Raw genomic sequence first — 48,722 nt, 5'->3', positions numbered from 1 at the left:
CATGTCACATGTGCCGCTTCAAACAAGAAAACCAATCGCAACAGTGGCCACACCCATGCTCGACTTTACTGGTTTGGGTATTTTGCAAGAAGCTCATGAGTATAAACATGACCGCTATCGTTACCGTTACCGCCATATTTTAAGAATGAAAGCACACAATGAGTTTAACTAATAGCCCAGCATTGCTTCGAGAAACCGTGCTCAATGTGCATCACTGGAACGACACATTATTTAGTTTTACAACCACGCGTAACGCTGCCTTACGCTTTCAGTCCGGACAGTTTTTGATGATCGGTCTGGAAATCGAAGGGCGACCGATATTGCGGGCATACAGTATTGCAAGTCCGAATTATGAAGAGCATCTGGAGTTTTATAGCATCAAAGTACCTGATGGTCCTTTGACCTCTCAACTACAACATCTAAGGGTAGGCAGTACTTTGTTGGTCGGTAGAAAGCCGACTGGCACACTGATCAAAGATAATTTACGACCCGGTAGAAATCTTTACCTGTTATGTACCGGAACTGGATTGGCGCCTTTCATGAGTATCGTGCAAGACCCTGATTACTACGAGGCCTTTGAACATATTGTATTGGTGCATGGCGTACGCTATATCAGCGAACTTGGTTATAGCAATTACCTCAAACAAGAGTTACCTAGCCATGAATATCTTGGTGATCTGGTAACGGATCAATTTCGCTATTTCCCTACCGTGACGCGTGAGCCATTTACTCAGCAAGGTCGTATTACGGATTTACTAGAGGCCAGTACGATAGAGCGTGAACTGGGTTTACCAGCTTTAGACGCAGAGCATGACCGTGTCATGGTCTGCGGCAATCCAGAGGTCCTAGTTGATTTGGTGGCGATATTGCATCGTCGTGGTTTTGATGAAGGATCGATGCAACATCAAGGTAGCTATGTCATCGAACGCGCCTTTGTCGAGAAATGAAGATCAAGGGGAACTTACTATGACATTCGTCGTTACCGAATCTTGCATCCTGTGTAAATACACTGATTGCGTACAAGTGTGTCCTGTCGATTGCTTTATCGAGGGGCCCAATTTTTTAGCCATTGATCCCAACGGATGCATAGACTGCGCCGTGTGCGTGTCAGAATGTCCTGTTGAAGCAATCTTTGCCGATACCGATCTGCCATCGGGACAACAACATTTTTTAAGCATCAATGCAGAGCTCGCCAGTAGCGGCAAGTGGCCAATGATTAGTCAGAAAAAATCACCACTACCTGAGCACGAAAAATTCAAGACGATCAAAGATAAAATTAGCTTACTAGATCGCAACGGTGTTTGACCTGTAGCGAGATAAGACCGGATTTTACATGTTATGGCTTATTTTCCGATAAGCTGTTTAGAAATACTCCGTAGGAGTAATTATTAATTGTCCATATATTTATTGGTATTTTTAGTGGTTTTTTTATTAAATATTTGGGAGTATATTTTTATGAGTATTGACTTAGTTTTTCAACGTGATTTTTGCTAAGTATTTCTTTGCTAAAATCACTTCTTTTTTACATTTAAGATTTCCGCAAAATTCTCCTTGCAAGAAGTAGCGACAAGGCCAGTACTTTAGCTTCGTACTTGGTAAGAATGGGATTGCTACGCAGCCGTAGCAGTTTTGCGTAAGTCCTGACTTGACGTAGTGTTACCAATATTCACCCCCGGGATACGCTGATTAGCAGCTAGAAATTATTACTCTCTATGCCCTAGTAACTATTTGAGCAAAAAAACCACATCTTATCTTTGCGTTAGTCGTCTTGGTTCTGCCTTAAATGACTTAATCAAATTTCCGACTTGCTTAGTTTCTCACAGCTACTGCTCCACAATTAGGTTCTCGCTCATAGCTAGCCAATTGATTTTGTGGGTGAACACATACAGGTATTGAACTGCTCGCTTTAGGGTATTTCGATGCTATAAATGCATGTATTGAAAATCCCAATATCTCCAATCGATAGAAACTGTTTTACCGAATCCTCCGGACTTCGTACTCTTCATCCACCACACAGTCATACAAAAACCTTCACAAGTAAGGTCGGACGAGGTGGATAAAAACAAGGGACTTACGCAAAACTGCCCCAGCTGCGTTGCAGCGACTAGCCGTACCAAAGTACTGTCGTCGTCGCTACGCCTTGCTGGGACAATTTTGCGTCAGTCCTAAAATATAAAATCGGAGACAGCAATGCAGAAATCATCAAGCAAGCGCAAGCTTAGGCTCGTGCTAAATCAATGCGCTTTGGCGGGTGTAGCACTCTCAGCAGTTGCTAGCCACGCGGGCGAAATCAAAGTCGACAATCCAGACCTGACGTTAAGATTCGACAACACCGTTAAAGCCAGCACTATCTATCGCCTTAACGATGCTGATTCGATATTGACCAATTCATTTAGTCCGTCTGGTGCGCCGCAAGCGCTGAACCTGAACGCCGGTGATCAAAACTTTCGCAAACGGGGTTTTGTATCTGAGCGGGTAGATTTGCTCTCTGAATTCGACCTGGTTTTCCAACGCAAATACGGATTACGCGTAAGTGCTGCCGCATGGTACGACCAGGCATACAATCGCAAGACAGACGCCCTAAATGATCCCACTGTGGGTCAGGTGCCATACAACGAATTCCCAGATTACACACGAAAAATTGCCGGTAGTAAGGCCGAAGTGCTGGATGCTTTTGTATTCGGTAGTACTGACTTAGGCAATGCGGGCAAGCTCACAGCGCGCCTTGGCCAGCACACCATTTTATATGGCGAAAGCCTGTTCTTTGGCGATAACGGCGTGGCCGCTGCTCAAGGTCCGGTAGACATCAATAAATTATTGTCCTCTCCAAATGCACAATTTAAAGAAATTGCAATGCCCGTTCCTCAGTTGTCTGCTCAATGGCAAATTCAGCCCAATATTAGCTTGGGCGGATATGTTCAATTTCGCTGGAAAGAGAGCAGAGTTCCGCCATCTGGTAGTTATTTCTCTACCGCGAATGTTCCTTGGAATGCGACTGGTCCCGAGTTCGTGAATATTCCTGCGTTTGCTGGCCCTGTCGCCGGTAGCTATGTTGCATCGCCGGGTGCGAATGTCCGTCCAGGTAATAACGGGCAGTTTGGTTTACAGCTGAAATGGCGGATTGATGAGACTGATCTGAGTTTTTTCTACGCCAAATATAACGACAAATTTGGCCAGCTCTATTCGCGCCTCAACCCAGGCGCCAAGACGACGGATAGCCAGTGGTTTTACGTGTTTGGAAGCGACATCAAAGTTGCGGGTATGAGTGCTTCGCGCTCCATTGGCGATTTCAATGTCTCTGCTGAGGCATCCGTACGCGACAACATGGCACTGACCGTCAATAACGCGGTGTACTTTGGACCGGCTAGCGCGCCGCGTCCGATTAACCCTACGGGTCGTACTGCGCACTTCAATTTGTCTATGTTGGGTAGTTTTGGCGCTAACTTTTTGGCGCAAGAAAGCGGTTTGGTTGCTGAGCTTGCCTGGAACCGCGTATTGAGTAAAACCGATCCTCAAAATGAGATTGATCAGGGTCGTACTCGTGATGCCAGCATTGTGCAGCTGATCTACACACCTACTTATCGTCAGGTGCTGCCGGGCTTGGATTTGAGCGTACCCGTTGGTGCTCGCTATTCTCTTGATAGTCGATCCAGCGTGACTGCCTGGGGTGCTAAAGGCACCGGCAACGCAAACATTGGACTGGAAGGTAATTACCTTAATACATGGCAATTCGCGATGAATTACACGCGTTATATCGGTGATAGCAAACCTTACAACGATTACGCTCTCGGTCAATTCAGTGATGGTAATCCGCTAGGCGACCGCAACTATATCTCCCTTAGCGTGCGCCGGACTTTCTAAGTCGGTCTGCCTTTGCTTTGACTATTAAATAAAGAGACAACATCATGAAGAAATTCAATCGCAACAATCATCATAATCACATCCTCACCGCCATTATTAGCATGATGATGAGTGCAGTAACTCTGCCCGTCATGGCTGGTGTAACTGCAGAAGAAGCGGCTAAGTTAAAGACCGAATTAACCCCATTCGGTGCTGAAAAAGCTGGCAATAAAGATGGCAGCATCCCGGCCTGGACTGGTGGTATGACGACTGCTATTGCAGGCGATAAAGCGGGAGGGCGTCGCGGCGATCCGTTTAAGGATGAAAAACCAATCTTCTCAATCACTGCTAAAAACGCGGATCAATATGCCGATAGGCTGACTGATGGCGTTAAAGCGCTATTAAAAAAATATCCGGATTACCGGGTGGATGTTTATCCAACGCATCGCACTGCTGCCGCGCCGCAATGGGTCTATGACAATACATTGAAGAACGCGACACGCGGCAAATTGGTCGGCGATGTTGCGGCTGATGTCGTCGGTGGTATTCCTTTCCCGATTCCTAAAAATGGTGCAGAAGTGATTTGGAATCATATGCTGCGCTGGCGTGGTACTTCGTTTCAGTCGCAGGTAACACAGTACCAAATTACTGCCGATGGCCGTCCTGTGATGACCACGGATGGCATTATTGATTTTCAGATTCCCTACTACTATCCCGAGGCTACTTTAGAATCGTTTGCGAAATCGCCCGAGATTCAACTGATCCGATTAGTCAACGTAGGTCCTCCTATCCGCGCTGGTGAAGCTATTACTGGTCGCGATCAGCTCGACCCTGCTAAAACCCAAGCCTGGGTGTATCTGACGGGGCAGCGCCGGGTACGTAAGTTACCTAATCCGTGTTGTGACACGCCATCCCCGGTGACCGCAGGTTTAATGAGTTTTGATGAGGTACAGACTTGGTCAGGTAAGTTGGATCGCTTCGAATTTAAAATCGCCGGTAAGAAAGAAATGTTTGTTCCGTATAACGTGAACAAAATGCTGCAACCGAAGGCCGATGCAGAAGTGCTGAGTAAGACAGGTGTCAATCCAAGCTACATGCGTTGGGAATTGCATCGGGTATGGGTGATTGATGCGGCGCTACGCGCAGGTCAGCGCCATCCGGCTGCCAAGAGCCGCTATTACTGTGACGAAGACACCTGGATTTGCGTGCTGGCAGATCGCTTTGATTCAAACGGTCAATTGTGGAAAACAATTTGGTCGGCTAGTTTTGTTGCGCCAGATTTGCCGGGTAACGTGATTGGTTCTTTCGGCTTCAATGATCTGTTATCAGGCAACTCCTACGTTGGCGATCTCTATAACAGTAAGTCGGTGCATTACGCGGTCAAGCCACGCTATTCAGACAGCACCTTCACACCGGATGCGATGGCAAGCGAGAGTGTGCGCTGATGAACTGTTGTAATCGTTATCTGCCAGCCGTGGCTAAGTCATTCGCACTAAGTCTCATGATAATTACGATATCTGCGCAAGCGACGCCCATTGGTGACGCGCTCGATCGTCCGGCACTCACGTCCCGCCAGGCAGCAAAGGTCGTACTGCTTAGCGGTGCTCAAGTTGGCGGAAGGTTGGTTGCGGTCGGTGAGCGTGGCGTGATCGTGTTATCTGAGGATGATGGCGCCACTTGGCGTCAGGTGCCAGCTCCAGTCAGTGTGACATTGACCTCTGTGCGATTTAATGGCTCACATGGGATTGCTGTCGGGCACGGCGGTATTATCTTGACCAGTGATGATGCAGGTTCTACTTGGACACGCCAATTTGACGGCCGTCTTGCAGCACAAATGGTACTTGAAACGGCGCAAAAATCTGGTGATCTAATTACAGAGAAAATTGCCTTGCGGCTAGTTGCGGATGGTCCTGATAAGCCATTTTTAGATGTATTAGTCATTGGCGCACGTCGCGCAATCGCAGTGGGCGCGTACGGCTTAATCTTTGCGACTGAGGATGGTGGAAAAACCTGGATTTCACGCATGTCTGCTGCCGATAATCCGCAAGGTTTACACCTTTATGCAGCCCGTGCGCGAGGCCAGCAAATTGTCATCGCTGGTGAGCAAGGTTTGTTATTACGCTCAATCGATGGTGGCCAGCATTTTGAACGTATCACAACGCCATACAAAGGTAGTTTTTTTACGCTAGAACTACCAAACGACAATGAGATTGTTGTCGCTGGTTTGCGAGGCAATATCTGGCGCAGTATTGATGCCGGTAGTCAATGGTCGCAGGTGCCCGTATCAATGCCCGCTTCGATCACAGGATCTGCATTGCGGGCGGATGGTTCCTTAGTCATGGTCAATCAGGCCAGCGTTATTCTACAGGGGCACGATGGTGTTTTAATACCACTAAAAACGCCGCTTTTACCACCTTTAAATGCAGTACTTGTACGTCGAGATGGCTCATTACTTGCGCTGACAATGCAAGGCGCGATTGGCCTAGACTTAGCGTCAGCCGTGGCCGGAGTTAAGCCATGATGCCTTCCTCTCATTCTCCGATCGGGTCGGGGCAGTTGTCTGACTTTGATCCCCGGTCTGGTTCGCTGGTCGAGCGTCTTTTGTTTAATCATCGTCTTATCGTAGTTGCAGTATGCGCGCTGATCACGATTTTGCTCGGCTGGCAGGCCAGCAAACTGGAGCTAAATGCCAGTTTTGAGAAAACTATTCCTTCTCAACATCCGTATATTCGTCATTTACTGGATCACCAGAATGATCTTACCGGGCTGGGTAATGCTGTCCGTATCGCGGTCGCAAATAATCAGGTAAACGCCCCGGGTAATTTGACCATCTATGACAAGAATTATCTTGAAACCCTACGTCAGTTCAGCGATGAGGTGTTCTTACTTCCAGGCGTCAACAGAACTCAGATGAAGTCGATATGGACGCCGACCACACGTTGGGTTGGTGTCACTGAGGATGGTCTGGAAGGGGGCCAGTCATCCCTGATGCTTATGATGGTTCTGCCCAGTCGCTGCAATTGCTCGCCACAAATATTGCCCGCTCCGGCGAGATCGGTCAGATCGTAGCGCTGGACGCAAAATCTAGCGTGATCTATGTGCCGCTGCTCAATCAGGATAGCGCAGGGCGACCTCTGGATTACCGTAGTTTTTCTGAAAAGCTCGAAGCCTTGCGCACTAAGTATGAGGCGCGTGGTGTCAAGGTCCATATTACTGGTTTTGCCAAGCTAACTGGCGATTTGATTGAGGGCGTCAAAACGGTACTCGCATTCTTTGCGCTGGCCGTATTCATCGCCACCTTAATGGTGTACTGGTACACAAGGTGCATACGTTCCACTTTGCTGGTGGTTGCCGCGTCACTGATCGCTGTGGTCTGGCAGCTTGGAATGTTGCCTATGCTTGGCTATGTTCTCGATCCGTATTCGATACTGGTGCCATTTTTAGTCTTCGCTATCGGTATGAGTCATGGCGCACAAAAAATGAACGGCATCATGCAAGATGTTGGTCGCGGGATGCATAAATTAGTCGCGGCACGCTTTACCTTCCGCCGCTTGTTTTTGGCTGGATTCACGGCACTAGTCGCCGATGCGGTGGGATTCGCCGTATTGCTGATGATCGATATTCAGGTGATTCGGGAACTAGCAGTTGCCGCCAGCTTAGGTGTGGCCGTATTGATTTTTACCAATTTGATTTTGCTGCCGATTTTGCTCAGTTATAGCGGCGTTAGTGCCAGCGCTGCCGAGCGCAGCTTACGTGCAGAAGCGGGTGATGCTGCCGGTGAAGTGAGGCATCCTCTATGGGCGCTATTGGATCGCTTTACGCAACGTCGCTGGGCTACCGGTGCCGTGGTAGTCGCGGTGTTAATGGGCATTGGTGGATATGTCGCCAGCACACACTTGAAGATAGGTGATCTTGATTTAGGCGCGCCGGAGTTACGTCCTGATAGCCGCTATAACAAAGACGTTGCATTTATGACGTCTGCTTACGGCGCTTCTAGCGACGTGCTGGCAGTGATGGTGAAGACTCCGGAGGGCGCTTGCTCGCAATACCAGACACTGAATAAAGTAGATGCGCTGGAGTGGGAGTTACGTCAGCTAGATGGAGTAGAGAGCACGAATACGTTGGCTTTGCTCAATCGTCGAGTGCTGTCCGGTCTGAATGAAGGCAATCCAAAATGGTACGCATTTCTACCCAATCAAGCGATGCTCAATACCGTCACCGCCGGAGCGCCGCGCGGCTTATATAACGACAGCTGTGGCTTACTCACGATGTATGTTTATCTGCGGGATCACCGTGCTGACACATTGACAGCGATAGTCCAGCATGTGGAAGCATTTGCCAAAGAAAACGATACTAACGACACAAAATTTCTGCTAGCTGCAGGTAGCGCGGGGATAGAAGCTGCGACCAATATTGTTGTACATGATGCGTGGCGTCAGATGCTGCTATTGGTATATGCCGCAGTGATTGTGTTGTGCTTTATTACCTTCCGGTCATGGCGGGCGGTGGTGGTCGCGGTACTCCCGCTGATGCTGACCTCGATCTTGGCCGAGGCGCTGATGGTGGCTCTGGGCATGGGTGTCAAGGTTGCAACGCTGCCGGTGATTGCATTGGGTGTTGGTATCGGTATCGATTATGCGCTATACATCCTCAGCATTATGCTGGCTCGCATGCGGGAAGGTCAAAGTCTCTCGGAATCGTACTACCGGGCGCTACTATTTACGGGCAAGGTCGTGATGCTGACGGGGGTTACTCTGGCAATCGGCGTGGTGACCTGGAGTTTCAGTCCCATCAAATTTCAGGCAGATATGGGTTTGCTACTGGCATTTATGTTTTTATGGAACATGCTCGGCGCATTAGTTTTATTACCTGCATTAGCGTACTTTTTATTGCGACCTGTTATGCCATTAGCTGCAGTGGCGCATTCAGCTAATTCAGGAAATTCAGGAAATTCAGTTAACTCATTAAGCACGTCAGCAACACCAACAGCACCCGACAACTTAACCAATTCTGTTACCGCTTTATAGGACTTGATCACGATCTTCTGCTAGTGATCAAGCAAGCGTATGTCTTTGATGTTTTTGATTTACTTTACTGAAAAAAATAACTCATCCCAATTTGTACAAGCTTAATTTTAAAGGACTTATCACAATGAATATTATCGGACCAGACGCTCTTGTTTTTGGTGTTGACGACTTGGCGGCATGTACCCAATATTTGACCGACTATGGTCTGACACCAGTTGGCAATAACCGTTTTGAAGCGTTGGACGGTACTGCAATTATTTTGGCACACCGGAATGACGTATCACTGCCTGCACCGCTACCAACCGCCACCATGCTAAGAAAAACGATTTATGGTGTAACCGATCAGGCTTCACTCAATGCGATCACTGAAGAGCTTGAACGAGATCGTCAGGTACTCAGGCTCGATGATGGCTCGATTGAGGTAGTCGACGATTCTGGTTTTGCTCTTGGCTTTCAGATTACGGTGCGTCGCGCTATCTCGCTGCCTGCAGAGGCAGTCAATGCGCCAGGTGCAGCGCCCCAGCGTGCTGTGAATAAAATCGCATTTGATCCCGACGATCAGCCACGTCCAAGGAGCTTGTCGCATGTCGTTTATTTTGTGCCAGACGCAGCTAAAGCAGAGGCTTTTTATGCTCGTATCGGCTTTGTTTGTACCGACCGCTTTGCTGGCGTAGGCCCGTTCTTGCGTCCAGCAGGAACGGTAGATCATCATACTTTATTTCTGATTCAGACTCCTCCGTTTATGACCGGTTGTGAGCACTTTACTTTTCATATGGGAGGCCCGACTGAGGTCATGCTGGCTGGTACTCATTTTGTAGAAAAGGGTTATCAGTCGTTTTGGGGGCCGGGTCGTCATTTGTTTGGATCGAACTGGTTTTGGTACTTCAATAGTCCGCTCGGATGTCATGTTGAATACGATGCAGATATGGATTTGCATGACGATCAATGGGTGGCGCGCCAGGCACCGATGGGCGCGGATGGATCGCAGCTTTTTCTATTTCAGCATCGTGAAAAATGGGCTCCGGGTGGACCGCTTCCAGCTAAGTTGCCATCAGATACGCCTACCTTAGATAAAGCTACTTTAGATACGCCACTTTCCGGCGCGCCAGTCGTATCCGGGGCGCACTAGCCATGAGCGACGGCATGTATCTCTGTAATGCAGACGAGGTGATAGAGGGCGCCAGTAAGGGCTTTGCGCAGTTGGGTATTTTTGTACTGCGTTATCAAGGTGAGATACATGCTTATAGGGATGCGTGTCCGCATTACGGCAATACCCCGCTTGCCTGGCGCAAGGATGAGTATTTCAATGCTGATCGCACACGTGTCATCTGTGCTGCTCACGGTGCTCAGTTTGAGCCTGTGACGGGTAAATGTTTATTGGGGCCGTGTCTGGGACAAACCTTAACAAAAGTGTCGCTGACGATACTCGCGAACGGCGATTTACGCTGCGCTGATTTGAGTGATAACAGACTATAACTATCGAAGAATTAAAGATCAATTAAGGAGTTTTAAAATGACTACAGCTGTACGTACTGCCCTTGTTATTGGTGGTGGATTTTCTGGAATGGCAGCGGCAATCGAGCTAAGCAAGCGCGGAGTACAGGTTGATCTGGTTGAGATTGATGCGGACTGGCATTCTTATGGTGCTGGTATCAGCCTAGGCGGCGCCACTCTGCGCGCCTTTGGCACATTGGGAATACTCGATCAGTTTTTACAAGAAGGTTATGGCAGTGACGGCTTAGATATTTATACAGCGACTGATATACATGTTGGTCATTTACCGACACCACGTCTTGCCGGGCCAGATGTTCCGGGCGGCGCTGGTATTATGCGGCCCGCGCTGGCTAAGTTGATGGCTGCTGCGACTAGACGTGCTGGTGTTGATGTACGTCTGGGGTGTAGCTTCACATCAATCGAACAAGACGTTGATGGTGTTGATGTACAGACGACTGACGGCAGTTGCAAACGGTATGATGTCGTGATTGGTTCTGATGGCTTGCAATCAAAGGTACGTAGTTTGCTTTTTCCGGATGCACCAGAGCCTAGCTACACAGGACAAGGTGTATGGCGCGCTGTATTGCCACGGCCTGCTGATGTAGTTAATACTAAAATGTGGATGGGGCCGAAAATCAAAACCGGTATTAATCCGGTATCCGCCAGTGAAATGTATTTATTTGTCACCGAGGACCGCGAGACCAATACTCATATCCCCACCGATCAGCAACCGCAAATGTTGCGTGATTTATTGGCGCCATTTTCCGCACCGCTGATGCAACAGATCAGAGAGCAAATCACGGCTCAGTCCCAGGTCATTTATCGTCCCCTAGTCAGTTTATTGTTGCCGCAACCATGGTTTACCGGACGCGTGGTGTTGATTGGTGATGCCGTACATGCAACGACACCGCATTTAGCGTCGGGCGCATGCATCGGAATCGAGGATGGTATCGTTTTAGCTGAAGAGTTAACACGTGCTAGTAGTGTGGTAGGAGGTCTTGATCGCTTCCAGCAACGACGCTTTGAACGTTGCCGCATGGTTGTAGAAAACTCTGGTCGTCTAGGTGAAATCGAGATATCCGGCGGTGATAAACAAGAACATACCAAGATCATGCGCGCATCGTTGATGGCGCTCGCTGAACCGATTTAAATTGATATCGAAAAGTTGTATTTGGCAGCAAATCTAATAAAGTGCAAAACACCAAACACTAAAATAAGTGTTGTAGTCAGAAAAAATATAAAAATAAGATCACGCTAAATAGCGTAATGAATGCATTAATAATGCAACAAACAGGAGACAAGTATGACGAAGGCAGATAGCAGGTCAGGACATATTGTATTAATGGTCGCACATTGCGCGGGGATGCTTGATCTGGTGGCATTGCCATTATGGGTTGGCGCGCTGATTTCATATTATCACTTTGATGCGCAACAGGCAGGTGGGATGGTGACATTATTTCTGTTTGGCGCAGTGGCGAGTAGTTTGTTTTTTGCTCCACGACTGAGTCGCTTAAACGGACGCATCGCTGCTGCGCTCGGGTTTGGACTGGCGATGCTGAGTTTTATCGCACTGTCTTTCACGCATGATTTTGTCATTATGTTGTTGTTGCACGCGATTGCGGGTATGTCTGCTGGCTGTGCGTTAAGTTTTACCCACGGTAGTATCGGCCGCAGTATTCAGCCGCATCGTTTGTTTGCTACTGTAGGAATCACAATTGGGATATTCGCATTGGGATTTTTCATCGTCACACCGCCGTTGGTTACTCAATATGGCGGCCCGGTATTATTTCGTCTTTTTGCTACCGTCATGGCGGTAGCTACGGTGGCGAGTGCCTTAGCTTTTCCTCAATCTTATACTGCCATTGAGCGCCTGAATAATCGTGTGATTAATGCCAACAATCAACGATCAAATTTAACAAAAGACAGGCTTGATCCTCGTGTCTGGTTTATGGTGTTTGGCGTCGGTTGTATGGCTTTAGTACAGTCAATGATCTTTAGTTTTGTCGAGCGCATCGGCATGGATCGTGGTTTTGGTATCGCGGCGGTGTCGGGCGTTTTGATCGCACTCGGTATTGTGAATTTATTACCCGCACCGCTGGCGGTATTGCTGGAACGCAGGTTTTCGGCATATCGCGTACTGTTGATCGGTCCCATATTACAAGCTGTAATTGCGCTGGCGATCACGCAGAGCACAAGCTTTATGCCTTACGCTGTTGCGACCTCGGTGTTCGCTGGCTTGTTGATTTTCACCCATACGTTTGCCTTCGGCGTTTTATCTAAACTTGATCCATCTGGTCGAGCTGCAGCATCCACACCAGCGATGTTAATGATTGGTGCTGCGATAGGGCCAATTTTAGGCGGGACGCTTGTTAAGAACGCTGGCTATGGAAGTCTGGGTATCGCTACGGTTATGATCGCGATACTTGCGGTGGCGAGTTTTCGTCGAGTGACGTTGTCAGAAGATCCTAAAGTAGCGCTGGTATAAATTTTATTCTGTCTAGGTTTGCCTTGGTATATTTATCTGGGAAAATCCGGCATATTTTTATAACGATATCAAAGGAAATAGTATGATCAAGATGATGATAGTTGGACGCCGTCGCACAGGCATGACACTGCGCCAGGCACATCATTATATGAAGAATGTCCACGGTGCAGATGTAGTACAGTTTATCGGTAAATCACCTGATTTAGCGCCAAGACGGTATATACAAAATCACGTTTTTGAAAATAGTTTTCGAGTCCCCGTAGTTTTTTCAGGGGCGATGCCGGATACGCTTTCTATTGGCCGTGATTTTGTCACGCAAGTCTGGTTTGATCATCCCGAACAGGCTGCGGCAGCACTCACTGCACCATTTTATCTGGAGCATTTACAGCCAGATGAAGATCGCTTTGTTGATCAGGCAAGCGTACTCAAAATGCCGGTGATCGAAAAAATCAAGCTTGCTGCTGACACTAACACCGCTGATGACAGTAATAAGGACAATGCTAAAAGTGCCAGTAAATTATTTGTCTTCTATCGGGTTGCTGAGGGTGTTTCAGTTGATGAATTACTTTCCGCAACGGACGACGTTTGGCAAACGATATTGGCTGATGCGAGTAGCGGTATCGATCGTGTGATCCGTAATCAGACATTGCAACGTCCCGGGCACGCTATAAGTGTTGATCTGATCGACGAGGTATGGTTAAAAGATGACGAGGCAGCGCTAGCATTGGGTGAGCATTGGCTTGCATTATCAGACGCTAGTTTGCCAAGTCCGCTGAGCCAGTTGTTGGTGTCAGGTTCGACTTTTGTACTCATGGCGCATGAGCATGTGATGTTTGCTGGCGTGGCAGTATAAATTACTGGCGCGTTAAAAGCCCAGTTTTTATCGCGCTGATTTTGTATTCGTAATGAAGAGGCTGTCACTCGAATACGGATGGTTTAGAGCGCTCAACCGATAAAATTTATAGAAGTAATAAAATATACTCCCATTCAGTACATTTTAGTTGTCCATATATTTTCTGATCCGTATCGGAGTTTGGATAAAAAATATAGGGAGTATATTGTTTTTATGAGTTATTTTTCCTATTCCCACACAGCCGATACAACTCGCTGATTGAGGTGGATATCAGTTAGTAGCAATCCCTATTGCATTTTCAACCAATTGTTTGATGGAGCCATCGTGACTAAATCCCATTGCTTCGGCAGTGCTGGTATTGATCGGTGGATAAGCGCCAAACACGGCTTCTAGTTTGGGGTTGGGTTGATAGCTAATTAAGCTCAGGCGATCTGCGCCAAATATGCTCGCAAGCTGGTCGACTAACTCGCTGATGGTCAAGCGCAATACTGGTGGAGTAACTACCCGCCGGTTTGCCAGTTGTTGCGGTTCTAAGCTCGCTGCATGCAACAAATTATTGACACAGCAATCACGTGACATCCACCACATAACTGCTTGCGCCGAGACCGGACAAGTAAACGGCTGGCCATCTCGCAAGCACCAAAAAATATCACTCATAAATGCTGACGTCAACCCATTGGTCACGGGTGGCCGTGCCACAATACCCGGTAGTCTCAATGCACATCCATTTATCCAGCCACGTCGGCTGTAATCTTCCAGCAGCAATTCTATCGCCAGTTTATGTGTTCCATAACTGAGAACCGGGCGCGGCAAACTCGCGTCGTCAACTAAGTCTGGTAATACGGTTCCGTAGACCGCAACACTACTCGCAAACACTAATTTTGCTACCGCACCTTGCAGTGACTGAACACGTAAAAGCTCTAGCAACTGTAAGCTCGATTGCAGATTGACGTTAAGACCTAACTCATAGTTGGTCTCCGCTGCACCACCCGGTATGCTGGCTAGATGGAATACATAGTCTACCGGATGTCGAAGCGCTTGTACCAAGACACCGGGATTGCCAATACTGCCGCATAATTGGTGAACACGAGCATCGGTTGCTACCTGATCGAATGCCATGTCAACTAAGGTGAGCTGATCAAAGTTATGCAACTCAGTATCGCCCTTATTTTCTAGTAAGCGCTTTACTAATTCGGTACCGACAAAGCCGTTGGCACCTGTGATCAAAATATGCATTTAATACCCTTTGCTGCGAACTTGAGAGTGGAGATTTAATTACCGTCGCCGATGGTAGTGCCGCCATCAACAATCAGGTTTTGCCCGGTTATAAATGCCGCTGCCGGTGTGGCTAAAAATACTGCAACGCCTGCCACATCATCAACCTGCCCAAAGCGCCTTAATGGTGTCAGCGCAATCCGTTTCGCAGCCAAAACTTGTTGAGCTGAGATCGGTTTAGCAAACGCAGTATCGATCACCCCCGGCGAAATACTATTGATGCGGACATTCGACGGCCCCCATTCCACTGCAAGGTTACGCACCAGTTGAGCGCTGGCCGCTTTTGATAAACCATACAAACCGATATTTTTATTACCCCTGACACCTGCAATGCTCGACATGATGATGACACTACCGTTGTTACGCGCCGCCATCTGTGGAATGAGTAAATTACACAGCTGTAGATTGCTATGTAAATTTATCTCCATCGTCAGTTCATAGTCCCGGTCAGAAGCACTAGCAATCGGTCCGGCATGGGGCGCGACTCCAGCGTTACAAACTAATATATCAATTTCCCCGAAGGCTGCTAGCGCTTCGCTGGACAAAGTTTGTATCTCTGACCGTGATCCCATATCGCATGGAAATATCGCCACAGCATAGCCAGCGGCGGTCATTTCTGCCGCCAGCGCTGAACCACCAGCACTGTCAATATCGCTGAGTAATACGTGTGCACCGGCATGCGCCATTTGCCAGGCAATTGCACGCCCTATACCGTTGGCCGCACCTGTGATGAGTGCCACTTTATCGGCGAGAGAAAATAATGCCTGGGGCTGTGCTCTTTGTTGTGTTTGGTGCTGTACTTGGTGCTGAATTAAGTGCTGGCTCATTTCAGTTCAGTCCATCGGCAAATTTTCCATCCAGCAGAATGAATAACATGCGTGTCGATTTGCCCGACCGATTTGCCCATGCGTGATTGGTGCCGCGTTGTATCACTACATCGCCTCGATGCAGCAATACCTCGCTGTCGTCCAGCACCAGATAAATTTCGCCCTCCAATACCATACCGTAATCAACGGTTTCAGTCCTGTGCATTAAAGGATGCGGTGCCGCGGCATTACCTGTTGAAGCCTTCGCGCCACCTAGCTGTGCAAAATGTGCTGCTGCTTTAGCTGGGTCAAGCGCTCCGTCGTCTTCAGACTCTGGCGGTATGTCAGTCACGCGAATTACACTGCCCATTGATGTTGGTGCTAATTGCAATGGACGTAAGGTCGGATCTGCCGCATTGTCGACTCTGACTGGCATGCAGTCCGTGCGCCAAATTTCAGTAAATGCCAGACCGGGCTGTGCCGCTACCTCAAACACCTGTGGCGCGGACGTGTCACTGATAATGATGGCGCGGCCATCGGCGCTATGGCCCGTAACTACTCGCCGTACCGGCGCGGTCATGCTAACCGTCCGTTCAGAGTTTCTGCTACCCAATCAGCAATAAAATTACCAGCATTGGCGCTGTTGTCGAAACTACTGTGCTGTATGCCACCTTCGCGCGGGGTAAAAATTTTCAGCTCGCGCTTTGGGCTATTGACTAGTTGGTCATAAGTCTGGTGCGCATATTTCAGTGCAATCTGTTTATCGGCTTCGCCATGAGTAACTAAAAAAGGCACCTTGATTCTGTCCAAAATTCCATTCAGATGCACTTGCTCTGCGATGGTCATAAAATCGTCTACATCTTTTGCGCCCCATACCCAGCACACATGCTCCCAATAGTGGGGCACTGGATTTTGCCCTTCTCGTGCGAGGCGTTGCTTTTGGACTTCGCGCCAATCGTGATTAGCACCCCACACCACACCACACGCAAAACGCGGCTCAAAAGCGACCGCGCGAGGGCAGTAGTAACCGCCCAAAGAGACGCCTTCCATACCGATGCGAGCATGATCGACATCGGCACGGGTTTCCAAATAATCGACTACTTTACTAGCCCACAGTTCAGTGTTATACACCGCTGTCAATCCGTGCAAACGCAGGGCTTCACCAGTGCCTGGCTGATCCACAATGAGTGACGATATACCGCGTCGCGCCAGCATTTGTGGCAGACCTATCCGGTATTTCAGTTCTTTGGTACTGTCCAGGCCATTTACCTGCACCAGTAATGGCGCTGGCTTCGCAACGCCATCCGCGCCTTTAGTGGTGTCTGCACGGACGTACAGCGCTGATAAATGGCTGTCACCATAAGGGATTTCTACCCGCTCGCAATTTTCGTGTGAGAGCGCCACGCCGCGCAAAAATGTCGCTTGAGATTTGGCATATAAAGTAACCCGTTCCGGTGCCCCATGACTCTGCATACGCTCTGCTACCAAGAAATAAATTGCTGCGCGATTGAGTTTGTCGCCTGCGGATAATCTGCGTCCGAGCACAACATCCTCGTTTGCCATATCCACCAGCTTGTCACCCATCGCAACCCAGGATTGCATAAATTTTACCGTGCCCTCATCGTCACCTTGGCGTGCTACTTCTAGCAGGGGGGCGCACATTTCCTCGATCTCGCCGATGCGCGCACCCATTTCGATGGCCAGATCAACCGACAGATTCCAGACGTAATTAGTAGGGAAGTAACGAAACATAATGAATTAGTCCTTTGTTGATGCAGCGTTTAAATTTGGCTGCCATTTCATAAAAAAATCGAAAAATTATTAGTCAGCATCATCAAAAATGGCTACCGCACGGGTCCAGCCAGCGGAAGCGGCGCGAATTTTATGAGGGAAGCAGCTGATCGTAAAACCATTACCAGGCAAGGCTTCTAAGTTATGCATTTTCTCCAGATGGCAGTAACCAATATCGCGCCCCGCTTTATGACCTTCCCAGATCAGACTGACATCACCAGTTTCTGCAATTTTTTTTGCGGTAAATGAAAATGGCGCATCCCAGCTCCACGCATCGGTACCCGTCAGCCTGACACCGCGTTCTAGTAAATACATGGTCGCCTCATAACCCATCCCGCAACCCGCATTGATGTAATCCGAGTGACCATAGCGCTCACCTGCACGGGTGTTAATGACGACGATGTCGAATGCTTGTAAGGTATGACCGATGCGCGCCAACTCGGCGTCAACTTCCATTGCGGTGACAACATGACCGTCGGGCAGATGACGAAAATCGAGTTTGACGCCGGGACGAAAACACCAATCCAGCGGCACTTCATCAATCGTGATGGAGCGTTCTGCTTCTCCCAGTTTGCGATTCATTTTTGAATGAAAATGGTAGGGCGCGTCCAGATGGGTTCCGCTATGTGTAGTTAATCTCACCCATTCAGCTGCAGCCGCTTCGCCATCGGGAAAATCCTCCACTTTTGTACCCGGCAGCATATGCATAAATTCGGGTAAGGTATCGCGATGGGTTTGATACTCGATCTTTGGTGCCAGCATCGGGGGATCGGAAAGAACATCATTTTCAAGATAGATCGATAAATCGACAAAACGGCGTGACATGTAGTCTCCTTGTCTGGTTTGTTGCGCTTATGTTGGTCATGGTGAGATTCTTGATTGGACGCTTATAATTTTCTGCGCCTTAGGTCAGGACATTTGACGACCCGTTGGTCAATTGCGCCAAATATCAATTGATCGGCAGCATCGCGTACTTCCATCCGAACACGATCACCAAAGCGCATAAATTGCGTTGAAATCGCACCGTGCTCAATCATTTCCAGCGCACGTCGCTCTGCGATGCACGCGGAACCTGCGCTTCTCTCAATATTAGAGACCGTGCCAGAGCCGATAATCGTCCCCGCTGACAGCTTGCGGGTGGCGGCTGCATGGGCAATCAAATGCTGAAAGCCAAAGCTCATTTCTGCACCATTCGGGTTACCAAACCAGACCTCATTCCAGTGCACTTGCAAGGGCAATGCAACTCGGCCATCGCGCCATGCGCTACCTAATTCACCTGGAGTAATTGCTAAAGGCGCAAAACTGGAAGATGGCTTTGCCTGAAAAAATCCAAATCCCGTTTTCATTTCTCGTGGCCCAAAGTGACGCAGACTGACATCATTAATTTGTACGATTAGTCGAACGTACGATAGGGCCTGATCGACAGGACAACCGAGTGGGACTTCATCCAAAACAACTCCAAATTCCCCTTCAAAGTCGATGCCGTGTGCTTCGTCTGGTAAGGCAATATTCTGATGCGGTCCAAGAAAATCGTCGGAGGCACCTTGATACATCAAGGGAATCGTATCGAGATCGGCAATCGGTGGCGTGTGGAATGCAGTTTCCATTAGCCGCGCATGGTTGATGAAAGCAGAGCCGTCACACCATTGCGGTGCGCGAGGTAGCGGAGCCGTCGCTAATTGCGGCTGAAATGGAAAGGCCTCAGCGACTTCACCACGGTTGAGTGACTGGTACAAGCGATCCAATGCGGGTGATAAACTCTGCCAGTTTTCTAAAAGACAAATAAGACTGGGTGAAATATTTTGCGCTGATGCTGCTCGAGTACCATCTTTCGAGACGACAACAAGTTGCCCGTCTCGACTGCTGCTTGCTAAGCTTGCGAGTTTCATGTCTCCGTCCTTATTATTTTTTTGGCTGACAAAAAAGCCAATACCGCATGCTAAGGACGTAGGCAATATGTGTAAAATCGATTTTCTTGATTGTATAAATCGGTTGCGGAAATACCTAAAAAAATCGGAGACAGGCATGCGGTTTAATAAACTTGATTTAAATCTGTTGGTAGCGCTGGATGCGTTACTGGCTGAGCGCAGTATTACTCGCGCTGCGCAAAGGCTCAATTTGAGCCAGTCGGCAACGAGTGGTGTATTGGCAAGGTTGCGTGATTATTTTGAGGATGAAATATTGACTCAGATTGGTCGCAATATGGTGATGACGCCGTTAGCAGCTAGCCTGGAAGCGCCAGTACGCGAGGTCTTGTTGCAGATTCAATCGACCATCGAAACCAAGCCAGGATTTGTTTTAGAAGAATCGACCCGGCATTTTCGGGTGATTGCCTCAGATTATCCAACTTCAGTCCTGATGGCTGAGGTGGCACGTAAGATGAGTGAACTGGCACCAAATGTTACTCTCGAAATTATGGCGCCTGGCGACGATCACGAAATACAGCTTGATCGTGGCGAAATTGATTTACTCATCATGCCAGCCAAGTATTTAGTCGAGGGTCATGCTAGCGAAGTGCTATTCCAGGACAGCTACAGTTGTGTTGTGTGGAAGGACAATACGATTGTTGGTGACAGTTTGACGCTGGATCAATATATGAGTCTGGCGCACGTCTCGACCAAATTTGGTAAAGCGCAGCCTAGTTTTGAAGAATGGTTTTTACAAAGCACAGGCTTTGCAAGGCGGGTTGAAGTCAGTACCAGTAATTTTAGTTCCTTGCCATTATTGTTAGTTGGTACCAATCGTATCGCCACTATGCATACCCGATTGGCAGATATGTTCGCCGACTATTTCCCGATTCGCTTATTACCACCTCCGATGGATATTCCGCTCTTGGTAGAGATGATGCAGTGGCATAAATTTGTCGATAAAGATATTGCCCATATCTGGTTTCGCACGCTACTCAAGGAAGTTGCCAATGCACGCCGTTCTCCGCTAGCAGCTTAATTTTATCGCGCAAGTTAATATCAATAAGCAATTAGTAAGTAACCATGACCAGCAAAAAAATCGCCTTACTGATGGTATTCACCTGGTTCTTCGTCGGCGGCATCGGACACTTCATGGCCCCGGACTTTTTTCTGAAAATTGTCCCGCCGTCTTTGCCGCTGCGTATTCAAGCGGTGTACATCAGCGGGTTTTTTGAGTTACTTGGTGCGCTGGGTTTGCTGCATGTTCAGTATCGTAAATGTGCAGGTATTGGCTTATTTGTGCTGACAATTACTGTTACACCTGCAAACGTCTATATGTGGCTTAATCCTCAGCTGTTCCCGAAAATACCGGAGTTGCTATTAGGCTTAAGGCTGATATTGCAGGCTCTGTTGTTGGCTGCGATTTGGTGGGCTGCTGCACCAGAGTCTCAAACTAAATAGTTTTATGAGCTTATCAATATAGGTCAACACACCCTAGGCTCACTCAAAAAAGGTGACGCATGAAACTAATTCTTTCCATCTTCATGAGCGCAATCATTGCGATGATCGCTCAGTCCGGTTTCGCAAATTCTATTGAAAATCCTATTGCAAGGACAGCCAAAACAATTGAGCCAACAGACGAGGGTATTGCTGCGCCATCGAGCTTAAAGTCGGCAGGGTGGCAGCGAGTTCATTTAGGTAGCAGCAGTCAGCAGTATGACTTTCCTGTGTATGCAAACCACGCTCTAGATGGTGACTTGCGTACTATTAGTGAGGTGATTTTTGTACAGCATGGATTGCAGCGGAATGGCGATGATTATTATGCCGCAGCGGCGGAGTTACTCAAGGCGACTGGCCGCGACCCCGCAGAGATATTGCTGATTGCGCCAAACTTTCCGGGTACCGCTGACACCAGGAAGGGTTTTGTGAATATGCCGATGTGGAGCGGACAAGGTTGGATGAGTGGCGAGAACGCAGTGAATGCGTCTTTTTCTGTCAGCTCTTTGCAAGTATTGGATGATTTACTCGCTTTTGTCACCAATAAAAATCGCTTACCGGCGGTGGTGCGGGTGACGGTAGCAGGGCATTCTGGTGGCGCACAATTGGTACACCGGTACGCGGTGTTAAACAATGTAGATGAAGGCTTGCGCGTACGTGGTATTGTCTTGACTTATGTGATCGCGAATCCTTCATCTTACCTGTACTTCACGGCTGATCGCCCGAACAATTCTGCCGCCTCCGGCTTTGCTCCTTACGACACCGCAGTATGTGCCGACTACGACAAGTATCGCTATGGCATGCGTAACATGGTGCCGTATGCGCAAGGTACTGATGGTATGACTTTATATCGCAGATACGCTCAGCGGCAAATGATGTATTTAGTCGGCTCCGATGATAACGATCCCAATCATCCGGTATTGGATAAAGCCTGCGGCGCAGAGGCCGAAGGTGCGACGCGTTTGCAGCGGGCACGTGCTTATTGGCGCTATGAACGATTGTTGGCAACGCCCCAGCAAGTCATTCAGCATCAGTATTTTGAAGTTGTCGGTGTCGGACATAATCAATCAAAGATGCTGGGATCACGTTGTGGCGCACTGGCGATATTTGCTCTGCCTGAATCAAAAAATATGGCTGCTGCCAGTTGCCGCGCACCGCAATAATCTCTTTTGCTTGATATATGTAAAAAAGGTGTAAACGAAGTCGTAAAAAAGTCGTAAAAATTTGTCTCAATTCTATTAAATATATTCATTGATCAAGCTCAGCATTGTATTGCGCACGCAATCTGCTGAGATAATATCTATCGACTTAGCCCGATTTAATCGCAAGACATCTTGCATAAATTTGCGCTTCCTTTTTACGAGAAGAATAAGCAGTTTTTTTGTAATATCCAGTAACAATAGGTATGAAACGCAAGTACGACTTTCGATGTAACGAAAAATTCACCAACTTCGCTTTTAGCAAAGTTGGTTTTTTTATGCGCGCCATTATTTGCTTGTATCCGGTTAAATTACAAATCAATTACCGTTTAAATATTGCTGCGGCAATGACATCATGAGCACCACTTAAAAATTAAATCAGTAATCGAGAATTACTTTAATCAGCAATGAGCAAATTGCGGAAACGAATTTAGGCAACGAGTTAAAGAGACACTTATGAGCGAGCAAAAAACTGAAACATCCGAATTAACTTTATCTACAAACGCCATGGCACCACTGTACTCAGATAATTTGCCTGTTCCAGTGCTTAAATATGAGTTGCAAGCTGAGCGTCAAATTGATTTGAACAAATTTAGCGATGAGCAAAAAAATCGTATCAATCAAATTGCGTCCAGCGTGTCTTTTTCAGATACCAATAGCCTGATGTCATTTGGCTCTGATGTGCAGCGTGAATTGAGTCAGCATCTGGATCAATTATTAGAAGGTATGCGTACCAGTGAGGCCGGGCGTGCTGGTGAAATTACGATTGCTTTAGCGACTACACTGAAGGATTTAAATTTACCGAAAGTAAAGCAAGAGGTGGAAGGCCACCATAGCCTGACAGATGCCTTAGGAAAAATTCCCTTCGTCGGCGAATGGTTTTCTGCGTTACGGGCTCTTCAACAAAATCACAAAAAAATTACCGATCATCTGACCGCGATTGAGAAAAAATCTCAGGCGCAATTAACCACACTCAGATCAACCAACGACAAGTTAGATCGCATGGTGCAAGGCACGATCGACCATATTAAAAATATGGAGTTGTACATGGCTGCCGGGCAGATACTGGTGAAGCGTGCGCGTGTCGAATTTGAACAGAAGCGCGCCGCAGTTGAGCAATCGCGTGACCTGATTGAGATCGCCAGATTGCGGGACTTTGCCGAGCAGATAAATGCATTTGAAACCCGCATTGTGCGCATCCATATGGCACACAGCCAGTCGATTATTTCGGTACCAGAAATTCGCGCAACGCAGACGGCGTCGATGATAGAAATGAATAATGTCATGGACAGCATTCTGTTTGATTTGCCAAGTCTTAAACGGGCGATCATCAATGTCGCGGCTTTATCTGAAGTCGCCAAAGCGTCTAAGGCAACCGATGCCCGTCGCGCATTGTCGCGTGAGTTAAACAGTATCGGCAGCGATGAATTACAGGCCAGTTATTTGAAAGCAAAAGACAGTCAGGGTGACTTTGCGGCCGATGTTGCAGCTCTTGCTATGTCCGCCGATAAGCTATTGCAAACCATAGAGTTAGGCAGAAAACTTGATGTTGCTAACGTAGGCAAACGTGAGAAAGCGATTACGGAATTGAGCGCGATTAACCGCACATTTACAGACGGTCTAATCCAGTCTGGAAATCAGTTCGTACAAAAAATCGCATCCTGACATGGTTTGAAAAGAGTTATTGGTAGTTATTGTATGTTCCCGTTTTTTTGGAGTTGTTATGTTCCGCGTTCAAGGTTTTTTTAATCCTTATTTAGCAACGGGTCAATCCCGCTTAGATGCCGTGCTGACGATCACATCTGATACGGTCTCTGAAGGGGCTGCCAATGTTAGTGCAAGTGTAATTGGAAGCGCCGCCGCAAATGCCGCCGGTCGTAAAGTCGTAGGCTTTGTTTTAGATGTGTCCGGTTCTATGGGTGGTGAGAAATTATCGCAGGCCAAAAATGCAGCACGCCGGGGAATTGATTTATTGAGTGAAGACATGTGGTTCTTTGTCGTCACGTTCTCTGGCTCTGCCGATGTGATTGTGCGCGCGTGCCCGGCCACCGCCGCCAACAAAGCCGACGCACACAGAGCTATACAAGCGTTGCGTGCATCGGGTTCCACCGCCATGTCAGAAGGTCTAAAGTTTGCCTTGATTGAAGTCAAACGCAGCGGCGCAGCATTGGCCAGCGTGTATTTTCAGACTGATGGAGAAAACAGCTCCGAAGATACCCAGCTAGCGTCCGTGATTGAGCAATGCAAAGGTGTATTCCAATGTGATTGTCGTGGTATCTGCACCGACTGGAAGCCAGCTGAGCTGCGGACGATTGCTTCTGCCTTATTGGGCACCGCCGATGCCGTGACCGACCCTGCCGGACTGGAGGAAGACTTGCGTTCTTTCTTAACGCGCTCTATGTCCAAAGGCATCTCTGGTGCAGTGTTACGCATCTGGTCGCCTAAAGTCGTCAAGCTCACAACGGTTAAGCAAATGAGTCCAGAGATCATGGATTTGATGCCTGTCGCAAAACGCTTGGATGATAAAACTATCGACGTACCGTTAGGCGCATGGGGTACGGAAGCAAGAGATTTTCAGCTGGCATTTGAGTTGCCGGTAGGCGCGATTGATGACGAGATTTTAGCTTGCAGGGCTGCGGTAGTGTATCAACACGCCGGTGTCGAAACCAAAGTCCCATGTGATCCTATTGCGGTTAAATGGTCTGGTGACGATACCCTCACGACCCGTATCAGCAAGGAAGTTGCACACTACACGGGTCAAAAAGAATTGGCCGATTCTATTCAAGAAGGCTTAGATGCAAAAGCCAAAGGTGATGAAGACCGCGCTACCCGCTTACTTGGACGCGCTGCTCAGTTAGCGCAAGAGTCAGGCAATGAAGAAGTGACCAGACGTTTGAAAAAAGTGGTGGATATGGTCGATGCCAGCACCGGCACTGTCCGTCTGAAAAAGGCAGATAAAGCAGCGGATATGGAACTGGAACTAGGCGGTACCCGAACAGTTCGCCGTCGTGCAGCGACACCATCAGCACAACCATAATTAAGTAAATTAGCAAAATTCTATAGTTAAAAACAGGACGTATAACCGGTGAGCAAGCGATGAGTAATATCTGCCCCAAGGGTCATTTTTCGACTGATATTGATTACTGTTCTGAGTGCGGTTCCGCGATCAAATTGCCAGCCAGTGCGAGTAGCTCTGCCGGTTCGGCCACTAACTTAGATAAGTTAGCAGGAAAAAATTTAGTCAGTAGCAAAGCCACAACAAGCTGCCCTGATTGCATGACGGTGCGTCGGCCTGATGCACGGTTTTGCGAAGTGTGTCGCTATGATTTTGAAAAAGCGATGTCGTTTAGTGGTCTACAAAGTGGATTGCAAAGTGGCTTACAAATTGCACAGCCGCTGCCTGCGTTGAATGCAGTGGTAGTTGAGCCAGTGGTAGTTGATGCAGTAGCGGCGGTCAATTCTATGGATACTACAAACACCGTCATTACTCCGTTGGACGATGCGGCACATACAAGCCTTGCAGCAGATGCAGCAGATGCATCAGTGCAACCGTTTGTGCGACTTAAGCTGCGTATTTTGGTGGATAGTAGTTTGTACAAAGATCCCGATCCAGGATTGCCATGCCCGGTCGCTGCGGCAGAAAAAGAGTATCACCTCGATGTGGATGAGCAAACCTTGGGACGTCAGTTTGAAGGTAAGGGAATACATCCAGAAATCGTGGTGCAAGACCCCGGCATCTCGCGCCGACACTTAAAGTTGATGCGGGACGGTGCAGGCCAAATTACGGTATTGGAATTAGGCTCCGCTAATGGTACTGAGTTAAATCAAGCCAATCTCGAACCGGGCGTCGTGACTGCCTTAAAAGCAGGTGATCAACTCACCTTAGGTATGTGGACGAGGATATGCGTCGAGTCGCGCTGATCCGTTAAGGCAGACATGATTTGGTCGCAGCTGATTGCTCATTGGACATTGCAAACCGCGCACTTATTCCTGCGCACTTCTTGCTATCTAAGCGAAGAATCAGCTATTAGATAAATTTATATACTCGTAGTAAGTATATTTAATTGTCCATACGTTTGCTGGTCTATAAGCCGAGTTTATGAAAAATGATGGGGAGTATATGGATTTCCAGCTATGGTTTGCATCTAAGCGGAGTGGAAAGCGCCTCCCAGTGTCGCTGTACTGATCAAGAGTCCTGTCAGGTCTTTAGCTAATTAATTTGTATTCATCAAGGATAAGTAGTCTATGTCATCAACCCTACAACTTGGCGCAGTTGGACTGGCAACCAGTCACCACGACCATTCTGACCAGGTAATTATTCCTCAGACCGAGGACGTCATACGCCAGCTCAGAATCCGGCAATTACTTTGTATTGGTCTCGCGCTAATCGTTTCTATCGTCGGATTTTATACTTACCAAAGCTATGCCTATGTCGTTAATACGGTAGGTAAAGACGCGGTGCCGTCGATCGTCGCAGCAGAAAAAATCCGTATGACCTTAGCCAGCGCGCACACACAAATTGTGAACGTGTTTTTAACTAAAGAAGCGGTCGACGGTAGTGATGGTAAAAACACGCAAGCCTATGTCAAATCGATTGCGCAGGCACATGACTACCTGCTGGTTGCGGCACAGAATATTACCTATGGCGATGAAGAACGTAAGCCGATTTTAGAGTTGATGACGCAATTATCTGCCTATGAGAGATTGGTCGGTATGGCACTTGCCAAACCGGATCAACATCAGTCCTTGTTAAAAGCAGATACGCTGATGCGTGAACACATCTTGCCAGCAGTAGTGGCATTGGATGATGCTAACTTCAAACATTTATCGTCTGCCTATACAGAGGGTGAGCATAAAGCCTTATTATGGCTGATCGCATTCTTACTACTATCTGCGCTGCTCGTTTTGGTATATATAGAGACGCAAATGAAGTTGTATGCCACCTTTAAACGTATGTTAAATCCTGCCATCGCAGCCGGGCTAGCTATCTTTATCGTGAGTGCTTTACTGTTTGCGGTAAAGGCGGGTCAAGTCGTATCCGAGGTCAGATCGGCGAAGGAAGATGCATTTGATTCTGTCCATGCGTTGTCACAGGCCAAAGCGCTGGCCTACACTGCCAATGCACAAGAGAGCGTGTATTTGTTGTTGTCCAAGTCAGAGGCGCAGCAAGCACAAACAACGCTATTCCAAGAGACTGCCAAAAAACTATTTGCGCTCAAACTCCTTGATGTGAAACAGCTTCCATCCGATTTAAAAAGTCTCAAAGGCAATGGCTTATTGGCGGAGGAACTGGCCAATATTACGTATGATGGTGAAGAAAATTTGGCCAGAGATACCTTAAAAGGATGGTTGGAATACGTTCGTATTGATGCGCAAATTCGGCAGTTCGAAACCGCTGGTCAACATGATGCCGCTATCGCTTTATGTTTGGGTACGCAGGTCGGACAATCCGATTGGGCATTTGATCAGTTTATGAAGTCACTGACCGCCACATTAAATTTGAACGAACAGCAATTTGCATTAGCAGTGAGCAGAGCGTTCCACGCCTTGTCCTGGTTATGGATGCTGCTACTGGCGATTTTATTCGCACCGGTCATTGGTATTGCGTTGGGTATCCAACAACGCTTAGCGGAGTTCCGCGAGTGAGTGACTTGGATAGCCTGATTGAATTATGGCAACAACGATTGGCTGCGATCACCACTAACGCAAATGAGTTATCAGATGCTGAGAGTACCAAGCGTATCCGTATCAAATTGCGAGCGCAACATTACACCGGTAACACTCAGATCAAAGCAGAAGACGCGACTCGCAAGCTGAGTAGCTTAGTCGATGATTACGTGCTGTTGGCTAAGGTGGTAGAAGAAGCAGCGCGTATTCACAAGGGTGGGATGTTTAGTGCTTGGGCCAACACCGATGAAAAGGTCACAGCTCTGCTGGAAGGTACATCGATTGTCAGAACGACGGCTCAGGTCTCCATCAAAAATCGTGACTTATTGGGATCGGCATCGGTTAGCGACAGCATGACGCCAGAGCAGTTATTAGCGGTGATGCAGACAGAGTTTGAGCAGGCGCGCGATAGCTTAAATGAGATCGATTATGCCGAGACACATGGCACAGAAGAACTGGCCGGTTTAAAACGTGATTACAGCATCATGGAGGAGCGTGCCCAGCGTCTGAATGCGGCATCAGATCGTCCCTCATTTATTGAAATCCAGGACATTCAATCCGACCCTTTAAATGCGCAGCGTGGTAAAGAATCACTCAAGCGCGGCTTGATGGCGTGGTCTATAACATTGGATCAGCTAGAGAATGCCAGAGCTACCGCAGCGAACGAGCTGGAGCAAGCAAAATTAGCACTGGCGCAGTTGCAAATAATGACGACAGAGTATCAATCGCAGCTTGCACAAGTGCGTGAGTTATTGGGTGAAAACGCAGTCTCATCTTTGCGGTTTCAACCGACATCATCCATGTCACCAATGTCACCCATCTCCATGTTACTGAGTTGGTGCGATACCTTAGAAAGTAGTTTGCAAGCCGGGCAATGGGCTGCTGTAAATGTTGGTGCCAGCAGGCTTAAATTGGCAATTGCAGAAGCACTTGCCAACGGCAATAAAGCGATTGCAGAAGTACAGACAAAAGCTGCTGAGGTAGAAGATTTAAACGGACGCTTTATCGCTTATCAAGCCAAAGATAAGGCGCTGACTTTTCAGTATGGTACTGAGGTAAAAAGACAGACCTTGCGGGCGCAAATCGATGCGGAATTAAAATCGCGTCCGCTGAATTTGGATGCAGTGCGATCAAAGTTGATGATGTATCAGGACATGCTGACTAATGTGTCAGCAATTAAAGACTGAGTATTTACAGGACTTATGCAAAGCCGCCCGAGCAGCATAAGTCTTAATGCACACAAATTAGTTAGACAGGAGTAATTTGAAATGACCATGCCTTGTAGTTATTGCAGCGGAACGATTGTGGAAGATGTCTGCGAAGATTGTGGAAAATCAGCGAAGAAAAATTTGGTAACAGCCGCATCCGGCGGTCTGGATATTACAGATGCGGTAGCGATTGCCAGCATGACGACGGGCCGCACTCGCGGTTCTGCCCGCTTCACTGTCAATTATCCGGCCAGAGCACCAGGTGCTGGTGCGACCAAATCAACTCGTCGTCGTGCAGGTGTTTCTACCCACACCAGCGCGCGCCGCACAGCGCTTGGTGGTGGCTTGATTTCTTTACCGGATTTGCCTAGCCAGGACCCCTTAAAACTCCTGATGGCAGACCCAGAGGTGCCAGCGCACAAGCGCCATTGCCCCAAGTGCGATGTGCATGTCAACCGTGCTAAAGGATTTTGTCCAGCGTGCGGCACACCATACGATTTTGTCGCACGTTTAAAAATGGGCGATGTGATTGCAGGCAAATACGAGATCAAGGGCCCGATTGCATTCGGTGGATTGGGCTGGATTTATCTGGGTTGGGATCAAGTCTTGCAACGCTGGGTTGTGCTCAAAGGTTTGTTAAACGCCAATGATGAAGCGAGCGCTGCAGCGGCGGTAGCCGAGCGGCGTTATCTGGCGGCATTAAAGCATCCCAAGGTCGTCAATATTTACGATTTTGTGAATCAGGGTGCTGAAGGTTTTATTATCATGGAATATGTAGGCGGCCAAACCGTGCATAGCCTGCGCAAGCAGCGCGGCCCGTTGCCAGTGACGGAGGCGATTGCCTACATATTAGGGATACTTCCCGCCTTTGCTTATCTGCATACTCAAGGGTTGGTGTATTGCGATTTTAAGCCAGACAACATCATGATAGAGGGTGGCGATGTCAAGCTGATCGACATGGGCGCAGTACGTAAAACGGGCGATCAAAATGGCGATATTTATGCCACGCTAGGATTTGCCGCGCCAGAGGCCGACACTGATCCGATTGCTGTCTCGGACTTATATACTTTGGGTCGCGCCCTGTCCGTATTGATCATGGACTTCAAGTTCACTTCCGATTATGAGTACGCGTTGCCATCGCCGGATGATCATGATGTCTTGGCGGAGAATGAATCGCTATACCGATTTCTATTGCGTGCAACCCATGTTGATCCCGATGAGCGCTTTCAGACTGCGGATGAAATGGCCGAGCAATTATTTGGTGTTTTGCGTGAGATTGTGGCCTTGCAATCTGGTCCCAAGCCGGTTGATAGCAAAGTGTTCACCAGTGACCATTTAATCCATGCCACAGCCCGGCAATTAGTAGCGCAAGTCGATCCACATGTGCTGCCTACGCTGAGAGTCAATCTTGAAGACAAAGCAGCCAGTGAAGTGATTCGGATTTTGAGTCTGATGGATGAAGTACAGCAAGTTGAAGAGTTGCAGGCGTTAGTGACTAAATACGGCGACCGCGCCGCAGAGCCACGATTGCGTCTTGCAGAAGTCCTGATCCAAAATGCCGGGTTGATGGAAAAGCAGCGCGATGCACTAATCAAAACCACGTTAGATGCGGTTGAGGCTGCCGATCCGTTTGACTGGCGCACCAGTTGGTTACGCGGTTTATGCTTAGTAACTAATGGCGACGGTACCAAAGCGCTAGCCTATTTTGAGCGCTGCTATTTTGAAATGCCAGGGGAACTAGCACCCCGTCTAGCGATGGGACTGGCAGCAGAAATCGCCAATAATGGCGAGCAGGCATTGCCCTATTACGATCGGGTGGGGCGAGTCGATCCTGCATTTGTCAGTGCGCATGCAGGTGCTGCTCGTTGCCATGCAAAAGCCGGACGTTTGATGGACGCGGTCAGCATGTTGCAGCGTGTCCCAAGTAATCACGTATTGCATACCCAAGTGCAATTAGGGATAGCCGAGCTATTATTGACTTACCCGGACGCGATCGATGCAAGCGTCATGCAAAAGGCAGAAACCGCAGTCAAATCAGTGCTGAATACCGGAGGCTCGGTTTTTCAGATCGCCGGTCGTTTAATTAATTTGGTCGTGGAAAAAGCAAAGAGTATGAACTGGCCGCTCAACACGACTTTTTTGGGCGCAAATTTTACAGAACATACTTTACGTCTTGCCGCAGAAGAGCAATTCAGGCGCGCAGCCAAACTGGCAAAATCGGATCAAGAACGGCATTATTGGGTCAGTCAGGCCAATCGCGTACGGCCAGTGACCTTGTTTTAAAGTATTGGACTTATTTTGAACTTGATTGATTTTTTATGCCGGGAGTAATTAGTGAATTGCATTCAATGCGGAGAAACAGTTGATCCTGATTTTTCTTTTTGCGAAGCCTGCGGCGCTGCTGTCGGCGCACCTTCTGTCAATGCGCCCGCGCCAGAAGTAACTAGCAATAGCAACGCAACTCAAGTTGCATCAAGCACAAATCAGGTGATATGCAAATGTGGTCATACCGAGTTTGACCAAGACAATATTTGTGAAAATTGCGGACGCCGTACCGAAATCGCCGATCCGATCGAGGTCCAGATATTAGATGAGCACACCATCAGCGCGACCCATCGCGGCAGACGACATACAGAAAATCAGGATTCTGTCAGCATGGTAGCGATTGATGGCGCTATCGCCATGGCACTTGCTGATGGCGTATCCACCTCTTGCCATGCGCGACAGGCCGCAGATGTTGCGGTCACAGTGGCACTCACTAGCTTAGAAAATAATCCGGGTTTGCCGATCAAAGAACGTTTGGAATTAGCGATAGCCAGCGCCCACGACGCAGTATGCAAACTAGCCTACGACGACACCTCCCTGGCTGAACCAGAAGCAACTTTGGTACTGGCCTTGATCGAAGGCGATCAAGTACATTTTGCTTGGGTCGGCGATTCACGTCTTTATGCAGTTAATCAAGCCAGCCAATTATTACTGACCGAAGATGATTCGTGGTTTAACCAACAAATCAAACTAGGCCTGAACGTAACAACTGCAATGATGGACAATAATGCGCATTGCATTACCCAATGTCTGGGTATGCGTGACGACATTCTGGACATCCATACCGGCAGCGCAAGATTGGACGGAGACACATATATCGTTTTATGTTCTGACGGTTTATGGAATTATTGCGAAGCCCCGGCCGCATTACATCGCTTGTTTGATGCCGATCTTCCTCTGGTGAATCAATGTACGCAATTAATTGATTTTGCGAACGATCAAGGTGGGCATGACAATATTAGTTTGATCGTGCATCGCCAGGTAAACATACAAAAACTCACGTAGAGAGGTGTAACCTAAACACTCTCTACGTGAGTAATAAATATTTACTTATTTGCTAGTAGTCACATCGCCATTGCCAGATACATTGCCGTTACCTGATGCGGAGACTGATGGTAACTGCGTGTTGTTGACGGTTTCTTTCGCGTTACGTTTTGCCGCGCCTGCTGTACCGCTGGCGGTATCACGTGCATTCGCTACGCTGGTGCTTGCATAGCTGCGAGTGTTATCTACTTGTGTTTTTGTATTGCTGATGGCAGGTTTGCTGATATCTGATGCTGAATTTTTTACACCGGATACGGTACTTTGCGCTTGGCCTGCTGTGCCCAGATTCATACTGCCTGATGCATTTCCGTTTACGCTGCCGTTTGAGCTTGCGTTTGCATTACCGCTACCATTAGCGCCACCAATGAGATTTCCTGATGATGTCGTTGGAGCGTTCATTTTTTCAGGTACAGCGCCTGATATCAGATTAGTTGAGCCGCTGCCTGAGCCACTACCGCTGGCTTGTGTAGATGCTGTATTTCCACTTTTATTGATAATGGCGTTACCGTTACCGTTACCGTTACCGACTAGATTACCTGTTGCGTCGCCATTGATCGCCCGTGTGTTGGTGGCATTTCCGGTCAGGTTGCCAGCTGCATTACCGGTAAGGTTGCCTGCAGCGTCGCCGCTGATATTGCGTGCATTACCAATATTACTGACATTGCCGGTCATATTGTCTTGACTGGTACGACTGATGGTAGAGGTAGGGAATGACGACATGCCTCTGAGTGAACCGCCAACTGCGCCGCCAAGGCCACCACCGCCACCGATTGCACCGCCACCACCTAACAAGCCAGCTTGTGCGGATGTGACGATCACTAAACCACTGAGGATAGTTGCGTAACGAATGAATTTAACTGTTGTCATGATGATTCTCCTGAAAGTCACTACGGACAATCCGTAGTAGTAAAAGGAGAACGCTAGGGATGATCGATTTAATCCATCAAAGTAAAAATATTTTTAAAAAAATCTTTAAGTCATCATTGCTAGCGGGTATTAATCAGTTCTGCAAATTCAGTTTAACCCAGATTTTCCATTGGAACAGCGACAAGTGTGCCTTTGGCGGACTGACTGGCTAGACGCGACGACGACGCAAGCTGCATCTTGCTAGGAGGAGCAACAACGCCAGGCAGTTCGCCAAAGGTGCAATTGTCGCTGTAGCGTTCCCACTCAAAACGCGGTGGTGCTATCCCTCTGAAGACCGCACGCCGTCTGCGTTTTTTGCAAAGTAGTAGCGGTCTAATGGAAAATCTGGGTTTAACGTCCGCTCCTTACGCAATAACGTCACTGGATTCCTGCTAAAAGCGTGCAGGAATGAGGCACTCGCATGAGGTTTTTGCACGGTATTTATAATAAGTTTCGCCTTCGCTAGATTAACGAAATTGCTCAGGCCCAGTTCTAAATGATGTGCCGACTATGCCATGACCTAGCTCTTGAGTGACCTTGTCAGGGTCGTCTGTCTTCGCTTGTTTGATCAAATCTTCCAGCGCTTTTTTGGCGTCTTTCACATTCGGCGTAAAGACTTTTTTTGCCAATAGTGCAGCCACAATGGGTGACGCAAAAGAGGTGCCCCGCACCGCTTGGAAAGGTGTTTTTCCTATCGTGGCGGCTACCATATTGCTACCCGGTGCTGCGATCATGACTTGTGCGCCGCGAGCAGCTTCTGGTAGTACACGCATTTTTGCATCGACCGCGGTGACACCAATCACACCGGGGTAACTGGCGGGGTAGAGCGGTGGTGCTGCGGGTCCGTCATTGCCGACTGCGGCGACTAACAGATAGCCTTTGTTGAGCATGGATTTGACGATGTGTTCTAAGGTTTGATTTGGCGGGCCAACCAGACTCAGATTAATCACTGCGACTTTTTCTTGCGCTAGCCATCCCAAGGCGTCAATCAATTTATCTAAAGCGCCTCCGGTGTCGGTGCCGCAATAGATGTCGGCTGCATATAAAACAGCATTAGGCGACACACCGCTAAATGGCGTTGATTTGCCGACCATGAGTGAAGCAACCGCAGTGCCGTGGGCGGTAGGAATATTTTTATCTGTACAGTCATGACGTTTGATTTGAGCATCTTTAAATACGATATGTTCAGTATCGATGCCTGAATCTATTAAGCCTATGCGAGCTTTAGTGTTTGCTTTTGCTGTTTCGGGCAGTGTCGACGAGGCGAGGCTATTGCTGCTATCAAACGGTGCGGCGAAGTTAGAATGGGATGAAATTGAGAACGAACTCCCGATAGCACTACCACTTTCTAAATAGATATGGTTGTAATCGTAGGTACCGTCTTGATCCAGTTGGTGCAACAAATCCAGTGCATCGGCGGTACTCATATCAGGTGGCGCTTGTAGCACGACTAATGTTTCTTCCAGCGTCTCTAAACGATGTTCGCTGATCACAATAAAGCCCGCTGCACGGACTGCCTTTAACGCCGCGACGGAGGGCGACCATGCGGTGATTTGTTTGCGTACAATCAGCTCGCCTTTGGGGTTGTTCTCCAGTTGCAGGGGATGTTCTTTAAGTAATCGCGTGATCGTCGTCAGGCGTAAGTCTTGCAGCGGGAGTGTGCCGTTTAGCACATCAGTACGTACGAGTTGGTCAAGCCGGTCGATCCGGTTCAGCAAGTTTTGAGAATTTAAGTTACCTAACTGCTGTACCGGTAAATTAATCGACGGCAAGCGAAGCTGCGCCCAGACTGGATCGGCGTTGCAACAGAATGCAACTAGCAACAGCCGGCAAATATTGAGTAATTTAGGTGGCATAGGCATTATTGGGTTGACATAAAAAGGTGAGCTACGCATCAATTACAATAGTGACGTAATTAGCCACATCAGTTCACTTTTGATTGTAGCTTTAAAATAAAACGAATGAGACAGGGATTAAAATCCCTCGCTGTAACGTTTACTTGGTATCTATGGATCAAACAGCAATCAATATTCAAAATGACATTGCCGCCTTATTGCCGCGTCTGCGCCGCTTCGGCCGTGCTGTCACGCGTCATCGGGAAGATGCGGATGATCTGGTGCAAATTGCGGTCGAACGTGCACTCAGTCGCGCTGAGCAATGGGAGGCGGGTACGCGGCTGGATAGCTGGCTATTCAGGATTATGAAAAACGCCTGGATTGATGAAGTAAGGGGGCGCATCAGACGTAGCGATGTGCTGGCACCAGAGGAGGCTGGCGAGCATATTGGCTCTGACCCCAGTGATGGCTATGTACACCAGCTGGCAGTGCAAAAAGCGGTGTCCATGCTGAATGAAGATCAACGTATGGTGGTCAGTTTGGTATTGATCGAGGGCTTACCATACAAAGAGGCGGCGGAGGTGTTGGAGATACCCATCGGCACTCTGACTAGCCGTCTGGTACGTGCGCGGGAGACTTTGCAAGGCTTGCTGTCCGATCCTTCCGGGTCGTCAAAACCAGCTAGCTCAGTTAGTTGATAAAGGAATAGTGATGCGCTTTTCAGATGAAACTTTAATGGCCTTTGCCGATGGCGAATTGGATGCCGAAACGCGGGCGACAATTCAAGCGGCAATATTGCAAGATGCCGATTTGGCGCAGCAGGTTGCGCAAAGAGTCGCGCAACATCAGGCTATGCGTAATGATGTGTTTGCTGCCTTTGCACCTATCGTGGATGAGCCTGTTCCTGCCCGGCTAAGGCTGGCTGCGGCACAGACCACAAGCACGTCTGCAAGCGCAGCAACAACGACGAGCAATAACGTGCTTCAGTTCAATGCCGCAAAAAACAAAGACGCACTTAAAAAGCCGACCTCTGGCTGGTCCTGGCAGCAGTTGGGTGGGTTAGCGGCGATGCTCATCGTCGGTGTGGTGGTGGGTAAATTTGGATGGCAGGACGGCACCAGCTTATCGGCTAACTTGTCGCCGAATGGCGGCATGCTGGCGTCAGTCAATGGTCAGGTCACAGCGCAAGGCAAGTTGGCGCAAGCGTTGACGCAACAGCTTGCCAGTGCACCTGCGACAGACAGTACGGTCAAAATTGGGGTCAGTTTTTTATCTAAAGAAGGACAATTTTGCCGCAGCTTTTTAGCGGAAGATGGTACGCAGAATCCTGGTTTCTCTGGCCTCGCCTGCAAACAAAAGACCGGCAACGACTGGCAAATTGCGGTGTTGGCACAAACCGATAAGCCAGCTACAAGCAGTGGACAAACCGGACAATCGGGGCAATATCGTCAAGCCGCCGCAGAGATGCCCATCGCAGTTTTGCAAGCGATTGATCAACGCATCGCAGATCAGGCCTTGGATGCAGCGGCAGAACGGGCAGCGCAACAGCGCGCCTGGCGGAATGCGCCATAGCGATGTTGCTTGAATCAAATCTGGCTAATTTAATATACTCCCCATTATTTTTTATAAAAATACTCTATTGTCCAGTAAATCTATGGACAACTTAAATATACTAATATCCAGTATATTTAAGCTGCCTGTGTTTTGATTGCTCGTAGGAGAACTGTCTGGCGATTCATTTACCTAAAATATCGTCACAGGCATCACGCTTGCGCTGTTTAGTGCCGCTACCAGCTGCAACTTAGCGAGGACGATTTTGCGTAAGTCCCAAGTGTTGTGTCTGTCCTGCAAATAATCACCATGCTTGCACCGCTATCATGTACAAAGCGATAAGATTCACCTACACTAAACCAACGCAAGTTTAGATAGGTCATCACGATGGATATCGCTACAAGACAGGCCGCCCGCTTAGCTGAAAGCTTGCGCCACGGGCAAAACGAGCTGTTAGAAATGATCGCTCAGGGTGCGCCCTTAAAAGATACTTTGACTAAGTTGATGTATCTGATCGAAGGACAATCCGATGGAGTGCTGTGCTCAGTCTTGTTGTTGGATGATGATGGTGTACATATCCGGATGGGCGCGGGACCGAATTTGCCGCCAGAATATATGAGGGCTTTAGACGGACAAGAAATTGGCCCTGCTGTCGGTTCTTGCGGCACCGCGATGTACCTCAAAGATACCGTCATCGTCAGCGATATTCTGATCGATCCTTTATGGGAACCTTACCGTCATTTTGCCGCACCGCATGGTTTGCGCGCCTGCTGGTCCAGCCCTATTTACCTGAACAAAAATAAGATCTTAGGCACCTTCGCCATGTACTACCGCGAAGTGCGAGTTCCAGACGCAGAAGACATTAAATTAATCGGCGTCGCTGCGCATCTGGCAGTAATCGCCATAGAACGCACCCGCCGTGAAGAAGAGCTAGAAATCCACCGCCATCATTTAACCGAGCTGGTCAATCAACGCACCACCGAGTTATCCGCAGCAAAAGAAAAAGCCGAAGCCAGTAATCTGGCTTTGAGCGTAGTCAATCTGGAACTCGCCAGCGCCTTACATAATCTGAACGTGACCCATGAAGAGTTAGTCCGGCGCGACAAGTTAGCCGCACTTGGCGCACTGGTGGCGGGCGTTGCGCATGAGCTGAATACGCCGATTGGCAATGGCTTAATGGTTGCGAGTACTTTGGCCGACCTCACCAGAGAATTTAGGCAATCCTATAGCGATGGCTTGAAGCGTTCTTCGTTAGAAACCTATATGGCAGAGGCCGCGCACGCCAGCGAAATCCTGCAACGTAACTTGCAACGTGCAGCTGATTTGGTGGTGAGTTTTAAACAGATTGCAGTCGACGGCGCTGATTATCAACGCAGCCAGTTTGCGCTGACACCGTTTATTGCCGAGACGATCTATCATTTATCGGCGATATTCAAAAAGCATCATGTTGATTTAAAAGTAGAGATTCCGCGTGGTTTGGAAATCAATACTTATCCCGGACTATTGAGTCAGGTCATCGTCAATATTTTGAATAATTCTCTGGTACATGCCTTTGTCGATGCAGAGCAAGACCAGCAGAAATTGCTGAACAAACAGCACAATCATATTCAGATTCACGCCAGCCTGGACGACGCTGGCTGGCTCAACTTAAGTATAAAAGATAATGGTATCGGCATTAGTCCAGCTCACCTGCCGCATATTTATGATCCATTTTTTACTACCAAACTAGGTGAGGGCAGCTCCGGCCTCGGTTTGCATATCACCCACAACATCGTCACCTCCTTATTGAACGGAAAAATTGATGTCGATAGCTCGGCTGAGAGTGGTACTTGTTTTACGATACGGTTTCCGTTGTAGCTAGCGGTCACGGAATATGAGAAGCTTAATTAAGTAAGCTCCTACTAAAGCTAATTCAGACAAGCGCTAATTCAGACAAACGCCTATAAAATTTCATGGCGACTAAAGTTAACGTTTAACTCGCCCAGATCGCCAAACTGAATAAAGATATCCTGATCCAGCGCCACTTCAAAACTCCCTGCGTAAGACCCGGTGATAATTGCCTGACCTGCTTGCAGACCTTGCCCTTGGCTGCGTAAATATTCTGCCAGCCAATACAAGGGCGCGCGCGGATGGGTATTCGGGTGGCGTCCTTCAAACTGTACTAGCGGCATCAAATTTTTGTCTTGCTGCAACCTGCTACTGACTTTAATCGCCATATCCGTAGTGATTTTTGCTTTGGCACTATCGACTTCAGGGCCAAGGAATAAACCTTGATTCAGCAAACCATCCGCCAAGTTTTCTACAAAACTGACTTCGTCAGGATTGGTATAACGGCTATCAATCAACTCCAATGCGATGTGGGTACGAATGATCGCCGCATCGACCTCTGCAGCCTCATAAGGTGTATCGCGCGCAGGCAAATCACAACCTAGAATAAAAGCAAGTTCAGGCTCAATTTTTACATGCCCTGCACGTGACCAGACCGGGCATGCAGCGATAGGATCGCTATAAATAGTTTTGCTATAAATCGGCGCTAATATGACGCGAACCACGCGATCATCAGCAGCTATTCCACATTTCCAAGCACCAGTATGGTCACCCATTTGAGCCGACACCGCAGCCTGAATTGCCAATCCTGCCGCACTGTTCATCTGGTGAAAACTAGGCGGCAAGCGCTCACCTTGTACGCCTGACTGACGGCGTGTTACCAAGATCGTCGCTGCTTGCAAAATCAGCTCTGGGGCTATATTACTTACTACGGCAGATGAGAGAGACATGACGAATCCAGAAAATATTGAGAGACAATAACAAAAATTTTATTTGAACAAAAAAGTAATTCGTGTGAAAAATAATTCGTAAAAAACGAATAGCGCAGTAAAAAAAATACAACACACCCTGACTTTACATGGCACGTCGATAAAGTCTAACTCCTAATTCATCAAGTCGTAATAAACAAAACGTAATCTGCACCGCGATTGCTTTATTTATTTCTTTTTCAACGATCGCAGTGTGGTGTCCGATTATGGTCGACATCATAGTGTCACCATGGGCTTTAATATGAAAATTAATTCTACGAAAACAGCGCGCAAGAAAAACTTCAGCTCAAATCAGTTAGGCTCACGCAAAATACTTGCGGCCTCCCTTAGCTATGCATTTTTCGCCTTAGCATTTGCTCAGCCGGCAATGGCGCAGAGCAAAGCGGTAGCGATGGATGAAGCACAAAAAAATATAGTAATCGATTCAGCTAATGCCTCTGATAGCGCAAGTTCCGTAGCAGACTCCGCGACCACCGGTGCGCAGACCGTGGTGATTTCATCTCAGACGACTCGCTCCTCTGTATCGGTACGTGGTCTGGAAATTCAAAAAATATTGGCAGGTACTAATCCTGTAAAAGCATTGCAAACGCTGCCGGGTGTGAATTTTCAAACTGCCGACCCTTGGGGCAATAACGAACAAAATTTAACGCTGTTTATCCACGGCTTTAGTGGCCAGCAGCTTGGTTACACCATGGATGGCGTACCTTTAGGCGATCAGCAATATGGTAACTACAATGGTCTTTCGCCACAGCGTGCAGTAATTAGCGAGAACGTCCGTAATGTTATTTTATCTTCTGGCGCAGGTGATCTGGCCACTGCATCAACCAGTAACTTAGGTGGAACGATAGAGACGTTTTCTAGCGATCCCTTGGCACAGCGTCGTACCAGCTTAGAGCAAACTTTTGGTAGCTATAGCACATCCCGTACCTTTGCCCGTTTTGATACAGGCTTGTTTGGTAATGGCAATTCTGCGTATATCGCTTTGATGCGTCAGGATGCAAAGGCATGGGATTTTAACGGCAAGCAGGGCGGTAATCAGTTGAACGCAAAATTCGTTCATGACACTGCACCCGGCAAGCTAACGCTCTATTTTAATTACAACGATAAGACTGAGCCAAACGAAGATAGCACAGTGCATGTCGCTGGCGAAACCAGTGCACCTTACACTCGTCCTTTCTTATATCCTGACTTTGCAACAGCACTCAAATACTTATCGCCTACCGGTGCAACGCCGGCGGCAGACGGGTCTAATTACCGTAACTACTACAGCGATGCACAACGGACTGATTATTTGGCCTACGCAAAATATGACGCCAATTTAAATGAAACTACCAAGTGGTCAAATCAGGTGTATTTTCATAAGGACGATGGTGCTGGTGTAGTCGCAGGTCCGATAGGCGCAGCGGGTTTGCCAGCGCTGTTTAGTGTGTATTTCCCGAATCAAGATCTGAAGCAAATCTTTGGTAATTCTGGCTATGCAACCCGTACTACCGAATACAAAATTGATCGCGGCGGTCTGATCTCTAATTTGCGTAAAGAATGGGGTAATCATCAGATCGAAGTAGGTGGCTGGTGGGAGCACAATAAATCGTCAGCATTCCGTCGTTGGTACGCCCTAGATGTGAACAATCCAAGCTCGCCTTACGATAGACCAAGCAATCCTCTGATTACACAATATGGTAGCGAGATCGATAACAATGTTGTACAGCTACATTTGCAAGATGAGTGGAGTGTGCAGCCAGATTTGACGGTACAGGTAGGGTTTAAGTCGAGCCTGCAGTTTGCAAAAGGTACGTTCCCGGTACAACCAGCAATTGGTGCAATTTCAGGCGGCTCCAAGGCATTACCAGAAGGTGAGATCATTACCCGTAAATGGTTTTTGCCGCAAATTGGTGTGCGCTGGGACTTATCCTCACGTGATCAGTTATTCGCTAATATCCAGCAAAATTTAAGACAGTTTGTGACTTATGGTGGCGGTGGCGCATCACCTTGGAGTCTGGCTAGTCAATCAGGATTTGATCTTTTTAAGAGTACCGCAAAGCCAGAAACTTCAGTCACATATGAGGTCGGTATGCGCAGCAGTCGTGATCTGAATTTGGGTGCGTTGAATAAAATCGATGGTCAGGTCAATTTGTATTACGTTGATTTTAGTAATCGCTTATTGCAAATTAGCCCGACGCCAGTGATCTCTTCTATTATCGGTGGCAATCCAATTTTGGCGAACGTCGGTAGCGTACAAACTACCGGTATTGATATAGCAGGGACTTTGCATTTTGGACGTAATTTTTCTTTTTACAATGCCTTGTCCTATAACCGTTCGGTGTATTCGGATAACTACAATAATGGTGCCGCGATAGTGGCGACATCCGGAAAAAAAGTACCTGGCAGCCCTGACTGGATGAACAAGTTTGTCGCTACGGCGACTGAAGGTGATTTTGAGGTGCAGCTGATCGGTGAATACATAGGCAAACGTTACGCTACATATACCAATGATTTATCCGTGCCTGGTTATTTTATGGCTAGCTTAGCCTTAAGTGCCAAACTACCGATGCTTGATAATGCTTTTCTAAAAAATACCAAAGTCAGGTTGAATATTACTAATCTGAACCAGCAAACCGGCGCGTCTGTGGTAGTGGTTGGTGCTGCATCAGGCACTTACAACACCTTCCCGATTGCACCGCGTCAGTTCTTTGTGACGCTCGGTACTAATTTTTAATTTCTAATTCATATTGAATTTTTGAGGACGATTTACATGACATTCAATCGTAGAAATTTTGTCAAAACAACGCTGGGTCGCGTCGCCGCAATTAGTTTGATAGGTTTGATACCAATGCTTCCTGCCCTAGCTCAATCGGCTCAATTAGTTCAACCCACTTATGCGGCGACTAAGAGAGTTGAGGTATTCGCGCATCGTGGCGCCAGCGCATTGCGACCAGAGCATACCTTAGCGTCTTATGCCAGAGCGATTGCTGATGGGGCAGACTATATTGAGCCTGATCTGGTCATCACCAAGGATGGTGTTTTGGTAGCGCGGCATGAGGCAGATTTGACTGAGACGACCGACGTCGCTAAACACCCAGAGTTTGCCAGCAGACGCACAACCAAAACAATTGATAGTCAAATTCACACTGGTTGGTTTGTAGAAGACTTCAGCCTGGACGAATTAAAAACCTTGCGTGCAGTTGAACGTTTGCCAAAAGTACGACCTGCGAATACCTTGTATGACGGTATGTTCCAGATACCTACATGGGAAGAAATTATTGATTTTGTTGCTGCCCAATCCGCTACCAGCGGGCGTGTCATTGGTCTGGTACCGGAATTAAAAAGCTCCACCTATTTTGCAAAAATCGGCTTGCCTCTGGAAGACCGGTTTTTAAAAATAATCGATGCACATGAGTACACCAAGCACTGTCCGCTGGAGATTCAATCTTTTGAAATTGCTAATCTCAAATACTTGCGTAACAAGTTAGGCGCGCCCGCTAAGCGTGAAAATATCCGTCTGATGCAGTTAGTCGCCGAGGGCAATTATCGTCCTAGTGATGTAGTTGCCGCTGGCGGTGATCTGACATTTGGCAAGATGACTACGGCTGAAGGTATGCGTGCAATCGCGCTGTATGCTGATGTGGTCGCGCCACCAACGCGTGCGATTATTCCCTTATTAGCGGACGGACGACTTGGTACGTCAACTTCATTTGTCGCAGACGCGCATGCTGCAGGGTTGGTGGTGCATGTCTGGACTTTCCGTCCCGAGAATCGCTTTCTCGCGGCTGATTTTCGCAATGCTAACGGCGAGAATGCTCGTAATGAACTAGGTTCTGTCGCTGAGATGAAACGTTATATTGCAGCAGGGATTGATGGATTTTTTACGGATGACGCTGCACTAGGTCGTTTGGCGGTAGGGCCTTGATGTCAGTCGATCTATACTCGGTTTGATTTGATAAATTCGTATTTGATAAGTTCGTTATTTAAGAGTGATACAAAAAAGTCCCGCAAGATAATTTATCTTGCGGGACTTTTTATTTAAATACAATTCAGATGTCGATCTCAATTGCGGCTTTTACAAAAACATCACCTGCTATTTTATAAAAATCCTCGTCGTAAATTAATCAATCATGCTTTTGGTTGGTATTAAGTGTATTGGCTGGTAATACCCGTGCCGCTAATTTGGCATTGGTTTTTAGTAAATCAACTTCGTCACTCAAAATATGGACGGCTTCGTTGAGTAATACATCTTTAGCATTTTTTTGCTCTTTTTCTGCCGCAATATCAGCAGCGAGATTACGTTCGTTTGCTTGCAGACCGTCGTCTAATTGCGATTTAGTTTTGCCGGCAGTTTTTTTATCTGTGCCGTCGTTACTTTCTCGTGATTTGATTTTTGCCTCTAAAGTTTCTTTCTCTTTACGGCGTTCTACTTCATTCAAAGAGATCGTTTTTTTCTTACGTAGTGCCTGGACTTCAGCGATATCCTCTTGCAGATACTGGAAATCCTTGTCCTTTGCAATACGTGATTCATGACGCACTTCCAGCATTGGTAACAGATCAGTCAGATCACCGGTTGGCTTGTAATCAGCAGGTTTGATTTGCGTCCAAGGTAGTGCATTGTCATAGCTAGACTCACCGAAGCTCTCTGTATCTGTTCCGCTAGGGAAGCTGATATCTGGTGTCACACCACGCAATTGTGTTGTCCCTCCGTTGATACGGAAGAATTGAGCAATTGTCATTTTGAGTTCGCCAAATTTCGCTTTAGGATTTTGCGTTGCCTGATCCAGATTGACGATGGTTTGCACGGTACCTTTACCAAAACTACCTTCACCAATAATCACGCCACGGCCATAGTCCTGAATTGCGGCAGCAAAAATTTCCGATGCTGATGCTGAGCCACGATTAATCAACACGCCCAGAGGGCCGTCCCAGGTAAGGCCGGCGTTGGTGTCACTTTCTACGCTGATTTTGCCTTGTGCGTTCCGTTGCTGCACCACTGGGCCTTTATCAATGAATAGGCCTGTGAGTTCAATCGCTTCTGCTAAAGAGCCACCGCCGTTGTTACGCAAATCGATTAATACGCTATCGACCTTGGCTTTTTTTAGTTCTTCTAACAAAAGAGATACATCGCGTGTGGCACTTTTGAAATCTTTATCGCCTTTGATGCGAGCATCAAAATCCTGATAGAAAGTCGGTAAGGAGATTACCCCAATTTGTCGGGTAACACCGCCGCTTTGAATAGGAATAATCGATTTTTTGGCAGCCTGTTCTTCCAGTTTTATTTTGTCGCGTACCAAGGTCACCATCTGATGTTTGGCATCAAGGCTGGCATCGGCAGGGAGAATATCTAACACGACGATAGAGTCTTTTGCACCACGTATCAGCTTGACGACATCATCAATACGCCAGCCCACGACTTCTGTAATCGGACCAGTTTTACCTTGACCTACCCCGACAATTCTGTCGCCTACTTTTAGACGATTAGACATCGCTGCCGGGCCGCCCACAACCAGTTCACGCACGGTTGTATAGTCATCACGTTCTTGTAATACTGCACCAATGCCAACCAGCGACAGTTTCATCGAAATATCAAAATCTTCTGACGCACGTGGCCCAAGGTAATTGGTATGCGGCTCGATCGACATTGCATAGGCATCCATAAAAATCTGGAACGCATCTTCGCTCTTATATTTTTTTACACGTGCTAATGAGCTGGTGTAGCGTTTTTCTAAGGTATCGCGAATAGCTGCATCGTCCTTACCTGCAAGTTTTAAACGCAGCCAGTCATTCTTTACACGTTTGCGCCACAGATCACTTACTTCAGTTTCAGATTGCGGCCATGCAGCTTTTTCACGAGCGTAGGAGTAGCTTTCATTCTGAGTAAAATCAAAACCTTTTTTCAAAATTTCGCGTGCGTAAGTAAGACGATCAACTAAACGCTTTTCATACAAATTAAAAATCGCAAAAGGAATATTCAAGTTTTCCTGTTTGATTGCATCGTCTAATTGCGTGCGTGCAGCAGCAAATTGATTGATATCTGCTTGAGTAAAAAATAATTTTTCGGGATCGAGTGACTTTAGATAGCGATCAAAAATTTTGATCGACATCGCATCATCCAAGGGCGTCGCTTTGTAGTGGAAGCGGGTTAAAAAACCAGCACTTAAACTAGCTGCCTGCGCTTGCTGTGGCAATGGCATTAGCAGTTGGGTTGAAGAAGGATCTAAGGTATCGGCTTGCGTTGATGCTGCAAAGGCAAGCATTAAGCACAATAGTTTTTTCTTCATGTGGGGTTCTCCAAATCGTCGCTCTGAAATTTAGCTTTAAAAATTAGCTTTGAAAATTAACTCTGAATTTTTAGTGCAGAAAATATAGCGCATGCGCCACGATAACCACACTATATGATGTAACAAAATGTACGCGCTGTCTGATTGTTATTCTGTATTTGTCCGTACGGCGACATCTGCTTATTTCGACTAAAAAAGAACTAAATAGTTCGCATCAATCGGTCTCAGATTACCATTGTTTATTTTATCGTGAATTATCCGTCCTCTGAATCTGCCGATTTATTAAGACTTACACAAAACAAAAATACAATGGCCTAAGAGATGTCCCGGTACAGAGAATACATGGATGAAAATTTTCCTTCGCCTTTTCCGTATTTAACCGGCGAGATATTTTCTTGTATTTGCATCAGTCTGGTTGAGGCTGAACACGGTTAATCACTGCTGGATATCGTCGCTATATTACTTTGTGCCTGGTCGCTTGATTTACAATGCAATGCTTGTTTGTCCAACAATCTTATTCAATCTTATTTTTAGCGACTTCTATCTATGGCCAGACTTAGCCGCCTCGTTATTCCGCGACAATTGCATCATGTTATTCAGCATGGGAATAATCATCAGGCGATTTTTCGTGAGTCGGCTGATTACGTCGCTTTTCTGGCTTGGTTAGGCGAGGCTGCCAAACAGTTTGAAGTTGCCATCCATGCTTATGTTTTATTGCCAGATCATGTCCACTTGCTCGTTACGCCTGCTGATGAAGTGGGTTTGGGTAAGATGATGCAGTGGATCGGTCGTCACTATGTCCCTTATTACAATCGCAAATATGAGCGCACCGGCAGTTTGTGGCAAGGGCGGTATCGGGCGACGGTGATGGAGGCGGCCTTGTATTTTTTGCGCTGCTCTTTGTCTATAGAAAGTAATCCAGTTCGTAGCAAATTGGTGGCCGATGCGCAGGAATATCCTTGGTCTAGCTTCCAGCACCATATTGGTTTGAAAATTGATCCCTTAATTACCGATCATCCTTTGTATTGGAGTTTGGGGAATACGCCGTTTCAACGCGAAGCCGCGTATCGGGACATGATGCAGCAGCCTTTGTTGAGTTCAGAATTGAATTCAATGATGGATGCAACACTCAAAGGCTGGCTAATCGGCACTGAACAATTTAAAGCGGACATGACAAAATTCACCGAGCGCCGGGTGGAGCCGATGAAGCGTGGGCGACCCCGAAAAGCGCTGTTTGGCATCTAAGGTGGCAGCTAATTTGTCAACTAACCGAGTTTAAATTTTCTCTCTACTTAATGCCTTTTTCCCATTCATATCAATATACTCCCCCATAATTCTGTGAAAAATGGCGTATTGTCCAATGATTCTATGGACAACTAATATATACATATGGGGAGTAATTTTAATAGGTATTTCTATAAGCTTAGAATTCGCCCGTATTTTATCGTCTGAAATCTAGCTCACTCGTGGGCGAATGTTGTCTCTCGACTTATTCGTGCCAGCAAACGCATTCTTTAAATCGAATTCCATCTGTTTATGAGAACCGTAAAATGGCGCTTATTTAACTATGTCCCCAATTAAAATTTATCGGATTTAATTTTAATTTATTTTGACACTGACCCTAAATATTGTTATTGATGTTTCTGTTGCGCTGCACTACTCTACGATTCAACCTTAATTTTAAGTGGAGAATTATGATGCAAGCGCAAGGCCTGTACGACCCAGCAAATGAACATGACGCCTGCGGTGTAGGCTTTGTGGCACACATCAAAGGCAAAAAATCCCACGCAATTGTGGAGCAAGGTTTGCTGATTCTTAAAAATCTGGACCATCGTGGCGCAGTCGGTGCCGATAAACTGATGGGTGACGGCGCCGGTGTGCTGATCCAAATTCCTGATCAATACTTCCGCGAAGAAATGAGCAAGCAGGGCATAGACTTGCCGCCGCCGGGTGAATATGGCGTCGGTATGATCTTTTTACCGAAAGAACACGCCTCACGTCTGGCATGCCAGCAAGAGATTGAGCGCGCCGTGCGAGCCGAAGGCCAGGTTGTTCTGGGCTGGCGCGATGTGCCGGTCGATACAGACATGCCGATGTCGCCATTAGTCCGCGAAAAAGAACCTGTGATACGCCAGATTTTTATCGGTCGTGGTGCAGATATCATGGTGACCGATGCGCTGGAACGTAAGTTATACGTCATCCGCAAGTCGGCAGTACACGCGATCGAAGCGTTGAAGCTGCTGCACGGCAAAGAATATTTTGTGCCGTCGATGTCGGCGCGCACCATCGTCTACAAGGGTTTGTTGCTGGCCGATCAGGTCGGTGTCTACTACAAAGACTTGCAAGATCCGCGCTGCGTTTCTGCATTGGCGCTGGTGCATCAGCGTTTCTCAACCAATACATTTCCAGAGTGGCCATTGGCTCACCCGTACCGCATGATTGCGCATAATGGTGAGATCAACACGGTCAAAGGTAATTTCAACTGGATGCGCGCACGCGAAGGCGTGATGAAATCCGCAGTACTAGGCGATGATTTACAAAAATTGTATCCGCTGATTTTTGAAGGTCAATCCGACACTGCCAGCTTCGATAACGCGCTGGAACTCTTAGTCATGGCTGGCTACCCGATCGCCCAGGCAATGATGATGATGATCCCTGAAGCTTGGGAAAATCACACCATGATGGACGACAATCGCCGCGCATTCTACGAATACCACGCTGCGATGATGGAGCCATGGGATGGTCCCGCTGCGATGGCATTTACCGATGGCCGCCAGATTGGTGGCACCTTGGACCGCAACGGTTTGCGCCCGGCGCGCTACATCGTGACGGATGATGATCTGGTAGTAATGGCGTCGGAATCCGGCGTATTGCCGATTCCTGAATCTAAAATCATCAAAAAATGGCGCCTGCAACCGGGCAAAATGTTT

37 protein-coding genes and 1 pseudogene (1 of these 38 only partly in view) are annotated in these 48,722 nt (G+C 47.7%); 28 read left to right on the top strand and 10 right to left on the bottom strand.

The window, feature by feature from the left end:
- Nucleotides 1–158: 158 nt before the first annotated feature.
- The 11 genes and pseudogenes from AAKU64_RS09410 (at nucleotide 159) to AAKU64_RS09360 (ending at nucleotide 13,699) form a co-directional block, all read left to right on the top strand.
- Entirely contained in the window at nucleotides 159–947 is a 789-nt protein-coding gene (locus tag AAKU64_RS09410; RefSeq protein WP_354329032.1) for a ferredoxin--NADP reductase, read from the top strand.
- A gap of 19 nt (nucleotides 948–966) precedes the next feature.
- A complete protein-coding gene (fdxA, locus tag AAKU64_RS09405) occupies nucleotides 967–1,305 on the top strand; it encodes a ferredoxin FdxA (RefSeq protein WP_354329034.1) in 339 nt (112 codons plus the stop codon).
- 885 nt (nucleotides 1,306–2,190) lie between these two features.
- Nucleotides 2,191–3,861, top strand: coding sequence for a DUF1302 domain-containing protein (locus AAKU64_RS09400; protein WP_354362047.1), 1,671 nt, complete (start codon nucleotides 2,191–2,193; stop codon nucleotides 3,859–3,861).
- Between the two features lie 44 nt (nucleotides 3,862–3,905).
- Nucleotides 3,906–5,285 (top strand): DUF1329 domain-containing protein, encoded by a 1,380-nt coding sequence (locus AAKU64_RS09395; protein ID WP_354362046.1) that lies wholly within the window; start codon nucleotides 3,906–3,908, stop codon nucleotides 5,283–5,285.
- A 56-nt stretch (nucleotides 5,286–5,341) separates the two neighbouring features.
- The gene (locus AAKU64_RS09390) at nucleotides 5,342–6,361 is read left to right on the top strand and encodes a WD40/YVTN/BNR-like repeat-containing protein (protein WP_354329040.1); all 1,020 of its coding nucleotides are present in this window, start codon (nucleotides 5,342–5,344) and stop codon (nucleotides 6,359–6,361) included.
- Nucleotides 6,358–8,867, top strand: a pseudogene (locus tag AAKU64_RS09385) (efflux RND transporter permease subunit). The gene AAKU64_RS09390 and the pseudogene AAKU64_RS09385 overlap by 4 nt, the downstream one beginning before the upstream one ends.
- 124 nt (nucleotides 8,868–8,991) lie before the next feature.
- A complete protein-coding gene (locus AAKU64_RS09380; protein WP_354329044.1) occupies nucleotides 8,992–9,996 on the top strand; it encodes a VOC family protein in 1,005 nt (334 codons plus the stop codon).
- 2 nt (nucleotides 9,997–9,998) lie between these two features.
- A complete protein-coding gene (locus tag AAKU64_RS09375) occupies nucleotides 9,999–10,343 on the top strand; it encodes a Rieske (2Fe-2S) protein (RefSeq protein WP_354329046.1) in 345 nt (114 codons plus the stop codon).
- A gap of 37 nt (nucleotides 10,344–10,380) precedes the next feature.
- A complete protein-coding gene (locus AAKU64_RS09370) occupies nucleotides 10,381–11,511 on the top strand; it encodes an FAD-dependent oxidoreductase (RefSeq protein ID WP_354329048.1) in 1,131 nt (376 codons plus the stop codon).
- Nucleotides 11,512–11,664: 153 nt separating this feature from the next.
- Nucleotides 11,665–12,846 carry an MFS transporter gene (locus AAKU64_RS09365; RefSeq protein WP_354329050.1) on the top strand — a complete coding sequence of 394 codons (1,182 nt, stop codon included), beginning with the start codon at nucleotides 11,665–11,667 and terminating at the stop codon, nucleotides 12,844–12,846.
- A gap of 82 nt (nucleotides 12,847–12,928) precedes the next feature.
- Complete coding sequence (locus tag AAKU64_RS09360; protein WP_354329051.1) at nucleotides 12,929–13,699, top strand: EthD domain-containing protein; 771 nt, start codon at nucleotides 12,929–12,931, stop codon at nucleotides 13,697–13,699.
- A gap of 270 nt (nucleotides 13,700–13,969) precedes the next feature.
- On the opposite strand, the gene AAKU64_RS09355 is transcribed toward AAKU64_RS09360, so the two are convergent.
- The 6 genes from AAKU64_RS09355 to AAKU64_RS09330 all read right to left on the bottom strand — a co-directional run bounded on the left by AAKU64_RS09355 (nucleotide 13,970) and on the right by AAKU64_RS09330 (nucleotide 19,460).
- Complete coding sequence (locus AAKU64_RS09355; protein ID WP_354329053.1) at nucleotides 13,970–14,935, bottom strand: NAD-dependent epimerase/dehydratase family protein; 966 nt, start codon at nucleotides 14,933–14,935, stop codon at nucleotides 13,970–13,972.
- Between the two features lie 35 nt (nucleotides 14,936–14,970).
- Nucleotides 14,971–15,801 (bottom strand): SDR family NAD(P)-dependent oxidoreductase, encoded by an 831-nt coding sequence (locus AAKU64_RS09350; protein WP_354362045.1) that lies wholly within the window; start codon nucleotides 15,799–15,801, stop codon nucleotides 14,971–14,973.
- Between the two features lies 1 nt (nucleotide 15,802).
- A complete protein-coding gene (locus tag AAKU64_RS09345) occupies nucleotides 15,803–16,360 on the bottom strand; it encodes a cupin domain-containing protein (protein ID WP_354329055.1) in 558 nt (185 codons plus the stop codon).
- Nucleotides 16,357–17,532: an alpha/beta hydrolase family protein gene (locus tag AAKU64_RS09340; protein WP_354329057.1), complete on the bottom strand. Its 1,176-nt coding sequence runs from the start codon at nucleotides 17,530–17,532 to the stop codon at nucleotides 16,357–16,359. The genes AAKU64_RS09345 and AAKU64_RS09340 overlap by 4 nt, the downstream gene beginning before the upstream one ends.
- Nucleotides 17,533–17,601: 69 nt before the next feature.
- On the bottom strand, nucleotides 17,602–18,396 hold the full coding sequence (locus AAKU64_RS09335) for a cyclase family protein (RefSeq protein ID WP_354362044.1): 795 nt from the start codon (nucleotides 18,394–18,396) through the stop codon (nucleotides 17,602–17,604).
- A 62-nt stretch (nucleotides 18,397–18,458) separates the two neighbouring features.
- Nucleotides 18,459–19,460: a fumarylacetoacetate hydrolase family protein gene (locus AAKU64_RS09330; RefSeq protein ID WP_354329060.1), complete on the bottom strand. Its 1,002-nt coding sequence runs from the start codon at nucleotides 19,458–19,460 to the stop codon at nucleotides 18,459–18,461.
- A gap of 136 nt (nucleotides 19,461–19,596) precedes the next feature.
- Here AAKU64_RS09330 and AAKU64_RS09325 point away from each other — a divergent pair, with 136 nt between their 5' ends.
- From AAKU64_RS09325 to AAKU64_RS09280, 10 genes are all read left to right on the top strand, one after another.
- A complete protein-coding gene (locus AAKU64_RS09325) occupies nucleotides 19,597–20,517 on the top strand; it encodes a LysR family transcriptional regulator (protein ID WP_322121053.1) in 921 nt (306 codons plus the stop codon).
- Nucleotides 20,518–20,561: 44 nt separating this feature from the next.
- Nucleotides 20,562–20,939 (top strand): DoxX family protein, encoded by a 378-nt coding sequence (locus AAKU64_RS09320; RefSeq protein ID WP_354362043.1) that lies wholly within the window; start codon nucleotides 20,562–20,564, stop codon nucleotides 20,937–20,939.
- Nucleotides 20,940–20,998: 59 nt separating this feature from the next.
- Nucleotides 20,999–22,138, top strand: coding sequence for an alpha/beta fold hydrolase (locus AAKU64_RS09315; protein WP_354362042.1), 1,140 nt, complete (start codon nucleotides 20,999–21,001; stop codon nucleotides 22,136–22,138).
- Nucleotides 22,139–22,630: 492 nt separating this feature from the next.
- Nucleotides 22,631–23,839 (top strand): toxic anion resistance protein, encoded by a 1,209-nt coding sequence (locus AAKU64_RS09310; RefSeq protein WP_354329067.1) that lies wholly within the window; start codon nucleotides 22,631–22,633, stop codon nucleotides 23,837–23,839.
- A 58-nt stretch (nucleotides 23,840–23,897) separates the two neighbouring features.
- On the top strand, nucleotides 23,898–25,211 hold the full coding sequence (locus AAKU64_RS09305) for a VWA domain-containing protein (protein WP_354362041.1): 1,314 nt from the start codon (nucleotides 23,898–23,900) through the stop codon (nucleotides 25,209–25,211).
- A 59-nt stretch (nucleotides 25,212–25,270) separates the two neighbouring features.
- The gene (locus AAKU64_RS09300; protein ID WP_354362040.1) at nucleotides 25,271–26,095 is read left to right on the top strand and encodes an FHA domain-containing protein; all 825 of its coding nucleotides are present in this window, start codon (nucleotides 25,271–25,273) and stop codon (nucleotides 26,093–26,095) included.
- Nucleotides 26,096–26,419: 324 nt separating this feature from the next.
- Nucleotides 26,420–27,820: a GlnX family signal transduction membrane protein gene (locus tag AAKU64_RS09295; protein ID WP_354329073.1), complete on the top strand. Its 1,401-nt coding sequence runs from the start codon at nucleotides 26,420–26,422 to the stop codon at nucleotides 27,818–27,820.
- Complete coding sequence (locus AAKU64_RS09290; protein ID WP_354329075.1) at nucleotides 27,817–29,028, top strand: hypothetical protein; 1,212 nt, start codon at nucleotides 27,817–27,819, stop codon at nucleotides 29,026–29,028. Before AAKU64_RS09295 ends, AAKU64_RS09290 begins: the two co-directional genes overlap by 4 nt.
- An 81-nt stretch (nucleotides 29,029–29,109) precedes the next feature.
- Complete coding sequence (locus tag AAKU64_RS09285) at nucleotides 29,110–31,332, top strand: serine/threonine-protein kinase (protein WP_354329077.1); 2,223 nt, start codon at nucleotides 29,110–29,112, stop codon at nucleotides 31,330–31,332.
- Between the two features lie 51 nt (nucleotides 31,333–31,383).
- Nucleotides 31,384–32,379 carry a PP2C family protein-serine/threonine phosphatase gene (locus AAKU64_RS09280; RefSeq protein WP_354329078.1) on the top strand — a complete coding sequence of 332 codons (996 nt, stop codon included), beginning with the start codon at nucleotides 31,384–31,386 and terminating at the stop codon, nucleotides 32,377–32,379.
- A 45-nt stretch (nucleotides 32,380–32,424) separates the two neighbouring features.
- Here the strand turns inward: AAKU64_RS09280 and AAKU64_RS09275 are convergent, their stop codons facing one another.
- Together AAKU64_RS09275 and AAKU64_RS09270 are read right to left on the bottom strand one after the other, a co-directional pair.
- On the bottom strand, nucleotides 32,425–33,285 hold the full coding sequence (locus AAKU64_RS09275) for a hypothetical protein (protein WP_354329080.1): 861 nt from the start codon (nucleotides 33,283–33,285) through the stop codon (nucleotides 32,425–32,427).
- A gap of 506 nt (nucleotides 33,286–33,791) precedes the next feature.
- Nucleotides 33,792–35,186 (bottom strand): S8 family serine peptidase, encoded by a 1,395-nt coding sequence (locus AAKU64_RS09270; RefSeq protein WP_354362039.1) that lies wholly within the window; start codon nucleotides 35,184–35,186, stop codon nucleotides 33,792–33,794.
- A gap of 146 nt (nucleotides 35,187–35,332) precedes the next feature.
- Between AAKU64_RS09270 and AAKU64_RS09265 the strand changes: the two genes are divergently transcribed.
- The 3 genes from AAKU64_RS09265 (at nucleotide 35,333) to AAKU64_RS09255 (ending at nucleotide 38,567) form a co-directional block, all read left to right on the top strand.
- Nucleotides 35,333–35,857, top strand: coding sequence for an RNA polymerase sigma factor (locus tag AAKU64_RS09265; protein WP_354329083.1), 525 nt, complete (start codon nucleotides 35,333–35,335; stop codon nucleotides 35,855–35,857).
- Between the two features lie 13 nt (nucleotides 35,858–35,870).
- Nucleotides 35,871–36,731, top strand: coding sequence for an anti-sigma factor family protein (locus tag AAKU64_RS09260; protein ID WP_354329085.1), 861 nt, complete (start codon nucleotides 35,871–35,873; stop codon nucleotides 36,729–36,731).
- 366 nt (nucleotides 36,732–37,097) lie between these two features.
- On the top strand, nucleotides 37,098–38,567 hold the full coding sequence (locus tag AAKU64_RS09255) for a GAF domain-containing sensor histidine kinase (RefSeq protein ID WP_354329086.1): 1,470 nt from the start codon (nucleotides 37,098–37,100) through the stop codon (nucleotides 38,565–38,567).
- An 83-nt stretch (nucleotides 38,568–38,650) separates the two neighbouring features.
- Here AAKU64_RS09255 and AAKU64_RS09250 read toward each other — a convergent pair whose 3' ends face one another.
- Complete coding sequence (locus AAKU64_RS09250; RefSeq protein WP_354329088.1) at nucleotides 38,651–39,487, bottom strand: hypothetical protein; 837 nt, start codon at nucleotides 39,485–39,487, stop codon at nucleotides 38,651–38,653.
- Between the two features lie 280 nt (nucleotides 39,488–39,767).
- Between AAKU64_RS09250 and AAKU64_RS09245 the strand changes: the two genes are divergently transcribed.
- Together AAKU64_RS09245 and AAKU64_RS09240 are read left to right on the top strand one after the other, a co-directional pair.
- Complete coding sequence (locus AAKU64_RS09245) at nucleotides 39,768–42,242, top strand: TonB-dependent receptor (protein WP_354329090.1); 2,475 nt, start codon at nucleotides 39,768–39,770, stop codon at nucleotides 42,240–42,242.
- A gap of 36 nt (nucleotides 42,243–42,278) precedes the next feature.
- Nucleotides 42,279–43,433, top strand: a complete 1,155-nt coding sequence (locus tag AAKU64_RS09240) for a glycerophosphodiester phosphodiesterase (protein ID WP_354329092.1) — start codon at nucleotides 42,279–42,281, stop codon at nucleotides 43,431–43,433.
- A gap of 199 nt (nucleotides 43,434–43,632) precedes the next feature.
- Here the strand turns inward: AAKU64_RS09240 and AAKU64_RS09235 are convergent, their stop codons facing one another.
- Nucleotides 43,633–45,792: a carboxy terminal-processing peptidase gene (locus tag AAKU64_RS09235; protein WP_354329094.1), complete on the bottom strand. Its 2,160-nt coding sequence runs from the start codon at nucleotides 45,790–45,792 to the stop codon at nucleotides 43,633–43,635.
- A 546-nt stretch (nucleotides 45,793–46,338) separates the two neighbouring features.
- On the opposite strand from AAKU64_RS09235, the gene AAKU64_RS09230 reads away from it, so the two are divergent.
- Both AAKU64_RS09230 and AAKU64_RS09225 read left to right on the top strand, forming a co-directional pair.
- Entirely contained in the window at nucleotides 46,339–47,037 is a 699-nt protein-coding gene (locus AAKU64_RS09230; RefSeq protein WP_354329096.1) for a transposase, read from the top strand.
- A 452-nt stretch (nucleotides 47,038–47,489) separates the two neighbouring features.
- A protein-coding gene (locus AAKU64_RS09225; protein WP_354329098.1) for a glutamate synthase-related protein crosses the window boundary here: on the top strand, nucleotides 47,490–48,722 show its 5' portion. It continues 3,456 nt past the right edge of the window; the window shows 1,233 of its 4,689 coding nt (coding positions 1–1,233); it begins with the start codon at nucleotides 47,490–47,492; the stop codon falls past the right edge of the window.

The sequence above is a fragment of the Undibacterium sp. GrIS 1.8 genome (genome assembly GCF_040544445.1).
Taxonomy (GTDB): domain Bacteria; phylum Pseudomonadota; class Gammaproteobacteria; order Burkholderiales; family Burkholderiaceae_D; genus Undibacterium.
This window is presented reverse-complemented; position numbering and strand designations above follow the sequence as displayed.

Bases quoted from the DNA above. Each gene is read 5' to 3' on its own strand.
- AAKU64_RS09410 (WP_354329032.1), top strand. From the start codon at position 159: ATGAGTTTAACTAATAGCCCAGCATTGCTTCGAGAAACCGTGCTCAAT.
- fdxA (WP_354329034.1), top strand. From the start codon at position 967: ATGACATTCGTCGTTACCGAATCTTGCATCCTGTGTAAATACACTGAT.
- AAKU64_RS09400 (WP_354362047.1), top strand. From the start codon at position 2,191: ATGCAGAAATCATCAAGCAAGCGCAAGCTTAGGCTCGTGCTAAATCAA.
- AAKU64_RS09395 (WP_354362046.1), top strand. From the start codon at position 3,906: ATGAAGAAATTCAATCGCAACAATCATCATAATCACATCCTCACCGCC.
- AAKU64_RS09390 (WP_354329040.1), top strand. From the start codon at position 5,342: ATGATAATTACGATATCTGCGCAAGCGACGCCCATTGGTGACGCGCTC.
- AAKU64_RS09380 (WP_354329044.1), top strand. From the start codon at position 8,992: ATGAATATTATCGGACCAGACGCTCTTGTTTTTGGTGTTGACGACTTG.
- AAKU64_RS09375 (WP_354329046.1), top strand. From the start codon at position 9,999: ATGAGCGACGGCATGTATCTCTGTAATGCAGACGAGGTGATAGAGGGC.
- AAKU64_RS09370 (WP_354329048.1), top strand. From the start codon at position 10,381: ATGACTACAGCTGTACGTACTGCCCTTGTTATTGGTGGTGGATTTTCT.
- AAKU64_RS09365 (WP_354329050.1), top strand. From the start codon at position 11,665: ATGACGAAGGCAGATAGCAGGTCAGGACATATTGTATTAATGGTCGCA.
- AAKU64_RS09360 (WP_354329051.1), top strand. From the start codon at position 12,929: ATGATCAAGATGATGATAGTTGGACGCCGTCGCACAGGCATGACACTG.
- AAKU64_RS09355 (WP_354329053.1), bottom strand. From the start codon at position 14,935: ATGCATATTTTGATCACAGGTGCCAACGGCTTTGTCGGTACCGAATTA.
- AAKU64_RS09350 (WP_354362045.1), bottom strand. From the start codon at position 15,801: ATGAGCCAGCACTTAATTCAGCACCAAGTACAGCACCAAACACAACAA.
- AAKU64_RS09345 (WP_354329055.1), bottom strand. From the start codon at position 16,360: ATGACCGCGCCGGTACGGCGAGTAGTTACGGGCCATAGCGCCGATGGC.
- AAKU64_RS09340 (WP_354329057.1), bottom strand. From the start codon at position 17,532: ATGTTTCGTTACTTCCCTACTAATTACGTCTGGAATCTGTCGGTTGAT.
- AAKU64_RS09335 (WP_354362044.1), bottom strand. From the start codon at position 18,396: ATGTCACGCCGTTTTGTCGATTTATCGATCTATCTTGAAAATGATGTT.
- AAKU64_RS09330 (WP_354329060.1), bottom strand. From the start codon at position 19,460: ATGAAACTCGCAAGCTTAGCAAGCAGCAGTCGAGACGGGCAACTTGTT.
- AAKU64_RS09325 (WP_322121053.1), top strand. From the start codon at position 19,597: ATGCGGTTTAATAAACTTGATTTAAATCTGTTGGTAGCGCTGGATGCG.
- AAKU64_RS09320 (WP_354362043.1), top strand. From the start codon at position 20,562: ATGACCAGCAAAAAAATCGCCTTACTGATGGTATTCACCTGGTTCTTC.
- AAKU64_RS09315 (WP_354362042.1), top strand. From the start codon at position 20,999: ATGAAACTAATTCTTTCCATCTTCATGAGCGCAATCATTGCGATGATC.
- AAKU64_RS09310 (WP_354329067.1), top strand. From the start codon at position 22,631: ATGAGCGAGCAAAAAACTGAAACATCCGAATTAACTTTATCTACAAAC.
- AAKU64_RS09305 (WP_354362041.1), top strand. From the start codon at position 23,898: ATGTTCCGCGTTCAAGGTTTTTTTAATCCTTATTTAGCAACGGGTCAA.
- AAKU64_RS09300 (WP_354362040.1), top strand. From the start codon at position 25,271: ATGAGTAATATCTGCCCCAAGGGTCATTTTTCGACTGATATTGATTAC.
- AAKU64_RS09295 (WP_354329073.1), top strand. From the start codon at position 26,420: ATGTCATCAACCCTACAACTTGGCGCAGTTGGACTGGCAACCAGTCAC.
- AAKU64_RS09285 (WP_354329077.1), top strand. From the start codon at position 29,110: ATGACCATGCCTTGTAGTTATTGCAGCGGAACGATTGTGGAAGATGTC.
- AAKU64_RS09275 (WP_354329080.1), bottom strand. From the start codon at position 33,285: ATGACAACAGTTAAATTCATTCGTTACGCAACTATCCTCAGTGGTTTA.
- AAKU64_RS09270 (WP_354362039.1), bottom strand. From the start codon at position 35,186: ATGCCTATGCCACCTAAATTACTCAATATTTGCCGGCTGTTGCTAGTT.
- AAKU64_RS09265 (WP_354329083.1), top strand. From the start codon at position 35,333: ATGGATCAAACAGCAATCAATATTCAAAATGACATTGCCGCCTTATTG.
- AAKU64_RS09260 (WP_354329085.1), top strand. From the start codon at position 35,871: ATGCGCTTTTCAGATGAAACTTTAATGGCCTTTGCCGATGGCGAATTG.
- AAKU64_RS09255 (WP_354329086.1), top strand. From the start codon at position 37,098: ATGGATATCGCTACAAGACAGGCCGCCCGCTTAGCTGAAAGCTTGCGC.
- AAKU64_RS09250 (WP_354329088.1), bottom strand. From the start codon at position 39,487: ATGTCTCTCTCATCTGCCGTAGTAAGTAATATAGCCCCAGAGCTGATT.
- AAKU64_RS09245 (WP_354329090.1), top strand. From the start codon at position 39,768: ATGAAAATTAATTCTACGAAAACAGCGCGCAAGAAAAACTTCAGCTCA.
- AAKU64_RS09240 (WP_354329092.1), top strand. From the start codon at position 42,279: ATGACATTCAATCGTAGAAATTTTGTCAAAACAACGCTGGGTCGCGTC.
- AAKU64_RS09235 (WP_354329094.1), bottom strand. From the start codon at position 45,792: ATGAAGAAAAAACTATTGTGCTTAATGCTTGCCTTTGCAGCATCAACG.
- AAKU64_RS09230 (WP_354329096.1), top strand. From the start codon at position 46,339: ATGGCCAGACTTAGCCGCCTCGTTATTCCGCGACAATTGCATCATGTT.